Genomic DNA, 57671 nt, shown 5'->3' on the forward strand with positions numbered 1-57671 from the left:
AAACAAGCATTTACTGCATCGTTAGTAGAATCTCCTACAGCTTGACCTGCATTCGCATCTACATCACTAGGTACACCTGTAGTAGAATCTACAGTTCCAGTTAATTGCCCATTAGCATCAATGTTAGTATTATTTATTGTTCCTGCTCCTTCAATAGCATCTGGACAAGTATCTCCATCACTATCATTATCTAATGCATTAGGAATACCATCTCCATCTGTATCAATGTCTTGATAAAATACAGGAGAAACAACCCAATTATCTTGAGGAACACAAGGTTCTATTGATAACGAGTGATTTGAGGTATTAGATGATGTATCTCCAAATCTAAAACTAACAGAAGATACTAAAGAATATGCGGCAGCAACTTGATATTGAGAAGTTGTAACATCTACTCCTGTAATAAAAGTACCATCACTTACGTATCCACTGCTAAAGCCACCTAAATTAGCAGGGTTTCCAGCATAAGCAATTTCATTTGTAGGTGAATCAACATAAACTTGAGAAGTAAAACCATCAGCATATGTTACAAATTCAAATACATCATTATCTATAGTTGTTAAAATATAAGTTGAAACTGGTGCTGGAGTTGTAGTACCTGCAACAACAAAATCAATTTTAAACTCAGTAAAACTCGTAGCTGTTGCATGATCAATTTGTGGTTGAAAAAAAGAATCTAAACCAGTAGTTGTAACATCTAAAACAAGTATATCATTATCATTTGAAGAAACTATTGTAACAATAGCATCGACACCTGTATAAACACTATTATATAAAAATGAATCTCCCACTTCCGGGTTATTAATGTCAGAACCTAAATAATTATTTGGACCTTGAGCAGCTCCAAATGATGGAGACTCCTCGTTACTACATGTAATTATATTTTGTTCATTTGTGTCAAGAATACCATCATTATCATCATCTAAATCACAACCATCAGGAACATTATCATTATCATTATCTGCTGTATCATCCGACCCTGGACAAACATCTAAATTATCAATAACACCATCTCCATCACTGTCACATTGACCATTTGGATCTGAAGGTGTTCCATCAATAGCTCCTCCAATAGATTGACCACTAGTTGTATTTACATTATTAGCTACTCCTGTTGTAGTATTAATTGCACCGTTTAAAGTACCATCACTGTTTACATTAGCTAAGGCAATATTATCACCACCTTCTATAGCATCAAAACAACCATCATTATCTGAATCAGTATCCAAGTAATCCGGTGTACCATCATTATCTGTATCTAAACTTTGACATGCCGATAATATAAATTCGATACCATCCGTACCTGTTCCGAATAAACCACCTTGTACAAATTGTAAAGTAAAAGTTGAAACCTCTCCATTAATTTGCATTGTACCTGCAGCTGTTCCGTCAGCATCATTCTGAGTTGCATCCTGAACATGTGCTGGATCAGCAGCTGTATCGTTACCTGAATCAAAAACAGTAGTAGCTGTAGTACCAAAATCAGATGTTCCTGATAAAGTAGTCCATGTTAAACCATTTTGCAAAGTTACAATTGCACTGTTTTGTGTTGTAACGCCATCCGTACCACCAACTCTATCTAAATAAATAATTGGGTTAGTAACTGTTACTGGGTTACCTAAAGCATCTACATAATTAACAGTTAATGTTCTATCCCATACATATCTGTTTTGTAGTGATGCTGCCCCTGCTAAGTTTTCTGTCCAAAATGAACCGTTAGAAAAAGTCCCTGGAGCAAACACAAAATCACTAGGGCTAGTAGGATTATCAGTAGTTACTTGAGCAATAATTCCGTTTCCAAAATCATAAGAAGCTGTATTACCAGCAATAACCCATGTTCCAGATAAAACTTGAGAAGCACAAGCGCCTTCATTTGCATCTAAAATACCATCATTATCATTATCTAAATCACAACCATCAGGAACTGAATCACCATCAATATCAATGTTGTCATTAGAGCCTTGACAAATATCAGTAGCGTCTAAAACACCATCGTTATCTCTATCACATTGTCCATCCGTATCAAAAGCAGAAGCATTTTGAGAACTACCGATAGTTTGTCCACTATTTACATCAACATTATTTGGCACACCTGTAATTGGGTCTACTGTTCCTGTTAACATTCCATTAACAACATTCGTTGCTAAAATATTATCACCACCTTCAAGTGCATCCGGACATCCATCATTATCACTATCTGTATCTAAAACATCTGGAATACTATCTCCATCTGTATCGCAAAAAGAAAAAGTTGAAGCTCCAATAATAAAAATCTTACCATCTGGACTATCAGCTGAACTACCGTTACTAAAATCCACTCTTAAACCTGAAAGATAACTACCTAAAGGTATCAAATCATCTATAGCATAAATAGCTATTTTTGCATTCTGACTATTTAAAAGAGCAACTCCAGTATCATTATAATGCGTATCATCAACAACACTAATAGCCGTACCTATTGGGTTACCTGAAGAATCTAAAGCTGTAATTACAGCTGGATTATTACCATTACGTTCTACAAAAGAAACAAAAACACCACCTCTAGAAAGTACAGGCGTATTATATAACAAATCATAAGAATCATCTGTAAAGTTTTTTGAACTTAATTGTTGGTAAGAATTTAAATTATTTGTTTGAAATGAACTTAAAATTAAAGCATCATAAACTGCTTTTCCATCTGGAACTAAAGAAGGAGACACTGCAGCACCATTTACAAACCTAGTTACCTGGTTACTAGTTGTAACAGGAACAGTTACTCCAAAATTAGAATCAAAAGCATCAGGAACTTTAAAATCCTGATATTCTATACCTCCAATTGTTATAGAATTTAGCACATGAGAAGATTGATCATCACTAGCACTCCCTGAACTTGTAATATCAAAATCTGATTGCGGAACAGAAATAGGACCATCAAAACCAGAATCTGATATAGGACATTCATCTGTATCTAAAATACCATCATTATCATCATCTAAATCACAGCCATCTGGCACTCCATCATTATCATTATCTAAATTGTCATCAAAACCGTTACAAATATCATTTGCATTTAGGACTCCATCATTATCGTCATCACTATTATTTATAGTAACAGTAAAAGAACAACTTACAGAATTACCAGCTACATCTGTAACTGTATAAGTAATTATAGTAACACCTAAATTAAACACTTGTGTTCCTAATACATTTTCCCCTGTAGCAGAAGAATTTCCTGTAGTTGCGCCAGCCATTGTCCATGTAAGAGAATCTACAAGGCAGTTATCTTGATAAATAGGATCTGGAACGTCTATTGAATTCATACTATTCCCATCATCATCACCTTCAATAATATCATTAGGACATGTAATTGTTGGATCGGTAAAATCAGTTTCAGCAGAACAAATTAAACCTCCACATGACTCTAAATATTCCTCTTCAGTTACATAATTTCTATATACATCATCAACAACTGTTACACCAACGTCACAACCATTATTACACGCTGTAATTGTTGGGCCATAATAAAAATGATCTGTAATATCCCCTCCATTAGTTAATGTTACAAAACCACTTGCAATTAACAAAGAAGAAGATCCATTACCAACTAATTGTTGTGGTGTACCATCAACTATTACATTTGTTGCATCAAAAACACCATTATTGGTTACAATTCCATTATTAATTCTAAGTGTTCCTCCTGAAACAATTAAACCATCATTTGTAAAAACTCTATCTATTCTTAAATCATTCTCAACATAAAAAGAACAAGCATTATATATCTGAGAATTACCGTTAAACTGTGTGTCTCCATTAGTTACAGCTCTTATAATACCACAATTACTTATAACCCCATCTAGTGTAATCTGTCCAGAACCTCCATTCATTTCAAAATCCGCGCCATCATAATTATTAACTGTCACACCACTATTAAGTGTTAGACCGTTAGGTGCATTTATAACAACATCTCCAGCATTATTTATTACGGAAGTAGTAGAAACATTTATAGAACTTGTAGTTAATAACCCACCACTACAAACATTAACAACTCCGTTATTTACATCAACATTATTTGTTATATTTAATGTACCCTCGACAATAACAGAACTAACTTTCTGGAAAGTTGCGTTAACCGTTACATTTGGAGCTATATAAATAGTCCCCTTTGCTTCAAAAGTATAATTCCATGTAAGGTCGGACAAAATACAGATAGTTTCAGTCTCAGTTATACCAACTTGCGGTGCAAAAGGAGACCAAGAACCATTACTATATGTATAAGTACAAGATGATGGTTGACCTGGACAAACATACAAGTCTTCACATTGTGTTTGAGCATTAACTTTCGAAAAAGAAAAAACACACAAAAGGCTAAATAAGAAAATTAATTTAGAAATCGAGAATCGAGTAGAGATTTTCATACAATTAGGGTAAAATTATTTTATAATCAATTTTTTTTGGGATAATACTTTCACATGAGGTTTTAACCACACAAGTAAACAAATGTAAATACTAAAAGACTTTATTGATTTAATTACACGCTATAAAGTGTTAATTTTCGTTAAAGAGCTGTTTTATTGGTTCAAATTGATTTAAAAATGTTCAATAAAATTAACGATAAAACGACAAGAAACACGATTAAAAACAAATATCATCGATAAAAAGAAAATCATAAATAAGAATATCACACCAAATCCCGATTTAACAAGAAGAAACATAGATAAACTACACAAAAAAAATAAAGCATGAAAATCGCAATAAATGATTTTGACTATAGGACGTTAAAGCCGATACATCTATATTTGTAAAAATTTATTTGATGAAATTCTTAGACGAAATAAAAAGAAGAAGAACCTTTGGAATTATATCGCATCCAGATGCCGGTAAAACGACACTTACAGAAAAACTATTACTTTTTGGAGGTGCAATTAATGAAGCTGGAGCAGTAAAAAGCAACAAAATAAAGAAAGGGGCAACCAGTGATTTTATGGAGATAGAACGCCAACGTGGTATATCTGTAGCTACTTCTGTACTTGCATTTGAATATGATGGCATTAAAATAAATATTCTAGATACGCCTGGTCACAAGGATTTTGCAGAAGATACTTTTAGAACATTAACTGCTGTAGATAGTGTTATTGTTGTTATTGACGTCGCTAAAGGGGTTGAGGAACAAACCGAAAAGTTAGTAGAAGTATGTCGTATGCGTAACATACCTATGATTGTCTTTATTAATAAAATGGATAGAGAAGGTAAAGATGCTTTCGAATTATTAGACGAAATAGAACAAAAATTAAAATTAAAAGTAACGCCTTTAAGTTTCCCTATTGGTATGGGGTATGACTTTAAAGGTATTTACAATATTTGGGAGAAAAACATAAATCTATTTAGTGGCGATAGTAGAAAAAATATTGAAGACACCATTGAAATCAATGATTTAAACTCAAGTGAACTAACAAAGCTTATAGGTGATAAAGCTGCTGAGACTCTACGAGAAGAGATAGAACTAGTAGAAGGTATCTATCCTAAATTTAGTAATGAAGACTACCTTAAAGGGGAATTACAACCTGTGTTTTTTGGCTCTGCACTAAACAGTTTTGGAGTAAGAGAATTACTAGATTGTTTTGTAGAAATAGCGCCTAAACCTCGTGCTAAACAGAGTGAAGAACGTTTAGTTAAACCTGAAGAAGATAAATTTTCGGGATTTGTATTTAAGATACATGCAAACATGGATCCCAATCACAGAAACAGATTAGCGTTTGTTAAAATTGTATCTGGTGAGTTTAAACGAAACACACAATATCTGCACGTAAGACATAATAAAAAAGTAAAATTTTCAAGCCCGAACGCCTTTTTTGCTGAGAAAAAAGAGATTGTAGACATCTCTTATCCTGGTGATATCGTTGGTTTACAAGATACTGGTACATTCAAAATTGGAGATACACTAACGGAAGGTGAAATATTGAATTACAAGGGTGTTCCGAGTTTTTCTCCAGAACATTTTAGGTACATAAACAATGCTGACCCATTAAAATCTAAACAATTAAACAAAGGGATCGACCAACTAATGGACGAAGGTGTTGCGCAATTATTTACATTAGAATTGAATGGTAGAAAAGTAATTGGAACTGTAGGAGCTTTACAATATGAAGTTATACAGTATAGATTAGAACACGAATATGGTGCAAAATGTACTTATGAAAATCTAAATGTATACAAAGCATGTTGGGTAGACCCTGATGATAAGAAAAATAACGAGTACAAGGAATTTTTAAGAGTAAAACAACGCTATTTAGCAAAAGACAAAAGGGGCCAGTTAGTATTTTTAGCAGACTCGCCTTTTTCTTTACAAATGACACAACAAAAATATCCTAGCATCAAATTTCACTACGTATCTGAATTTGAATAATAAATATCAATTTTAAATAGTATTTAATAAACAAATTAACATTCGACAGCTACTATGTTTGATTTTACTCAAAAATCGCTTAAACAACAGTTTAAAGAACTAGATTACTCGAGATAAATAGTTTAAAATTATTTTATTTATAAAAATTATAATTTTTATTTATACTAAAGCATACCTACAAAAAAAGCCTTTTTACTTAATTGTAAAAAGGCTTTTTTTTTATGCTTGACCAGTTGGTCCAAAATTTAAAGGAATTGGTGGTTGTTCATAATCCTTAATTTCGCCATGTGCTTTTTCAAATCTCTGAACATTTTCTCCTAATGCTTTTAAAAGTCGTTTAGCGTGCTGTGGTGTCAATATAATTCTTGACTTCACTTTGCTTTTTGGAGTACCAGGCATTATACTAACAAAATCAACAACAAACTCAGATACTGAGTGATTAATTATTGCTAAGTTAGAATAAATCCCTTCCGCGATTTTCTCGTCTAACTCAATATTTATTTGTCCTTGTTTTGGTTTATTATCATTGCTATCAGCCATTCTCTTATTTTTTTAAACAAAGAATCCCGCATTACTGCAGGATTCTTTTAATTATTATAATTTAGAAATTAATCTATACATTTAAGTCTAACAATTAGTTATAATTAACTTCTTGTTTAGCTTTCATCATTTGATCAAATTCTTCTTTAGATCCAACAATTATGTTTTCGTAAGCTCTCATACCTGTACCTGCTGGTATACGATGTCCTACAATAACATTCTCCTTAAGACCTTCAAGATGATCAACTTTACCAGCTACTGCTGCTTCGTTTAATACTTTAGTAGTTTCTTGGAAAGAAGCTGCAGATATAAACGATTTAGTCTGTAATGATGCTCTTGTAATACCTTGTAAGATTGGCGTAGCTGTTGCCGGCTGTGCATCTCTTCCTACTACAAGTTGCTTGTCTTCGCGACGTAAGATTGAATTTTCATCTCTTAATTGGAAAGCAGATATAATCTGTCCTTCCTTTAGTGTAGACGAATCTCCAGCACTTTCAACCACTTTCATTCCAAAAATGTTATCATTTTCTTCAATAAAATCAGATTTATGAGCTAATTGATCCTCTAAGAAAATAGTATCTCCTGAATCAATAATTCTTACTTTACGCATCATTTGTCTTACAACAACTTCAAAATGCTTATCATTAATTTTTACACCTTGTAAACGATATACTTCCTGCACCTCGTTAACTAAGTATTGTTGTACTGCAGATGGTCCTTTTATATTAAGGATATCGTTTGGTGTTACAGAACCATCAGATAAAGGCATACCAGCTTTAATAAAGTCATTTTCTTGCACTAAAATCTGGCTAGATAACTTAACTAAATACTTTTTTATTTCACCTAATTTAGATTCTACAATAATCTCACGATTACCTCTCTTAATTTTACCAAAAGATACAACACCATCAATTGCACTAACAACTGCAGGGTTAGAAGGGTTACGTGCTTCAAACAATTCTGTTACACGTGGTAAACCTCCTGTAATATCCCCAGCTTTAGATGATTTACGAGGAATTTTAACTAAGATCTTACCAACCTTAATTTTTTCTCCATCATCAATCATAATGTGGGCACCTACTGGTAAATTGTAAGAACGAATTGCTTCACCTTTACCATCTTCAACAATAAGTGTTGGTATTATTTTTTTGTTTCTAGACTCTGAAATTACCTTTTCTTGGAAACCTGTCTGCTCATCAATCTCTACTTGATAAGTAATACCTTGTTCGATATTTTCATATCTCACTTTTCCAGCAAATTCAGAAACAATAACTCCGTTATATGGATCCCAAGAACAAACAACATCACCAGCTTTTAATGCATCTCCGTCTTTAACTAAAATATGAGATCCATAAGGGATATTGTTAGTACTTAAAGTAATTCCAGTTTTCTTATCTACTAATTTAATTTCTGATGTACGAGAAATAACAACATCAGCTGAGTTACCATCGTTATCAGTACCTTTTACAGTTTTTAAATCTTCAATTTCTGCAATACCGTCAAATTTAACTGCAAGTTTGTTTTCTTCAGAAATGTTACCTGCAATACCTCCAACGTGGAACGTACGAAGTGTTAACTGTGTACCAGGCTCTCCAATAGATTGCGCTGCTACTACACCAACTGCTTCACCACGTTGAACCATTTTATTAGTAGCTAAATTACGACCGTAACATTGAGCACAGATCCCTTTTTTAGCTTCACAAGATAATGGAGAACGTACTTCAACTGTTTCTATTGGTGAATTTTCAATTCTAGCTGCTACTACTTCGTCAATTAATTGACCAGCTTCAGCTAAAACTTCTTCACTTAATGGATCATATACATCATTTAATGAAATACGACCTACAATACGTGCTTCTAATTTCTCAACAACTTCATCATTTTTCTTAAGTGCAGAAACCTCTACACCTCTTAATGTACCACAGTCTTCACTGTTAACAATAACATCTTGAGAAACGTCTACTAAACGACGTGTTAAGTAACCTGCATCGGCAGTTTTAAGTGCTGTATCGGCAAGTCCTTTACGCGCACCGTGAGTTGATATAAAGTATTCTAAAATTGAAAGACCTTCCTTAAAGTTAGATAAAATCGGGTTTTCAATAATAGATCCACCTCCTGCAGTAGATTTTTTAGGCTTAGCCATTAATCCACGCATACCTGTAAGCTGACGAATCTGTTCTTTAGATCCACGGGCTCCAGAATCAAGCATCATATATACCGAGTTAAATCCTTGTTGGTCTTCTCTAATACGTTTCATTGACAATTCTGTCAATTCAGCATTCGTAGATGTCCAAATATCAATAACCTGGTTGTAACGTTCGTTATTTGTAATTAATCCCATGTTATAGTTACCAGTAACACCATCAACTTTTTCGTTGGCAGCATCAATCATAGATTGCTTTTCTGGCGGGATAATAATATCTCCTAAACTAAATGATAATCCTCCTTTAAATGCGAAGTAATATCCTAAAGTTTTAATATCATCTAAGAAATCTGCAGTTTCAGGTACACTAGTTACTTTTAAAATATTACCAATAATATCTCTTAAAGACTTCTTAGTTAATACTTCATTAATATAACCTGCTGCTGCTGGTACTTTTTCGTTAAATAAAACACGACCAACAGTAGTTTCAATTACTTGAAGTACTAATTCGCCAGCGTCATTAAAGTCCATTGTTCTAACTTTAATTCCCGCGTTTAATTCAACTCTCTTTTCATTGTAAGCAATAGTTACTTCCTCTGCAGAGTAAAATGTTAATCCTTCACCTCTTACTTTTACTTCTGGTGTAGATAATCTGTGCTTAGTCATATAATATAGACCAAGTACCATATCCTGAGAAGGTACAGTAACCGGAGCCCCGTTTGCAGGGTTTAAGATATTGTGAGATGCCAACATTAACATTTGACACTCTAATATAGCTTCAGGTCCTAATGGTAAATGCACAGCCATTTGATCTCCATCAAAATCGGCGTTAAATGCCGCACATGCTAATGGGTGTAATTGGATTGCTTTACCTTCAATTAATTTAGGTTGGAATGCTTGTATACCAAGTCTGTGTAATGTAGGAGCACGGTTTAAAAGTACTGGATGTCCTTTTAAAACATTTTCTAATATATCCCAAACAACTGGTTCTCTTTTATCTATAATTTTCTTCGCAGACTTAACTGTCTTTACAATACCTCTTTCAATTAATTTTCTAATTACGAAAGGCTTGTATAATTCTGCAGCCATGTTTTTAGGTAAACCACACTCAAATAATCTAAGTTCTGGTCCAACAACAATTACAGAACGTGCAGAATAATCAACACGCTTACCAAGTAAGTTTTGACGGAAACGTCCCTGCTTACCTTTAAGTGAATCTGATAATGATTTTAATGGTCTGTTAGAATCAGTTTTAACAGCAGATGATTTACGTGTGTTATCAAATAAAGAATCTACAGATTCTTGTAACATACGTTTTTCGTTACGTAAAATAACTTCCGGTGCTTTTATCTCTACCAATCTTTTAAGACGGTTATTACGGATAATTACACGACGGTATAAATCATTTAAATCTGAAGTTGCAAAACGTCCACCATCTAAAGGCACTAAAGGTCTTAATTCTGGCGGTATAATTGGCACTACTTTCATGATCATCCATTCAGGACGATTCTCTCTGTGCTCATTAGATTCACGTAAAGCTTCAACTACTTGAAGACGTTTTAAAGCTTCTGTTTTACGTTGTTTAGACGTTTCAGTATTTGCTTTGTGACGTAACTCGTATGATAATGTATCTAAATCAATTCTTGACAATAAGTCAATTAAACACTCAGCTCCCATTTTAGCAATAAATTTGCTAGGATCTGTGTCATCTAAATATTGATTATCTTGAGGAAGTGTTTCTAATATGTTTAGATATTCTTCTTCAGTTAAAAAGTCTAATTTTTGTAAAGGCTCTCCTTCTTCATTCTTAGCATTACCAGCTTGTATTACTACATAACGCTCGTAATAAATAATCATGTCTAATTTCTTAGACGGTAAACCTAATATGTAACCAATTTTGTTTGGTAAAGAACGGAAATACCAGATATGAGCAACAGGCACAACTAAGTTAATGTGTCCTACTCTATCACGACGTACTTTCTTTTCAGTAACTTCAACTCCACAACGGTCGCAAACAATACCTTTATATCTAATACGCTTATATTTACCACAAGCACATTCATAATCCTTTACAGGACCAAAAATACGCTCACAGAATAAACCATCACGTTCTGGTTTATGTGTACGATAATTGATAGTTTCTGGTTTTAAAACTTCACCTCTAGATTCTGCTAAAATAGATTCTGGTGATGCTAAACCAATAGAGATTTTATTAAATCTCTGTACTGTATTCTTATCTTGTTTTTTTGCCATAATTCTTATAGTGTTCAGTTTGTAAAGCAGTCCGTAAAATCAATTTACAGACTGCTCGACTCACTTAAAATTATTCTTCTAATCTAATGTCTAATCCTAATCCTTTCAATTCGTGCATTAAAACGTTGAAAGATTCTGGTAATCCAGGTTCTGGCATTGGCTCTCCTTTAACGATAGCTTCGTAAGTTTTAGCTCTACCAACTACGTCATCAGATTTTACAGTTAAGATTTCTCTTAACGTTGCAGATGCTCCGTAAGCCTCAAGTGCCCAAACTTCCATTTCTCCAAAACGCTGACCTCCAAATTGAGCTTTACCTCCTAAAGGTTGTTGCGTAATTAATGAGTAAGGTCCGATAGAACGTGCGTGCATCTTATCATCAACCATATGCCCTAATTTAAGCATGTAAATAACACCTACTGTTGCAGGTTGATCAAAACGGTCACCAGTTCCACCATCATAAAGATATGTATGACCATATCTAGGAATTCCAGCTTCATCAGTTAATTCGTTAATCTGATCAATTGTAGCACCATCAAAAATTGGTGTTGCATAAGTACGACCTAAATCTTGTCCAGCCCATCCTAATACTGTTTCATATATCTGTCCAATGTTCATACGAGATGGTACACCTAATGGATTTAATACGATATCTACAGGAGTTCCGTCTTCTAAAAAAGGCATATCCTCTTGACGTACAATACGTGCAACAATACCTTTGTTACCATGTCGACCCGCCATTTTATCACCAACTTTTAACTTACGTTTTTTAGCGATATAAACCTTAGCTAACTTAATAATACCTGCTGGCAACTCATCCCCTACAGAAATAGTAAACTTTTCACGTCTTAAAGACCCTTGTAAATCGTTTTCTTTAATCTTGTAGTTGTGAATTAAATCAGCTACTAATTTATTAGTATGATCATCTGTTGTCCATGTACCACCAGTTAAGTGAGTATAATCATCAACAGCATTTAGCATTTTTAGAGTAAATTTCTTACCTTTTGGTAAAACTTCTTCTCCTAAATCATTGAAAATACCTTGAGACGTTTTTCCGTTTACAATTGTAAAAAGTTTTTCAACTAATACACTTTGTAATTCGTCAAACTTAGTGTAGTATAAATTCTCTAATTTATTAATATCTTCTTTATCCTGAGCTCTCTTACGTTTATCCTTTACTGCTCTAGAAAATAATTTTTTATTAATAACAACACCATGTAAAGAAGGTGATGCCTTTAATGAAGCATCTTTTACGTCTCCAGCCTTGTCACCAAAGATAGCACGTAATAATTTTTCTTCTGGAGTTGGATCAGATTCACCCTTTGGTGTAATCTTACCAATTAATATATCACCAGGTTTAACTTCAGCACCAATACGAATCATACCGTTTTCATCAAGGTCTTTAGTAGCCTCTTCAGAAACGTTAGGAATATCGTTAGTTAATTCTTCGTTACCTAATTTAGTATCTCTAACATCAAGAGAATACTCGTCAATATGAATAGAAGTAAAGATATCTTCACGTACAACTTTCTCAGAGATTACAATTGCATCCTCAAAGTTATACCCTTTCCAAGGCATAAAGGCTACTTTCATGTTTCTACCTAAAGCTAATTCACCCTTTTGAGTTGCATAACCTTCAGATAACACTTGCCCCTTTGATACCTTATCACCTTTCTTAACGATAGGTGTTAAGTTAATTGAAGTACCTTGGTTAGTCTTTCTAAACTTAACTAAAGCGTAAGATTTGATATCACTATCAAAACTAACTTTAGCCTCGTCATCAGTTCTTTCATATTTAATTACAATCTCATTAGCATCGACATACTGTACAACACCTTCTCCTTCTGCATTAATTAATACACGAGAATCTGAAGCAACTTGTCTCTCTAATCCAGTACCAACAATTGGTGCTTGAGGACGTAATAATGGTACCGCTTGACGCATCATGTTTGATCCCATCAATGCACGGTTTGCATCATCATGTTCCAAGAATGGAATTAAAGATGCTGATATAGACGAAATTTGATTTGGTGCAACATCAGTATAATGGATATCTTTTGGATCCATTACTGGGAAGTCACCTTCCATACGTGCAATAACCTTATCATGTAAAATTTTACCATTCTCATCAACTTTAACAGTTGCTTGAGCGATTAATTTATCTTCTTCTTCTTCTGCACTTAAATAAATTGGATCTCCTTTAATATCCACAACACCATCAGTAACTTTTCTATAAGGTGTCTCAATGAATCCCATAGAATTCACTTTAGCATATACAGATAAAGATGAAATTAATCCAATGTTTGGTCCCTCAGGAGTTTCAATTGGACAAAGTCTTCCGTAGTGAGTATAGTGAACATCACGTACTTCGAAACCAGCTCTTTCTCTAGATAAACCACCTGGTCCTAGTGCAGATAAACGACGCTTGTGCGTAATTTCAGCAAGAGGATTGGTTTGATCCATAAACTGAGATAATTGGTTTGTACCAAAGAAAGAATTAATAACAGACGATAACGTCTTAGCATTAATTAAGTCAATAGGAGTAAACACTTCATTATCACGAACGTTCATACGCTCACGGATAGTACGTGCCATACGTGCTAAACCAACACCAAACTGAGAAGATAATTGCTCTCCAACTGTACGAACACGACGGTTAGATAAGTGATCAATATCATCAATCTCTGCTTTAGAATTAATCAGCTCGATTAAGTACTTGATTATAGTAATGATATCTTCTTTGGTAAGCACCTGCTTATCCATTCCGATATCTAATTGTAGTTTCTTGTTCATTCTATAACGACCTACTTCTCCAAGAGAGTAACGTTGATCACTAAAGAATAATTTGTCAATAATACCACGTGCTGTCTCCTCATCTGGCGGCTCAGCATTACGTAGTTGACGGTAAATATGTTCTACAGCTTCTTTTTCAGAATTTGTTGGATCCTTTTGAAGTGTATTATGTATGATTGCGTAATCTCCTTGTTGTGCACTTTCTTTGTGTAAAAGAATAGTTTTCACATCAATGTCAAGGATTTCTTCAATATTATCTTTATCTAATTCTGTATCACGATCTAATACTATCTCGTTACGCTCAATAGATACTACTTCTCCAGTATCTTCATCAACGAAATCTTCATGCCATGTATTTAAAACACGTGCAGCAAGTTTGCGACCGATTACTTTTTTAAGACCAGACTTTGAAACTTTAACCTCTTCGGCTAAATCAAAAATCTCTAAAATGTCTTTATCACGTTCAAAACCAATTGCTCTGAATAAAGTTGTTACAGGTAACTTCTTTTTTCTATCAATGTACGCATACATTACTTGGTTAATATCCGTAGCGAATTCTATCCACGATCCTTTAAAAGGAATAACTCTAGCTGAATATAATTTGGTTCCATTTGCATGGAAAGATTGACCAAAAAAGACACCTGGTGATCTATGCAATTGAGATACTACCACACGTTCTGCACCATTGATACAAAAAGTACCAGATGGAGTCATGTAAGGTATAGTTCCTAAATACACATCCTGGACAATGGTCTCGAAATCCTCATGTTCAGGGTCTGTACAATATAACTTTAACCTTGCTTTAAGCGGAACGCTATAGGTTAGTCCTCTTTCAATACACTCATCAATAGCATATCTCGGCGGATCAATAAAGTAATCTAAAAATTCTAAAACGAATTGATTACGTGTGTCTGTAATTGGAAAGTTTTCCATGAAGGTGTTATAAAGACCTTCATCACCTCTTTCTTCAGATTTTGTTTCTAACTGGAAAAAATCCTGAAAGGATTTAATCTGAATATCCATGAAATCTGGGTATTCCGTTCTATTTACAATAGACGAGAAATTTAATCTTTCAGCTTGTGTTACTAACATCAATGGACGAAATTTTGATTAAAAAAAATATTATTTTATATAGTTGATCACTATATACGACAAATGGTTTAGGTCTTAAAGCGAATGCTCCAGACCTAAACCTTTGTAAAATTATTTGGTAAGCTTACTTAAGCTCAACCTCTGCTCCTGCCTCTTCTAACTGAGTTTTAAGAGCTTCTGCCTCATCTTTAGAAACTGCTTCTTTGATTGCACTTGGTGCATCATCAACTAAACCTTTAGCTTCTTTTAAACCTAAACCAGTTAATTCCTTAACTAATTTTACTACTGCTAATTTAGAAGCACCTGCTGCTTTTAAAATAACATCAAATTCAGTTTGAGCTTCTTCAGCATCTCCTCCTCCAGCTGGACCAGCTGCAACAGCTACTGCAGCAGCAGCAGGCTCGATACCATATTCATCTTTTAAAATAGTAGCTAACTCATTTACTTCTTTAACAGTAAGGTTAACTAATTGTTCTGCGAAATCTTTTAAATCTGCCATTTTTCTATCGTTTTAATTTTTTAATAATATATAATTGTAAAAGTGCGTAATGTTTGAATTATCCCTCTTTTTGAGATAATGTTTTTAAGATACCTGAAAGTGTTCCACCGCTTGATTTAAGAGCCGAGATAACGTTTTTAGCAGGAGACTGTAATAATCCTACAATATCACCAATTAACTCTTCTCTAGACTTGATGTCTACTAACATATCTAATTGGTCATCTCCTAAATAAACCGCTTCTTCAATAAAAGCACCCTTTAATAAAGGCTTCTCAGATTTTTTTCTGAAAGCTTTGATTAATTTAGCTGGAGCATTCCCAGTTTCCGAATACATCACAGATGTATTTCCCTTTAATATTGATGGTAAGTTTCCAAAATCTCTATCGGAAGCTTCCATTGCTTTTTCAAGTAATGTATTTTTAACAACAGCTAACTGTATGTTTGCTTTAAAACAAGCACGACGTAAGTCAGAAGTAGTTCCTGCATTTAAACCAGAAATATCTGCTATGTAGATATTAGAGTTATCGGCTAATTGAACAGTTAATTCTTTAATTACTTGTGATTTTTCTTCTCTAGTCATAATATAAAGTTTTTAACTACTAACCTATTTTAGTTTCTACAGCAATACTTGGACTCATTGTAGAAGACATAAAAATGCTTTTTACATAAACTCCCTTAGCTGTAGTTGGCTTAAGTTTCATTATTGTTGTTAATAATTCATTTGCATTTTCCTCAATCTTATCAGCACTAAAAGATGCTTTTGCAATTGAAGCATGAACGATACCAGTTTTGTCAACTTTAAAGTCAATTTTACCAGCCTTAACTTCAGTTACAGCTTTTGCTACATCCATAGTTACAGTACCAGTCTTAGGGTTAGGCATTAAACCACGAGGTCCTAATACACGTCCTAAAGGTCCTAGTTTACCCATAACGCTAGGCATAGTAATAATTACATCAACGTCTGTCCAACCACTCTTGATTTTATCAAGGTACTCATCTAAACCAACGTAATCAGCACCTGCTTCTTTAGCTTCTGCTTCTTTATCTGGAGTTACTAATGCTAAAACTTTAACGTCCTTCCCTGTACCATGAGGAAGAGATACTACACCTCTAACCATTTGATTAGCTTTTCTTGGGTCAACCCCTAAACGAATTGCTAAATCTACAGAAGCGTCAAACTTTGTATTAGTTATTTCTTTTACTAATGCTGAAGCATCTTTTAAAGAATATACTCTATCCTTCTCAATTTTTGCTACAGATTCTTTTTGTTTCTTTGTTAATCTTGCCATTTTTTAAAATCTTTTTAGGTTAATTTGGTGCTTCACCACCTTTAACAGTTATACCCATAGATCTTGCAGTACCAGCAATCATCTTCATTGCAGACTCAATTGTAAATGCATTTAAATCTACCATTTTATCTTCTGCAATAGTTTTGACTTGATCCCAAGAAACTTTTGCTACTTTTTTAACGTGTGGTTCACCTGAACCTTTCTTCACTTTGGCCGCTTCTAATAATTGTACTGCAGCAGGAGGTGTTTTGATTACAAAGTCAAAAGACTTGTCTTTGTAAACCGAAATCACAACTGGTAAAACCTTACCAGCTTTATCTTGGGTTCTTGCATTAAATTGCTTACAGAATTCCATGATATTTACTCCAGCAGCACCTAAAGCGGGTCCAACCGGTGGCGACGGATTCGCTGCACCTCCCCTTACTTGTAGCTTAACTACTTTACCTAATTCTTTTGCCATTTTGAATGTTTTTGTTTTGTACTTATTTTAAGTGGAAGCCTAAAAGAAGTACGCTTTATTGTAACAATTATTAAATTTTTTCTACTTGCATATAGCTTAGTTCTAATGGTGTCTTTCTTCCGAAAATCTTAACCATTACTTCAAGCTTACGCTTTTCTTCATTAATGTTTTCTATAGTACCGTCAAAACCATTAAAAGGTCCATCAATAACTTTTACTGTTTCACCTTTGGTGTAAGGTATTGCAACATTAACGTCCGCATCAACAGATAACTCATCTACTTTACCTAACATTCTGTTAACTTCAGATTGTCTTAAAGGTAAAGGATCACCACCTTTTGTAGCACCTAAAAAACCAATAACGTTAGTTATTGATCTTATAATATGAGGCACTTCTCCAGTAAGGTTAGCTTTAATCATAATGTATCCACTAAAGTAAACTTTTTCTTTGTTTACTTTTTTACCATTACGGATTTGAACTACATTTTCTGTTGGTACCAAAACCTGCTCTACATAATCCTGTAGACCTAATCTTGAAATTTCGTTCTCGATATAAGTTTTGATTTTATTCTCTTGACCACTTACAGCTCTAACTACGTACCATTTTTTTTCTCCAACTTCAGCCATAATAATCTATCCTGTTATAAGGTTAAAGTATAAACTAATAACTTTACTAAAAACAGTATCAATTCCCCATATTGCTAAAGAGAAAATAATTGAAAAAACAGCCACTAGGATCGTTAAACTTTGCGCCTCAGACCAAGGTGTCCATGTTACGTTGTTTTTTAATTCTCCAAATGATTCTTTTATATAGTTTACTATTCCAGCCATATGTCTTTGTTTAAATGTCTTCCTATGGAGCGGACTACTTTATTCTATTTTGAGGTAAACGATAATTATTATCATTTACCTCAATTTGCACGGGCGGAGAGACTCGAACTCCCGACACCTGGTTTTGGAGACCAGTGCTCTACCAACTGAGCTACGCCCGTAAATAAAAACCAAGACACCACGCGAACGAAGTGTCTTAGCTTTATATTTTATAAACTATAAATTAGTCTAAAATTTCAGTTACCTGACCTGCACCAACTGTTCTACCACCTTCACGTATAGCGAAACGTAATCCAACATTCATTGCGATCTTTTGGATTAACTCAACATGAATTGTTAAGTTATCTCCAGGCATAACCATCTCTACTCCTTCAGGTAACGCAATGTTTCCTGTTACGTCAGTTGTACGAACATAAAACTGAGGACGGTAGTTATTATGGAATGGAGTGTGACGTCCACCTTCTTCTTTTTTAAGGATATAAACCTCAGCTTTAAATTTAGCGTGTGGTGTTACAGAACCTGGCTTAACAATAACCATACCTCTAGAGATTTGAGACTTCTCAATTCCTCTTAATAAGATACCAGCGTTATCTCCAGCTTCTCCTCTATCTAATATTTGACGGAACATTTCAATTCCTGTAATAGTAGATGTTAATTTTTCAGCACCCATACCAATGATCTCAACTGGATCTCCAGTATTAGCTACACCAGTTTCGATACGTCCAGTTGCTACTGTACCACGACCTGTAATAGAAAACACATCTTCAATTGGCATTAAGAAAGGCTTGTCCATATCACGAACTGGCTCTTCAATCCATGCATCAACTTGTGCCATTAATTCCATTACTGTATCAACCCATTTTTGCTCACCATTTAAAGCTCCTAATGCAGAACCAGAAACTACAGGTCCGTTATCACCATCATACTCATAGAATGATAATAATTCTCTAACCTCCATGTCTACTAACTCTAAAAGCTCTTCATCATCAACCATATCCACTTTATTTAAGAATACTACGATTCTTGGGATACCTACCTGACGACCTAATAAGATGTGCTCACGAGTTTGTGGCATTGGACCATCCGTTGCAGCTACTACTAAAATAGCTCCATCCATTTGTGCAGCACCAGTTACCATGTTCTTAACGTAATCGGCGTGACCTGGACAATCTACGTGTGCGTAGTGACGATTTGCTGTTGAATATTCTACGTGTGATGTATTAATTGTAATACCTCTTTCTTTTTCTTCTGGAGCGTTATCAATCTGATCGAAAGATTTTGCTTCTGATAAACCTGCATCAGCTAATACTTTAGTAATAGCAGCAGTTAAAGTTGTTTTACCGTGATCTACGTGTCCAATTGTACCAATATTTAAGTGTGGTTTTGAACGATCGAAAGTTGCCTTTGCCATGTTTTAATAATTTAATCTTAGTTATATAATAATATTAGTGTATTCTTAATTTTTTATTCTTTATTCAGAGCCAATGACGGGAATTGAACCCGTGACCTCTTCCTTACCAAGGAAACGCTCTACCCCTGAGCTACACCGGCTTAAATATTAGAGCGAGAGACCGGGTTCGAACCGGCGACATTCAGCTTGGAAGGCTGACGCTCTACCAACTGAGCTACTCTCGCAATTATTTAAAATCCTTTGTCGTCTAAAATTAATTTTTCTAATTAAAAAAAAGTGGGGAGAGCAGGATTCGAACCTGCGAAGACGTAGTCAGCAGATTTACAGTCTGCCCTCGTTGGCCGCTTGAGTATCTCCCCAATTTTAAACTTTTCACTCTATTAAAGAACTTACACAAAGTTAAAACAATTTATAATTTATTTTAACTTTATTTTGAGCCGATGGAGGGACTCGAACCCACGACCTGCTGATTACAAATCAGCTGCTCTAGCCAGCTGAGCTACATCGGCTTTTATATCTCTTTTTACTTCTAAAAAAAGCCCGCTATTTCTAACGGACTGCAAATGTATAGATTTATTTAATTATTCAAAACATTTTTATGAAATATTTTTAAAATTTTCTCGTAATTTTTGTTTTCGCTTTTTTAACTGCCTTTCTAAAGAGGCTACAGCACCGTCTACACCCTCTTCAAAAGACTTACATTGTTTTTTAACAACAAAGCTATCTCCGGGTACATTTATCTTGGCTTCAAAAACTTTATTTAGTTTATTACTAGTCTTTTCGACCTTTAGATAGACTTCTGACTGAATTACCTTATCGTAATACATTTCTAATTTATTCATTCTTTTTTGAATAAATTCTAATAATTGGGGATCGGCATTAAAATTAATTGCCTGTGTGTTTACCTTCATACTTTAAATTTTTGTGGTTAAACATTTATTTTTTACTTCTAGGATGTGCTTTGGCATACACTTTTTTTAACTCTGCAATACTATTATGAGTATATACCTGAGTGGCTGCTAAACTAGAATGCCCTAATAACTCCTTTACCGCGTTTATCTCTGCACCTTGATTTAATAAATGGGTCGCAAACGAGTGTCTAAGTATGTGGGGACTTTTCTTAACCTTACTTGAAGCCTTACTAAAGTAATCATTTATAATTCTGTAGACAAGAGTTTCATAAATTTTAACGCCCTTTTTTGTTAAAAACAAATGCGTTTGATCAGTAATAACTTCTAATTTATTTCTTTCCGTTTTATAATTTGCTATGCTTTCTACAATTGACGGTAATAATGGCACAATGCGCTCTTTATTTCTTTTACCTAAAATCTTAATTGTTTTGTTTTCTAAGTCGGCATCCTTTAATTTAATGTTAATCAATTCTATACGACGCATTCCTGTTGAATAAAACAATTCTATAATTAGCTTATTTCTTAACCCTTCAAAATCTGAATTATGACTTATTTGATCTAGAACGGTTGTTATTTCGTTTTCAGAAAAAGGGATTTGAACTTTTTTACTAGTTTTAAGTGCCTTATGTTTTGACAATGGATTTATTTTAACTTCTTCTATTTTAAGTAAGAATTTAAAAAAGCTATTTAGAGCAGAAATCTTTCTGTTTATACTTCTGTTTGCTATCCCTTTTTGAACAAGACTAACAATCCATGTTCTAATTTGAGCATAATTAACCTCATTAATCGTATTATTCTGTTCTTCTTCATTTAAAAAAAACAAAAAGGATTCTATATCTTTCTTATAAGCATTAACTGTTAGACTAGAATATTTTTTTTCTAATAACAGATAATCTAAAAAGGCTTGTAATAGCATTATGTATGTAAAGTATTTAAGTCCGATAAATATACCATTTTTTGTATCAGATTACTGGAAAAACAAAAATCCCACTAAAAATTTAGTGGGATTTTATTATTAATTGCAACTGCTTACACAGCTTCTTGATCTCTTAAACGTTGCACATATTGAGCCTTTTGAACTTTAACTCTATTACCTACAGAAGGTTTTGTAAACTGCTTACGACTTTGCAAAGCGCGTCGCGTTCCTGTTTTATCAAACTTACGTTTGTAGCGTTTTAATGCTCTCTCTATATTTTCTCCGTCCTTTAATGGAATTACTAACATAGTATCTTAACCTCCTCTCTTTTAAAATTTTGAGGTGCAAATATAGAAAGTTATTTAAATTGAGCACTCATAAATTTAATTTTATTGTTTAAAAAGAGACGATCGCTTTGTTAAATCTTTAATTAGTTTTTCGTCTTCTTCACTTTCTAAAAGGGTATTGTAGTTATCCCAAAACAATTTATTGTACGGTTTAACTGAAAAAATATCTGGATCCCAATCTTGTTGCAAAGCAGCTTCAATTGCTTCTGGATCTTGAATTATCTCTGTAAACAGTATTTCTTGTACTGTATAATAAAAACGTTCTTCCTTATTAAACAACGCTTCTTCTTCCTTGTTTATCTTACCCGTTGGCTTATAACCTACGTTAACTAGTTTAGGTGTTTCATAATAGATATAATTAGGATACATTTTATCCTGATACTCCATATAAGAGATTACAAGCTTATGATTGATTTGCGTATCAAATAGCGTTTTACTCCTATTTTTTTGTGCGTCAGAACCTGCTCTAAGTTGGTATTCGATTTTTTTAATTGAAAAATTATCCCAATAAATATAAATCCAACCTTCTGCAATATATCCTTCGTTATAAATCCCTTCCGTATTTAAACCCGCAAAGTTTTCACCTTTATCAATTTTAATTTTATAAATTTTGCGCTCGTTGTCTACTAAAATAGTATCCAATTTAAATTGATGTGTTTTTAAAACATCATCACCCAATAATGCTTTTGGACTTTTAGAGTTACGGACTAAATTAAGCTTTCCCTTAAATAAGTTTTCTAATCCATTTACCCTGGTGTCATTCCATTTAATGGACTTTATTAAAGATGACTTAGCAATTGTATCACGTCTTAAATTTTTAGGCTTTAAATTAACATTAGCGTTGTACTTTAAATACATTGAATACGAGAATAAGCTATCTACATCACGTAAGTCGTAACTTTTTCTAACCTGATCTACATTTATTTTTAAGTTGTCTGCACCTCCTGTAACATAACTGGAATCGTCGTACAAAGTAATAGCACTTTCTACTAACCATTTAAATTGTTTCTTGTTTCTTTCTTTATGTCTTAAAAACCCTTTCTGAAGATAAGGCTGCTCAGGCAGGTTGTTTTCTAACCTTTCTAAAGCTCTAATTACAATATCATTACCCGTTTTAGGTCTATTTTCGGCGACTATTAAAATTTCGTCTAAAGACGCAATATCTTCTTCTAAAAGTATATCTAGTGAGTTATCAAATTGATCGATTGTTGTTTTGTAGCTTTTAAACCCTATTGAAGAAATTATAATTGTATCCTTTTCAAATGCCTTAGGCACCAATAATACAAACTTCCCATCCGCATTGGTTATTGTTCCAATGGTTGTGTTTTGAACATACACACTGGCGTTTTCAATAGGTAACATACTCATAAAGTCTGTAACCTTACTCTTAATTTCGGTTTGTGCCACAGCAAAACTTCCTACTAGTAAAAAGATAATAATTACTGAGGATTTGATCTGAGTCAATTTCATTATAAAAAATTTAAATATTATTTGTTAGCAGGATTGCTATCAGTTATAACGATTACCATTTTAGCGAAAACGCATTACCGCTTTCGCTAAAAAGCTAATCAAATTATTTCGTAGCTGGCTTATAGTCTTTACCATCAATTACCATTTTAGCGATAATTTGGAAGAATTTTCGCCAAAAAGCTAAACAAACTATTTTGTAGCTGGCTTATAGTCTTTACCGTCAATTACCATTTTAGCGATAATTTCTCTTAAAATTTCTGAAGTACCACCACCTATTGGTCCTAATCTACTATCTCTCAATAGTCGTGCCAATGGATATTCTTCCATATAACCATAACCACCTAAAAACTGAAGACAATCATAAATAACATCGTCCGCTACTTTAGTAGATTTTAATTTAGACATTGTTGCTTCTTTTACAACATACTCACCTTTACCTAATCTATCTGCAATTGTATAATTAAACGTTTTACAGATTTCTACTTCTGTAATATGATCTGCTAAACGGTGTCTTAAAGCTTGAAAACGATCTATAGTTTTACCAAAAGCTGTACGCTCTGACATGTATTGCATTGTATAATCTAAAGCAAACTCTGCTCTAGCATGTGCATTTACTCCCATAATTAGACGTTCCGTCGCAAAATGCTGCATAATATATGCAAAGCCTTTGTTTTCTTCTCCCATTAGGTTGGAAGCTGGAATAGTTACATTATCAAATGCAATCTCTCCTGTATCCGATGCTCTCCAACCTAATTTATCTAATTTAGTTGCAGATACACCCGGCGTATCTCTATCAATCAAGAAAATACTAATCCCCTTGTTACCTAATTCAGGATTTGTTTTTGCTGCTACTACTAAATAGTCGCTGTACACTCCGTTTGTAATAAATGTTTTTGACCCATTAATTACATATGTATCTCCTTTTTTAACTGCTGTAGATCGCATTCCTGCAACATCACTACCGCCAAAAGGTTCTGTAATACAAAGACACCCAATCATGTCTCCTGTAATACTAGCAGTTAAATATTTTTCTTTTATGGCATCACTACCTTCCGCTTTTAAATGCGTCATTGCAAGATAAGCATGCGCCCACATTGCAGCTGCAAAACCAGCAGAATTGATTTTTTGCAATTCTTCTAGCAAAATAATCATATAGAAAATATCTAAATCCATTCCGCCATATTGCTCCGGGTAACTAATACCAAAAAAGCCCATATCGCCAAATTTTTTCCAAATAAAGCGTTCTATACTTCCAGTTTTTTCCCATTTATCAATATGAGGAACGACTTCTTTTTTTAAAAAATCGCGTAAACTTTCTCTAAATAAATTATGCTCTTCACTGAAGTACATATTTCCCATAATACGTTGTGTTATTGTTAAGTTCTAATCTAGACGTAAAGATAACTTAATTATCTGTATTTTATTAACAGGAAAACCGTTAACTTTTGTTAATTCGTCAATGGATTTAAACCCGTCACGCAAGGTCCTTTCTTCTATTATATTGTGCGCTACTTCGTAATCTATATATTTAATAGTAACCAACTGTTCTTTAGTTGCTTTATTTAAAGCCATTTTGGTAATTGCTCTTGGTGATTTAATAACAAAGTTATCTTTTACGTTTTGAATAACTTCTGGCGTTAATCCATACACCTCTTGCAACTCTACAAACGAATGAAACCCATTTATTTTTGTTCTAAACTTTACTATACGTTTTGAATAAGAAGGTCCGATACCATATACTTTTTGAAGTTGTGCAGCTGTAGCTGAATTTAAATCTAACTTCTGACTTATAGTCTTTGGCGTATTAGAAAAGGTCTTAGAAAACGTCTTTTGTTTTGGCTTTGGATTAGTTACCCAATCTGGAAATTTAAAATAAGGAGATATTTTAGCCAATAAAGAATCTGAAATCATTGTTACCGCCTTAAATTGAGAGACAGAATTGATCCATTTATCTTGGTTTCTAAAAGCCAATAACCTATCAATTTCTTGAGTAGTCATTCCTAAAGTATAGCCTTTATAATCTGTTATAAAATTAGGATTAAAAGGATAGATTTTTGGTTTGCGCTTTTCTATTTCAATTGCTTTAAGCGAATCTACTTGTTTAATAAAAGCATCAACTTCAGCATCTTTAGAATCAAAGTCAGGAGTTGTATTTAAGAGTGATGGTAATACAAAATGAAAAAACACAAGTAGCATTAAAATTATTGATACCAATAAAAAAATCCCACTCCTTTGTTTTTTAGAAAACATGAAGTGGGATTGATTAAACATTATATAGTTTATTTATGACGCATTAAACGTTTTAATAACGCTCATATATTTTTTAAGTTCTGACTTAACTTTTGGCGCTAATAATACTAATCCAATCATGTTTGGAACCATCATAGCAAATACCATTGCATCAGAGAATCCTATTACTGAATTTAAACTTGCTGCTGCACCAATTACTACAAATACACAAAAGATTACTTTATACGTATACTCTGCTCTTTTAGTTCTTCCAAATAGGAAAGACCATCCTTGGTAACCATAGTAAGACCAAGATATCATTGAGCTAAAAGCAAATAACACCACTGCAACTGTTAACACATATGGGAACCAGCTAATAACACTACCAAAAGCTCCTGAAGTCATTAAAATAGCTTCTGCATCACTTGATGGTCCTGCACCTGCTAAAGATCCTGTAATAATTAAAACTAAAGCTGTCATTGTACATACTACAACAGTATCGATAAATGGCTCTAATAAAGCAACCATACCTTCACTTGCAGCATATTTTGTTTTTACAGCTGAATGCGCGATAGAAGCCGAACCAATACCTGCTTCGTTTGAAAACGCTGCACGTCTAAATCCTTGTACTAATACTCCAACAACACCACCTGCCATTCCTTCTGGGCTAAAAGCTCCATTCCAGATTTGAGCAAATGCATCTCCAATCATATCATATTTAGCAAAAATCACAAATAAAGATGCTAACACATATATTAATACCATGAATGGCACAATCTTATCTGTTACTTTAGCAATTTTTTTAATTCCACCAATAATTACAATACCTACTAAAACAGCCATTACTAGACCAAAAGCCCATCCATAACCATGTAAGAAAGATTGGTCTCCTCCTGTAATGTTTTCTACTAGTTGAAACGCTTGATTGACTTGGAACATGTTTCCACCTCCAAAAGAACCTCCAATTACAAATATTGCAAAAAGAACAGCTAAAACTTTTCCTAAACCACCCATACCTTTAGACTTAAGTCCTTTGGTTAAGTAGTACATTGGACCACCATATACGGTTCCATCTTCGCCAATATCTCTGTATTTAACACCAAGTGTACACTCTACAAACTTAGATGCCATACCTAAAAACCCAGCTATAATCATCCAAAACGTTGCTCCTGCACCACCAATTGACACAGCAATAGCAACTCCTGCAATATTACCTAAACCTACTGTTGCAGATAAAGCAGCAGTTAATGCCTGAAAGTGTGATACTTCTCCTTCGTGGTTTTCAACAGCTATAGTTTCTATATTATCACCACCTGGAGTAGAATCTCCTGCAGCAATCATAGACTCATGATGATCTAACTCATCATACTTACCTCTTACAATGTTTATAGATGTAAAAAAACCTCTAAAATTGATAAAGTTAAAATAGAATGTAAAATAAAGCGCTCCCAGAATTAAAGGGAACAATACCCAAAATATTTTAATTCCTCCTCCAAAATCTATTTGATAAAAAATAAGATCAACAAACCAGCCTGTAGCGTCTCCGAATTTTTCGTCGATAATCTGATCTAAACCTTTTTCTTCCTTCGCAAAGGTCAAAAGCGGTAATATTAATGTAAAAATTGAAAGAAGGTATTTCTTCATAATTTAATTATTAGTTAGTAAAATTTTAATTAAGATTAGCAAGATGCAAAAAAATGGTGAATTTTTAAAAGAAAACTTGTTAAATACCGTATTAGTCTAAACTAAAAACAGTATTCAATTTTTTAATTTGTTCCGGTCTTCCTAATACGATAACTTTAGAACCAGGTATTAATTTTAGTTCGCCTTCTGGGTTGACAATATACTCACCTGCACCACTTTTAAACCCTATAACTGTACACCCTGTTTTGTGGCGTAAGTCTAAATCTATGATAGATTTGATACCTGTATTTGGATCGTATAATTTTTCGACTTGAACTTCCTCTATATTTATATTACTTTCTCCTACGATAGCAAGATTATCAATAAATTCTATTAAATCAGGAACAACGACTAAAGACGCCATGTGATCACCACCAATACGATCTGGTAAAATAACGTTGTTAGCACCTGCTAACTTAAGCTTCTCATAGGATGTTTCTTGAGATGCACGACTTATGATGCGTAAATCCTTTTTCATTTGTCTAGCAGAAAGCACAACAAATAAATTATCTGCGTCATTTGGTAAAGCCGAAATCAAACTACTGGCACGCTCTATACCTGCTTGCAATAAGACTTCATCTTCGTTAGCATTTCCAAACACGAAAGGCATATTTTCATCTTCAAATTTTTCAATAACCTCCTTGTTTTTTTCGACAATAACAAAAGGTTGTTTGTGTGCTAATAACTTGGTTGCAGCCTGTTTTCCGTTTCGACCATAACCACAAATAATAATATGGTTATTCAAGCCATCAATTTTTTTCTGCATTTTCTTTTGTTTTAATTCTTCTATATTATTTCTGCTTAAAATAAATTCAGTAATAATTGTTAAGGCATAACCAACAATGACAACACTATTTAATATTAAGAATATTGTAAATATTTTTGAGGTATCATCCAAAGGTTGCACCTCTCCAAAACCTACTGTAGTAATGGTGATTACTGTCATGTACAAGGCGTCTATCCAAGTATAGTTAGACATAAATCTAAACCCAAAAACACCAATAACTAACAATATTAGTAATAAGGTTATGGCTGTATATATTTTAGACCTGTAGAGTGTTATTAATGGGTTAGTCATAAGTTATAGATCAAACACAGAAGAGCGTTTAGTGTATACAATATCTTTAATACGCATCCAAAATGCTAAAAATAAATACAATGCAAATCCAAAGCCAAGTGTCGCAAATGTTAAATACATAAACGTTGTACGTACGACTTTAGCTCTAATCCCCAAACGGTCAGCAATACGCTGACAGACGTGATAACCACGTTTTTGAAAATAGTGTAATTGTTTATATAAGAATTGCATATTGCAAGATAATTAATTTTGAGTAAGTATAGTATTACCAATAGCACATTTTAAACATTGGTTTGCATCACAATAATTATTTTTAAGTTGAATAACCGCTTGACTCTCCAAAGCTGATGTCACTGAAACTTCTAAGCTTTTAAATTTATCTACAATTCCGTTTTGTTCTGGATTTAATTGTTGCATAAAACTAACAATCTCTTCCTCAATAGATTTACCTTGTTGTTTTGCATAACAAAATTTAAGCGGAATAATTGTATTGATTAATAATAGATCAATAAACGACTTTGTTATCTGCTTTTTTCTGGTTTTAGAAATTTTTTCAAACGTATAATGTGACTCCCAAAAAGGTGAGGTTGACACCGAAAACAATTTATAAATAGCCTCTAGGTTTTCCGAAGCAATTACCTTTGAGAACAAATTTTGGTGCAAATGATACAAATTAGCCAATTGTGATAATCTAATAGTCGGAAAATTTGGCGGTCGCAACCTAAAAAACTGTAACGGACTAACACTACTACTATCTAATTTAAATTTTTGTTTTAAAAACGTGTATTCTTTTTGAAGTCCTATATAATAAATATCCTCGACTTCTTTATCTAACAAACTAGCCTGACCATAAAACAAAGCTTCTAAACTTAGCAGACTACTCTGTTGTTTTCTTACTACAGTAAAATCAAAACTATTAACCAAGCTAAAAAAGGAATCTCCATTAACTTTAAGTCCAAAGTTTTTGGCTAATAATTTAAACATTACCGCTTCCCAATCATTGTTTGATGTTTCTAAAATAGACTCTATAGTTTTCGCTTTTCGTTCCAGACGTTCAAAATATAAACGCTCCAACCAGTTATTAACTATAAATGGGTTAACCTCTGTAATTGTATGCTCACAATTAATCCAAGTTTGCTGACTACTAAACAATTTATGATAATTAGTTAACGCAATTTCCGAAACGTAATTTTGAAGTTCTATAGTTGGTATTTGTGAATTGTCTTTTCTAAAAACTTCTGTGTCATGCTCCCAAACAACGTGTAAAATAACATTATCATAGTTAGGATCTACTTCATGATTATGGACAAACCAATCGCTAGATTTAATATGGATTTCAATATTACCAGCCCATAATTGATTATCAATATGTATTTGTCCATTAAAAAAATCAGGACCAGCATGATGGTTGTGTGTCCCTACATGTTTTACACTTACTAACTCACCTTTAGTGGTTTGAAGATTTGAGGTTTCAAACTTTTTAAGTTTCCATAAGTAGTGTAAAAAATCTTCTTGCATGGTTTAAATGTAAGATTCGCTTTTGAGATTTACAAATAAGCGGTCATTATTTGTAAGAAAAATAAGTAATTAATCAACTAGAAGCCATAAGTTAATATTAGCCATTTGTACTTTCAACTTAAAAAGTTAAGCTAAAAAACCACTAACTTCGCTATATTAAATCAAACAAAGAACACCACTAATATTGAAACATTTTAAGTTAATACTACCTGTAATTGTAATCTCTCAGTTTTGTTGCACATGCCTATGGTTTGCAGGAAATGGTGTGATTAATGACTTGGTATTAAACTTTAATTTAAAAGTTACCGCCTTAGGTCATTTAACCTCAGCAGTCCAATTTGGCTTTATTATAGGAACATTACTATTTGCTATTTTAACAATTGCAGATCGGTTTTCGCCTTCAAAAGTCTTTTTTATTAGTGCCTTATTTGGATCTGCATTTAACTTGGGAATTATTTGGAACGGTCACACCTTGATATCTCTACTAACACTTCGCTTTTTAACTGGTTTTTTTCTAGCTGGAATTTATCCAATAGGAATGAAAATAGCTGCAGATTATTACAATAAAGGCTTAGGAAAGTCACTCGGTTTTCTGGTAGGTGCATTAGTATTAGGAACTGCCTTCCCGCATTTATTAAAAGATTTTACAACAACCTATCCTTGGAAATCTGTTTTAATTACAACCTCAGTACTTGCAATAATTGGAGGATTATTAATGCTACTATTAGTACCTGATGGTCCCTACCGAAAACCTAGCCAAAACACAAATTTAAGTGCCTTTTTTAACGTCTTTCAGAAACGAGGTTTTAGAGCTGCTGCTTTTGGATATTTTGGTCACATGTGGGAACTTTATACTTTTTGGGTATTTGTCCCTATAATATTAAAACAATACACCATAATAAACACAGATGTCACCTTTAACATCCCTTTATTATCCTTTATAATTATAGGGCTAGGAGGATTAGCCTGTATCTTAAGTGGTTATATAGCGCAAATTATAGGCACAAAAAAAACAGCATTTATCGCGCTGCTTTTATCGTGTGTCTGTTGTTTAATATCTCCATTAGTATTTACCACAACTTCGGAAACGCTATTTATTGGTTTTCTTATATTTTGGGGAATGGTAGTCGTTGCTGATTCGCCATTACTTTCTACTTTAGTTGCTCAAAATGCTTCCTCTGAATTAAAAGGAACCGCACTTACCATAGTTAACTGTCTTGGATTTACTATTACCATAATTAGTATTCAGGTTATGACTTCTCTAGTTGAGTTATCAAGCTCAAACAGCATCTATTTTATATTGGCTTTAGGACCAATATTAGGTTTGATTGCTTTGGGACGTAAACACAAAACGACTGTATTATAATAATTCATAATAGTCTATTCTATTTAAACACACTACCCAATCAACCCCTTTACCTCATCAAAATCTAATCCGCCATAATTACCACTACTCATTAATAACAACGCTTTGTTATCAAATTTTTGAGAGAATAGATAGTTTTTAAAATCTTCTGGATTGGTGTAAATAATTAAATCTTCACGTTGAAAAGCATCCGCTATTTGTTGTTCAGAAACTGAATCTAGTTTTTTAATCTCTACTGCATGCGGACTATAAAAGACAACTGCAACATCTGCTGCATCTAAAGCACCTTTATATTCCTTTAAAAACTCAGCATTTAAGCTACTATACGTGTGCAACTCTAAACACGCCACTAACGTATGATTTTCATATTGTTCTTTAACCGCATTTGTTGTTGCTTTCACCTTACTTGGCGAATGTGCAAAATCCTTGTAAGCAACACTAGTTTTACTTTCTGCAATTTTCTCTAAACGCTTACTAGCCCCTTTAAAGGTAGAAATAGCTTCATAAAAATCGTCTTCGTCAATTCCCATATGTTGGCAAATCCACTTGGCTCCTGCTAAATTGTTTAAATTATGTTTTCCAAATACTTCAATAGGCATTGGACCTTCTGGAGTTTCTAATAGTGTTTCACCATTATCAACCGTATATTCTGGTGTATTATATGCAATCTTACGGATTGGGTTTTCTGAAGCTTCAACAACACGTTTTACTTCAGGATCTTCTTCATTATAATTAATACTTCCACCTTTAACAATGCTGTCTACAAATATGCTAAACTGCTCTACATAATTTTCATAAGTCGGAAACACATTAATATGATCCCAAGCAATCCCACTTAATAATGCAATATTTGGTTTGTATAAATGAAATTTTGGGCGTCTATCAATAGGACTACTTAGATACTCGTCCCCCTCTAAAACTATAAAATCGTTATCATCGGTTAGTTTAACCATAACGTCAAACCCTTCCAATTGTGCACCAACCATATAATCTACATCACGATCATGATAATGCATGACATGCAAAATCATTGATGTAATAGTTGTTTTACCATGACTTCCACCAATGACCACTCTAGTTTTATGCTTAGATTGTTCGTATAAAAACTCAGGATAACTATAAATTTTTAAGCCTAACTCTTGTGCTTTTAACAACTCAGGATTATCAGCTTTGGCATGCATCCCTAAAACAATAGCATCCAAATTACCGGTTACTTTTTCTGGAAACCATCCAAAAGTTTCAGGCAATAATCCTTTAACTTCTAATCTAGATTTTGAAGGTTCAAAAATAGTATCATCACTACCCGTTACTTGGTAGCCTTTATTGTGTAATGCTAATGCTAAATTGTGCATGGCACTTCCGCCAATAGCTATAAAATGTACGTTCATTATACTTGTTTTGTAGAGTAATCAAAGATACTAATTGCCAACAAAAATGAAGGATTGATTACACCCTTTTTCTAAATCTTTTTCAATTTAAAAAATCAAATAAATTTGAACTTTACATTATTAGGGGTATTATTGTCTAACAGAAATAATAAATCGCTTTTATGACTTCGGAAAACATTGATCACCAAATTAGTGATCACAAGTACTTGAATCTACTTTTAAACGGTAAAGAAATTACCGGCTTTTCTGATTTTTCTAATTTAGATTTTGCTGATCAAGACTTTAAAAACCATATTGAAACACAATATATAGATAGCTTTAATACTATTTATAAAAAGTACGAAATAGACTCTAAAAACAATGCTAAAACTAGTGCTTTTTTAAGATCTCTTGAGTTTTTAGCAACGCCTAAAGTTATTGATGTTGTTGCTGCACAGTATTACCCAAAACTTAATGACGCATTAAACGTATTAAAACAGACTAAAGCTATCGTAGATGAAAAGCCTGAAAACTTTAATGTCCCTTTAGTGAATAATACATTAAATGTTTTAATCCTAAATATCTGCAATAGATTAGACCAATCTGAAGTTATTGAAAATGGCAAAAAGCAACTTATTGCGCACTGTTTATATATTTGTGATGCAATATCACATGTAAATCCTAAACACCATAAAGAGATTTACGTAGCACGAAAAGATGTTTTAAAATACATCGGAAAAATTGACAGTTACAAAACTGAAGAAAGTCATTTGTATTTTGCTCCAAAAACAGAAACCGATGAGGACGCTTCCGCAGAAGGACCTATACTTGAAAAGAAAGTAAAAAAACGTGGTGCTGGTTTCTACATTTCTATAGCCATTGCTATCGCTTACGTTGCTTACCGCTTTTTCTCTCGTATAAATTAAAGCCTATAAATTCTTTTTAAAAGAAGTAAACACATCAATACTTGGTAATTCGGCAAGCGCCAAATTAATATATTTCAAAGCATTTGTAGTGTCTTTTTTATGCTTATAAATTTGTGCTAAACGGTAATTTGCCCAAGCTTTTGGCACACCATCTTTAGCTGAGTAATTTTGAATATACGCTACCAAACAACGTTCCCCTTTTTCCAATTGTACATTATAGTCCGCACACACCTTACCTATTTGGTAATGTAAGCTATTACGTTGGTGTTTTGTTTGCGCAGCTTCGATATTAGAGACTGCTTTTTCTGGTTGTTTTTCTTTTTCATATAAAGCGGTAAGCTTTTCGTAACAAGTCAAAGACCCACCTACTTTTATGGCTTTTAAGTAATACTCTTCTGCTAATTCTGGCTCGTCATCATATTCATAAATATAACCTTTAGCCAAATAACCATCTACCTTAGATAAGTTTTCTAACTGATTAGCATACTTTAAAGACGTCTTTTTGCTTCCACCAATTATACCTGGCAATTGCATATACAACTCTACTAAAGCCCAACGTGCTTCGATATGGTTAGCATCTAATTCTGCTGCCTTTAAAAAAGAAGATTTTACATCTCCGATAATCCCTAAAGCTGATATTTTACTAACGGATAAGGCTTTCATCCCTAAAGCACCTCCTAATTTATAGTGGTAATTAGCGGTATTTGGTTTAGAGGCAACTAATTTTTTATATTCTGTAGCAGCTTCATCCCATTTTTTCTGATGTCCAAAAGCGTCACCCAATAACTCAATAGCCTGTAAATTATCGGCATGGTATTTTACGTAAGCACTTAACTCCTGCTCTGCTTTAGCAAATTGTTTATTAGTGATATAATCCTGACCTTTTTCTATAGAGGTTTGCGCTAAAAGCGCTACAGGAAATAATAAAGCGATTAAAAATAATTTCATGTATTTATAGATATTGATTTAATATGTGCTTTTTATGATTGAATATTAAAGGTTTACAAAAATAGTATTCTATTGGTATTGTTTTTGTATTAATTGGTTAAATATTATTTAACTTTAAATCCGTGACACGTTACTCATTCAAACGTCCACTTTACGCATTTATGTTTTCAACAACTAAAAAACTAAAGTACTTTGCTTAAAAATTAATAAAATGAAGCACATATCCACTTTTTTAATGATTTTACTTTTTGCTACCTCGCACTCTCAAACCAACAACTATTCCAAACTTTGGAATCAAGTTGAGGCGCACGAGATTAATGGGCTACCTAAAACAGCGCTTGAAGCTCTTAAAGTCATAGAGACCAAAGCTATAGCAGAAAACAATACAGACCAACGTATTAAAGTTTTATTGTTTAAAAGTAAGTTTGCTTTATTATTAGAAGAGGATGCACAACTAAGTATTATTAATAGTTTTAAAGCAGAAATTGCTAAAAATCAAGCTCCAACAAAAAATGTATTAGAAAATATGTTGGCGACTTTATATTGGCAATATTTTAAACAAAACAGATATCAATTTTATAGACGTACCAAAACCGAAGTCAAGGCAGATGCTATAGATTTCCGTACTTGGGACTTAGAGACACTTTTTACTGAAATAAAAACACATTTTGATAACTCTTTACATAATGGTTTAATATTACAACAAACGGATATTAGTCAATTTGAAGCCATCATCACAAAAGAGAAAGATACCAAAATCTACAGACCAACATTATTCGATTTTTTAAGTCATAATGCTATTGAGTTTTACAAAACATCGGAAAACAGAATTACACAGCCAGCTTATAAATTTACGATAGACAATGCTTCTTACTTAAATGCTTCAGAAGCATTTTCTAAGATAAACATCACCTCTAAAGATTCCACTTCACTACAGTTACAAGCCTTAAAAGTATATCAGGATTTAATTAAATTTCACCTAAAAGACAAAACCCCATACGCTTTAACCGACGTTAATACGGAGCGTCTAGACTTTGTTTATTACCACAGTCCTTTTAACAATAAAGACGCGATTTATTTAAAGGCATTACAAGCTGAAGCTGAAAAACATAAAGGACATGAAGTTTCTGCCTTGTACAACTTTAAAATAGCGACGTATTACAACACGCAAGGTCATAGTTATAACAAAGACACTAATCCTGATGTAAGGTTTAAAATTAAAGATGCTTATGCTATTTGCAAGCAAGTTATTGCAGATTTCCCAGAAAGTAAAGGTGCTAGCTTGTGTAAAACGTTACAGTCGCAAATAGAGCAACCTAATCTTACTATTACTGCGGAGCAATTTGTACCTATCAAAACACATACGCGTTTTTTAATTAGATACACCAATGTGGCGCAATTAACCTTTAACGTCCACTTGATCTCAAAAAAACAACGTGATGCCTTTTCTAAATTATATAAAGAAGATGAAAAGAAAGCCTTTATAGACAAACTTAAAGTTGAAAAAACATGGACATCGACTTTAAAAAACGAAAACGATTATCAGCAACACACTACTGAAACCTTAGTGCCAAAACTAGATAATGGGCTGTACCTTATTGTAGGACAATCTACAGACTTAGATACCAACTTTTTTGCAACAGCGTTAACGCAAGTCACTAATATTGCAATAGTAAATTTTGAAGATCAAAACCAAGAATTTTATCAAGTTATTGATCGTAATAACGGACAACCTTTAGCTAATGTAACAGTAGCAATCGATTATATTTACCGTAATAAAATTTTAAGTACCACAACCAGCACTACAAGTTCTAAAGGGATAGTTACACTTAATAAAACCAACACCAATAAGCGTAATCAAATAGCCTTAACTATCAAATCGAAATCAGATACCGCCCATTTTGGCAATTACTACTTAAATAACTACTATAAAAATCGTGATAATAACGACACCAATTATCGTGCATTCATTTTTACAGATCGTAGTATTTACAGACCATCGCAAACCGTTTATTTTAAAGCCATCGCATTAAAAAACAAAGTCAATACCACTAATGTAATCGCTAATCAAAAACTAAACGTTATTCTGTATAATGTTAATGGCGAAAAAGTGAGTGATTTAGACCTTATAACTAATGACTTTGGATCCATTTCTGGGGAATTTATTTTACCCAACGATGGACTGACCGGTAATTATAGCATTCAGATTAACGACAATAAGATTTATGGAAACACTACTATTTCTGTTGAAGAATATAAGCGTCCTAAATTCGAAACCAACTTTAATCCAATTACAGAAACTATAAAAGTAAATGATAGTGTTACCGTAAAAGGTGAAGCTATAGCTTTTGCAGGAAGTAAAATCACGGATGCTAAAGTGGTATATCGTGTAGTCAGAAATGTACAATATCCTGCATGGTACAAATGGTATAGACCAAGTTACAATAGTGACGCGCAAGAAATAACACATGGCGAAACTATAACTGATGCAGAAGGTAATTACAATATTATTTTTAAAGCTATTCCAGATGAAAAAGTAGACAAATCAGGCTTACCTATTTTTAGTTATGAAGTTACAGCAGATGTCACAGATATTAACGGAGAAACTAGAAGCACCTCAACTATTGTAAAAGTAGGGTATCATGCTTTAACAGCAACTATTGGCATTACTCCTGTTATTGACAAATCTAAAAAGGATAATCAAATTACTATTACAACACAAAATCTAAATGGTCAATTTGTTGCTACAAAAGGGACTTTAAAAATCTATAAGCTACAAGCACCAAATACTGTATTGAGACCACGTCCATGGGTTGCTCCAGATTATGCTGGATTTACTGAAGACACTTTTAAGGACTACTTTCCGCATGATGCTTACACTAATGAAGACAATCCAGAACATTGGAAAAAAGGCGACTTAATATTAAGTGAAACCTTTGATACTGAAAAGTCTAAAACGCTAGATTTAAAAAATACTAAAAAATGGTTATCGGGAGCTTATATATTAGAGCTTGAAACCAAAGACAAGTTTGGACAAACGGTTAAAGACAAAGCTAAAACCATGTTGTTTTCAGATAAAGACAACACCTTAGCAGATCACCAATTAATTACAGTTACGACAGACAAAACAAGTTATGACATTGGCGATACCGTAACACTAACTTTAGCAACTGCTGCAAAAGATATTACTGTTACCGTAAGTGTAGAACGCGATTATCAAATCGAACAAAATTATGTCATCCAATTAAATCAAAACAAAAAGACGGTAACCATACCTGTAGACAAAAACGATTTAGGAGGTTTTGGGATCCATTATAGTTTAGCTGCTTTTAATAGTTATAAAGGAGGCAGTATGACTATTAATGTGCCCTATCCTAAAACAGAATTAGAGATTGAAACTTTAACATTTAGAGATAAGCTACAACCTGGAACTGATGAAACTTGGAGCTTTAAAATTAAAGGCACTAAAGGCGAAAAAATAGCCTCCGAGTTTTTAGCTAGTATGTACGATGCCTCTTTAGATCAATTTAAATCTCACAATTGGAACTACTCTAGCTTTACACCAAGAAGTTACTACGCATCATACCGACGTAATAATGGTAATAGCTTTGGAAGCACTTCGTTTAGAGTTAATAGACCGTATACTTATGACACCTTTGATAATTCAAAAAGCTTTGATCAATTTAATTGGTTTGGCTTTACTATTAATAATAACCGTTGGGTGTACAATCAGTATTTAAATAAACTTAGAATTGATCGCGTTGTAACGTCCTATGATAGTACAATTAAAAAAGGTTATGTCTCAGGAACAGTTATTGACGCAAACGGATTACCTCTCCCTAGTGCAACAATACAAGTAAAAGGAACGGATACAGGAACAAGTACTGACTTTGATGGAAAGTATATAATTAAAGTAAAAAAAGGAGATGTTTTAATTTTTAATTATGTCGGTTATTCAGTTATCGAAAAAACTGTTGGTTCTGATAATGTTATTAATATTAGTCTTAATCTAGATAATAACAGTTTAGATGAAGTAGTTGTCACTGCTTATGGCATAAAAAGAGAGAAAAGATCTCTAGGGTATGCTACTGCTCCTGCTGCTATGATGGAAGTCCAAGAATCTGAATTAATGGTGGACGTTGATTATGAAGAGTCAGATATTAGAATTAGAGGAAATGCTTCAGTGGACGCTTTATCAAATCCTTTATATGTGGTCGATGGTGTAATATTCAATGGAGAAGTCTCAGACTTAAATACAAATGACATATTAAGCATGTCTATTATAAAAGGAACAGAAGCAAGCGCTTTATACGGAAGTAAAGGCGCTAACGGAGTGGTAATAATAACCACAAAAAATGGAGAAAAAGAAGCGTTTTCTGACGTAAAAGCAAGAACCAACTTACAAGAAACTGCTTTTTTCTTTCCACAATTAGCCACAGATACAGAGGGGAATGTATCGTTTAATTTTACAACTCCTGAAGCTTTGACTAGATGGAATCTTAATTTGTTTGCACATGATAAGCAAGGTAATTATGCTAAAAAAACTTTGCAGACAGTCACACAAAAAGACTTGATGGTGCTACCAAATGCTCCACGTTTTTTACGTCAAGGGGATCAAATACAGATTAGCACAAAAATCTCTAATCTTAGTACAAAAGATTTAACGGGTACTGCAGTGCTTCAGTTGTTTGATGCATTGACCGGGAAATCTATAGATTCGGAATTAGCCAATACTATAAACCAGCAATCATTTTCCGCGAAAGCGAAAGGCAACACACAAGTCACATGGACGTTGTCTATTCCTGATAATGTAAGTGCTATACAATATAAAATATTAGCTAAATCAGGCAATTTTAGTGATGGTGAACAAAACGCTTTACCCGTTTTAACTAACCGCATGTTAGTAACAGAAACCTTACCAATGTGGATTAGAAGCAACGAGAGCAGAACCTTTACTTTAGATAAATTAAAGACTAACACCTCTACCACTTTAAAGCACCATAAACTAACCTTAGAAATGACTAGCAATCCTGCTTGGTATGCAGTACAAGCGTTACCATACTTAATGGAATATCCATATGAGTGTAACGAGCAAACGTTTAGCAGATTTTACGCTAATGCCTTAGCTAGTCATATTGTAAATAGCAATCCACGCATTAAAGAGGTGTTTAGCCAATGGAAAAACACTGATGCTTTATTGAGTAACCTTGAAAAAAACCAAGAATTAAAATCTATTTTAATTCAGGAAACACCTTGGTTACGTGATGCTCAGTCAGAAACGGAACAAAAAAAACGTATCGCATTATTATTCGATTTAAATAAAATGAATAGCGAATTAAAACGTGCCAAGAAAAAACTACGTAACAACCAAATGAGCAACGGTGGTTGGTCTTGGTTTGGAGATTACCGCGTTAACCGCTACATCACACAACACATTATTACAGGTTTTGGACATCTTAAAAAACTAAATGTGGTTAGTGATAAAGATGAAGACATTACTGACATGGTTGAAAATGCTTTAGATTATTTAGATGCTGCATTTGAAAAAGAATATAACGACTTAACAAAGTATACTAATGACGTGGATTATACCAAAGACCATTTAAGTTATACGCAGTTACATTATCTATACATGCGAAGCTTTTTTCCGGAATACAAGTTATCTAAAAAACAGCAAGACATACACCAATATTATTTATCTCAAATTAGAAATTACTGGCTAAAACGTCCTTTATATGCAAAAGGAATGATGGCACTAATTATGAATAGAAACGAGGATAAAACAACGTCTAATGCTATTTTAAAATCGGTAAAAGAAAACAGTATTACGTCTGACGAGTTAGGTATGTACTGGAAAGAAAACACCAATTCTTACTACTGGTATCAAGCGTCTATCGAAACACAAGCCTTAATGATTGAAGCTTTTGCCGAAATAGATTTAACAAGTACTGATGTCAAACTAAGTGCTATCGAAGCGCAAGCAGAGCAAACAAAAACTATTGACAATCTTAAGATCTGGTTACTTAAAAATAAACAAACCAACCGATGGAAAACAACTAAAGCAACCACAGATGCAGTGTATGCATTACTATTACAAGGTAATGATTGGTTAAGTGTTACCGATATGGTAGATGTGGTTTTAGGTGACGAAAAAATAACCCCTGCGACTTTAGAAGATGTTAAAGTAGAAGCTGGAACAGGTTACTACAAAACGTCTTGGACCAGAGCTGAAATCACACCAAAAATGGCAGATGTCAAGCTGACTAAAAAAGGAGATGGCATTGCTTGGGGAAGTTTATACTGGCAATATTTTGAGGATTTAGATAAAATAACCTCTGCTGAAACCCCTTTAAAACTGAAAAAGCAATTGTATTTAAAAACCAATACAGATACCGGTGAGGTTATTACTGCAATCACTAAAGACAGCAAACTAAAGGTTGGCGATTTAGTGAGGGTCCGTATAGAGCTAAGAAGTGATCGTGCTATGGAATTTGTACACATGAAAGATATGCGTGCTGCAGGTTTAGAGCCTATAAATGTATTAAGTAAATATAAGTATCAAGATGGTTTGGGATATTACGAAGCCACTAAGGATGCGTCAACAAATTTCTTTTTTGACTATTTACCAAAAGGTATTTATGTTTTTGAATATGATTTACGTGTTAACAACGCTGGTAATATGAGTAACGGTATTACAACTATACAAAGTATGTATGCACCAGAATTTAGCAGTCATAGTGAAGGTGCGCGCATTGAGGTGGAGTAATTAGTGCGCCATCAAAAACTTAACTGATCTTTAAATATATAGGACTGTCTTCTTGAGATTTCAATTTCTTCTCCAGAATTCAGTTCTATTTTTAATTTTCCATTAAACCAAGAGACTACTTTTTTAACGTGATTAATATTTATAATCTGTTGTCTATTGGCTCTAAAAAATATGTTTGAAGGCAGTTTCTCTTCTATCTGAGCAAGCGATTTATAAATTAATGGGGTGTTACCATCAAAAAAGACTCGGGTGTAATTACCAACAATTTCAAATAACGAGATATCCTGCACTTTTACCAACCAACATTTTTCGCCATCCTTGATAAAAATCTTTTTATCCAAACTCAAGCCTACTTCTTTGGTTTCTGTTTTTGGAGCGTCATGACTTTGTTCCAAGACTTTTGTTATTGTTGAAGAAAAGCGTTTTTGATTGATGGGTTTTAATAAATAATCAAACGCATTATACTCAAACGACTTAATAGCATATTCGTCAAAAGCGGTTGTAAAAATAGTAGTTGGTACTTCGTCTAGCATTTCTAAAAGCTCAAACCCGTCTTTTTCCGGCATATTAATATCTAAAAAAAGCAAGTCTGGATTAGTTTCATTTATAAGCTTAAACCCCTCGTCTACGTTTTCAGCTTCGCCAATAAGCTCAATTTCTTTATGTGCTTTTAAAAGTTCTTTTAACTCATTTCTAGCCAATCTAGAATCTTCAACAATAACTGCTTTTAATATTTTCATAGTAATGGCATTTTAATAGTGGCAACCACCTGGTTATCTATTTCGTTTAAAGAAAATGTTGCGCTTTTATCATACAGCAACTCCAAACGTCTTTTGATATTTTTCAAACCTAATTTGGTTGAGTCTTCATGGGTTTGTAATGTCCCAGAATTAGATACCTCAATTTGCAATTGGTTATCCTTTATAGTTGTAGATAAACATACTTGCCCTCCTTTTTTTAAATTTGAAATACCATGCTTAAGTGCATTTTCTACCAACATCTGAATAATCATTGGTGGGATTTGCTTATTTAAAGAAGCCTCGTCAATATTAGCTGTAAACTGCAAACGATCTTCAAACTGAATTTTAGAAATTTCGATATAATTTTCTACCATCTCTAGCTCGTCTTCTAACAAGATGGCATTTTCTTCACTTTTGGTTAATGAATACCTTAAGGTTTCAGACAAATTGGTTAGCATATTTCTTGCTCTATCAACATCTTCTAGCATCAATCCACGAATATTATTTAAGCTATTAAACATAAAATGTGGGTTAATTTGACCTTTTAAAGTATTAAGCTGAGACTCCTTTAAACTAGTCTCCAATTCCAAACGTTTCTCTCTTGTTCTATTAAGCTGCATTAACCCTTTGATAGCGACATAAAACACAGTCCAAACCATAAAGTAAATACCGTAATTTAAAAATAAAATAATATGATTTTTTAAACTTTGAGAAGCATGATTTAAAACATCTACCCGATCATACAAAAAAGTATAAGTCAACCTGATATAGATGGTGTACGAAAAGATTAAAAGTGCACTAGCTAAAAACAAAAGCCCCATAATTTTAAAACCATCGACTACTTTTAGCGCATCGAATTCTAAATATTTATTTATAAATTTTTTAAGCAAATGCGTTATTAAGATAGATAAAATTGCTAGTGCCAGAAAATCTAAGAGTAATTGCCAGATCTCTAATTTAAATTCGTTGCCTGAAATCCAATAAGAGAAAGCAGCAACTCCGCTTAATAAAGACCAGATTATGATTTGCAGTGACCAGTAGTAAATTGATTTAGTTTTCATTAATTTTCTATTAGATTACAGTTATCTACTATAAAACGCTGGTCTTGACCATTAGAATTTTTAACTATAAATTGAAAGTTATAATCTTCACATATACGCTCTTTAACTAAGAGACTAACAATATCAGATTTTAAATCAGATACAGAAGGATAATCACAGTTTGACAACATAAATACGAAAGCATTAGTATGTTTCTTCATTTTTTCTTGATCAACAAGCATTGATTCTTTGAATTGCAACTTTACACTTTCAATAGTTTCACACTTACATTGTTTATTAATCGTGTTTTCTATTCTAGCGGATGTGTAACCTTTTCCCATACCCAAAGTAAAGGTGCCCACAAAAAAGAGTCCCACTAAAAACAGAGCAAATACAGTGATTAAAAGAAATACGCGTTTAGAATTTATTTTCTTCATTAATAACAGGACTTATAAGATTAAGCAATCGTAATATATTACTATTCTAGTATTACTGAGGCTTATTTTTTAATGTAATTTCCAATAATTCAATATTACTATCTACTTTCTTAAAAGCTAAAAAACCTAAAAAAGAAACTAAAGCTAAACTAATTAAGCATACAGAAATCACAATAGTTATAGACTTATATCTTAACGCAAAAGGCACCAAGGTTATCATATAGAAAGCCATAACAGGCATTTCGTATTTTTCACGTTTTAATATGTATTGTTTAAACTTTAAGACACCACTATTTAAAGAGGTTTGTGTATATGATTTTTGTTTTATATTATTTGTTTGCAAATATTTAATGGTATAAATTATTTGTGCCAATGCTCCCAATAGCAATGGAATTGCCTGCTCTAAATTATTTCGAGATATAAAAGCAGCCCCTACTGAGAATACAGCTAAAATTATAGAAGATACTTCTGCCATTTTTGAGCCACTTAATAATGCTTTGAAATTTTTTAATTGGTCTTGAAAAAGGTCTGTTCTGTTTGTTTTTGATGTTGTCATGGTGTATTGGTATTAGGTTAATTATTAGTTTTAATTTAAAACGACGTCAATGATTAATTGAACGACTGCTTTTACTAGATTGATCATAACACTGTTGTTTTTGATTGATAATTACTACTCACTTTTTATTGATAGTATAAATATACAGCCACATTAGACATTTAAAAGTGATAATATGACGAGTGGTAAATAGATTATGCTAAGCGGAAACAAGAGGTTTTAAGTCATAAAAAAACCTTTTAAGATTACGCTTAAAAGGCTTTTTACTAACTAATTGATTGGTTGGTTTTGATTGGTTTTGATTGGTTTTGATTGGTTTTGGCTGGATTACTTTAAATGTTGTGCAAAAAAACCTAACATCGCTTTGTACAATGCCACTCTATTTTCTTCATGAGAAAAGCCATGTCCTTCATCATACTTTACCATATAAGGCACCTCTATATTTCTAGCTCTCATACTTTTTACAACTTGATCAGATTCGTCTATATTAACTCTTGGATCATTAGCACCTTGAATTACAAATAATGGTTTAGTAATTTTATCGACGTGTAAAGCAGGAGATACTTCTGTCATAATCTTTTGATCATTTTCATCCTCAGTATTATACCACTGCTCATTAAATTGTGGCATGTAAGGTTTCCAATATTCTGGAAAAGACTCAAAAAAGGTAAACAGATTACTAACACCTACATAATCTATCCCACAAGTATATAAATCTGGAGTTTTAACAAGGCTACCTAAAGTTGCCAGTCCGCCGTAACTTGCTCCATAAATAGCGGTTTTATTTCCATCAATAAAATCTAAGGTTTTAGCATAAGCTACTGCATCTTCTAAATCGTTAAGCATTTTTCTCCCAATTTGCTTATTTCCTTTTAAAAAGAATTCTTTTCCATAACCACCAGATCCTCTATAATTAACCTGTAAAGTAGCATACCCTCTACTTGCAAACAATTGCGTTTCTGGATTAAAACCCCAATAGTCTCTAACACCATAAGGTCCTCCGTGAGGATTTACAATTAATGGCACTCTTTGTCCCTCTTTAATATTATTTGGTATTGTGATGTAACCATAAACTTTTAAACCATCTCTAGATATAAAGTTAATAGGTCTCATTTCTGCCATATCTTCCTCATGCAGTTGTGGCATTAAATCCAATAGTTTTGTAAACGTATCACTTTTCACGTCATAAGTATAGTATGTTCCATAAAGCTTATCTGTCTGTATTATTACCAAATACTTATCCTCGTCTTCTGTTTTATCCACAATAGAGAACACTTTATCTCCAAACTCTTTTTTGAATTTTTTATCTAGCTTTTTGTAATAATCACTTACCGGTACAATGTGTGTTTTTTCTCCTGTATAAAAATAGTAATCCACTTCATACCCTCTTTTTTTAGAACGACTAACACCACCTACATCAAAAGTTGGATTACTATACACCTTTTCTATTATTTCTTTTTTTGCTAAATCGTATAAAACCAATTCGCTTGTGTTACTCTCTAAATTGGTTAATACAAAAGCATCATGCTTATAAGGTGTATTATAATTAAAAGCTACGATAGAAAAAGAATCTTTCCAATTAGTAGTTACCACTTCATTAAAAGGTTGATCAGCTTCTGTTCTGTAATTTAACACATACTCCACTCCATTTTGCTGTTTTGTATAGCCTCTTAAATTACCATCTTTATCAAATTCATAACCCGCAATAGGTGAAGTTGCGTCTTTATTTTCAAATAGTTTTTCCATATCTCCCGTTACAATATTGATTTTGTAAGGCTCAAATATTTGCTTATTATCTTTATTCATCATAATAATAACATGATCTGGCTGATCCTCTAAAAGGTTAGAGAAATTAACTTGCACATCATCAAACGGTGTTAATGCTTTTGGATTACTTCCATCAATATTAGCAGCAAACAGTTGATAGTTTTCGTTACCCCCATTATCTTTTACATAAACTAATCTATTATCATTAGCCCAACCATAACCTCTAATTAACTCCTCACCTTCTTCTATGGCAAGTGTTACCTTATCAGTTTTAGTATTTTTTACATACACATGGTTTTTCCCATTAGCGTCTTTCTCTCTGTATGAAAAGTAATTTCCTTTAGGCGAAAATTGAAAAGAGCTAGTTGCTGGATCTTCAAAATAATCTTCAGCAGAATATTTATATGTTCCATTATCAAAAGCAGACAACTTATCTAAAGCATCTTTAGAAGATGGCAAAGACACATCGCCTGGTTTGGTTTTTATGGTTTTTGTTAGATTTAAAGGAAACTCCATCCCGCCTTGATAAAATATTCCATTAATAGCTTCTTTATCTAAAACACCAACATATTTAATACCGCCTTGTGTAAAAGTGATGGTTAATTGGTTATCTTCAAAAATGGTTTTATCCATAGGAATCCCTGTTGCACCTTGCGAAGGACTATCCATTGTAGATGACAACACGCCACTATCGTTTTTTACATTAAATAATAAAGGGATATCTTGACCTTGCGCAGTCAATGTCCCTTTCCAAGATCCAGAAATATCTTGAGCAAATGTGCTAATGGATAGCAGTAAAGCTAAAATACTTAATACTAATTTTGTGTTTGGTTTTTTCATGATGGTTGCTTTTTATTATTAGTAGTTACCTTATTAGTAATCAATTACAGTAAATTGTTACATTTGTTTTTATAAAGATATATCCAGAATCTGCTTTTAAAATTGAAATTATGATGAGCGGTCAACTAATAATGATAAACGGAAATATCAAGTAAATCCATTAATATGAAGCCTTTAAAAAAAGTAATATCCTTATTAACGTTGTTTATTTACACGATATCTTTTGCACAAACCGAAAAGCCACAAACACCAAAAGGACCATTTGATTATATAATTGAAGACGTCACGTTTGTAAATAAAGACGCGGATAGTATAACGTTAGCTGGCACATTAACAAAACCAAAAAATATAAAACAACCGCCAGTTGTTATATTAATAAATGGTTCTGGCGCACATGATAGAGATTGTACCATGATGGCTCATAAATCGTTTTGGGTTATAGCGGACTACTTAACCAATCAAGGTATTGCTGTGCTACGCTTTGACGAACGTGGTACTGCTAAGTCCGAAGGTGATTTTAGTAAAGCAACCACTTTTGATTTAGCCAAGGATGTAGAAGCGGGTATAAACTACTTGAAATCTAGAACAGATATTGACGCTTCAAAAATTGGGTTAATAGGCCATAGTGAAGGTGGGCTAATAGCACCTATCGTTGCTTCTACAAATCCTAATGTTGCCTACATTATTATGCTTGCAGGACCTGGAGTTAATGGTCAAAAAATACTACAATCGCAAAGTAAAAAGATAGCAAAACTACAAGGAGCTACGGATGAAGGTATTGCTTTTAATAATCAATTAACCACTATTGCATACCAAGCTATGTTTTCTGAAACTGAGGTTGAAAAACAAAAAATAGCTATCGAAAATGCTTTAAAAGAATTTAAAGTCAAATTAGAAACTGAGGAGAGCCCTTTTAAAGTATATGTTAATGATTATACTATTAATCAATTAAAAACACAACTTTCTAATCCTTGGTTGCAAGCGTTTATAAAACTAGACCCTAAGCCTTATTTAGAGAAAACCAACTGTCCTATTCTTGTTTTAAACGGATCAAAAGATGTACAAGTGTTACCTGAAATTAACTTGCCTGAAATTGAAAAACATCTTAAAACTGCAAATAATAAGGATGTCACTATAAAACAATTAGAAGGATATAATCACTTATTTCAAACAGCTAAAACAGGGCTTTTAAATGAATATTTTACAAACGAAGAAACCTTCTCTCCTGTTGTTTTAAAAATAATGTCAGATTGGATTAATGCTAGATTTTAAAGTAATTATTAATATTGTATAATATAGATTCTGTATCGTAGCGCAGAATGACAAATTCTATAAACACAAAAAAAGCTTCCAATAGGAAGCTTTTTTATATAATAATTGAATACTTAGTTAAGCATTTTCCAAAGCGAATCTTTCAACTCAGTTAACCCTTGTTGTGCTACACTTGATATAAACTGATAAGGTATTGGTAATACTTTATCTAATTCTTCTTTCATTTCAGCTTTAAGCTCATCATCCAACATGTCTGACTTAGAGATAGCGATCATGCGATCCTTATCTAACATTTCCGGATTATAACGTCTTAATTCATCTAACAAAATCTCATACTGAGCATTAATATCTGGTGCATCTGCCGGTATTAAAAATAGTAAGATAGAGTTACGTTCTATATGACGTAAAAAGTAGTATCCTAATCCTTTTCCTTCTGCTGCTCCTTCAATAATCCCAGGGATATCTGCCATTACAAAGGTTTGAAAATCTCTGTATTTTACAATTCCTAAGTTAGGTTTTAGTGTCGTAAACTCATAATCAGCAATTTTTGGTTTTGCTGAAGTCACTACAGAAAGTAATGTAGATTTTCCTGCATTTGGAAAACCAACTAAACCAACATCTGCTAAAACTTTAAGTTCTAAGGTTATAAAACGTTCTTCTAACGGAATACCAGGTTGTGCGTAACGTGGTGTTTGATTAGTAGGTGTTTTAAAATTCCAGTTTCCTAGACCTCCTTTACCTCCTTGAGCCACAATACGCTCTTCTCCTTCTTCAGTAATTTCAAAAAGGATTTCGTCAGTTTCAGTATCTCTTACAACAGTACCTAATGGCACATCTGCGTACATATCTTGACCGTCTTCTCCAGAACTTCTACTTTTACTTCCATGCCCACCATGTCCTGCTCTAATATGCCTTTTAAATTTTAGATGCAATAGTGTCCAAAGGTTAGAGTTTCCTCTTAATATAACGTGTCCTCCACGTCCACCATCTCCTCCATCTGGTCCACCTTTTGTAATAAATTTTTCGCGATGTAAATGCACAGATCCTTTTCCTCCGTTACCAGAAGAGACGTGCATTTTTACGTAGTCTACAAAATTTCCCTCAGTCATAATTTAGTTAAAAAGTTAAAACGTTAACAGCTAAAAGTTTTCACTTATACTTATTAACTCAAACAAACATGTTTGTATTACAATTTGTCAATTACAGTGTTTAAGCGTTTAGTAATATCTTCAATACTACCAATACCATCTACTCCAAAATATTTATTTTGTGCTGCGTAGTAGTCTTTTAAAATTGCAGTTTCGTTATAATAAACTTTAATTCTATTTCTAATAATAGACTCGTCAGAGTCATCTTTTCTTCCACTAGTTTTCCCACGTTCTAATAAACGTTGTACTAATACCTCATCTTCAACTTCTAAAGCAACCATTGCGCTAACTTCAGAATCTTTAGCAGTCATGATTTTATCTAATGCTTTAGCCTGTGTTTCGTTTCTTGGAAAACCATCAAAAATAAACCCTTTAGCCCCAGCATTACGTTCTACCTCTGCTTCTAACATATCGATAGTAACTTGGTCTGGCACTAAATGTCCTTTATCCATGTAAGATTTAGCTAATGTTCCTAAAGCCGTCTGATTTTTGATATTATATCTAAAGACATCTCCTGTAGATATGTGTACTAAATCATACTTCTCTTTTAAAAAATTTGCTTGAGTTCCTTTTCCTGCACCTGGAGGTCCAAATAGCACTAAATTAGTCATGTGTTGTGTGGTTTTTAATTGATATACTGCTGGTAAGTCCCTTCCTAATCCATCATAGTCTAATCCGTAGCCTACAATAAATTTATTAGGTATTTCTATACCAACATAATGCAACTTAAAATCTTTTTTGTAAGCTTCTGGCTTATAAAATAAGGTTGCTATTAATAATTGTTTTACGTTTTCGTTTTCAAAAATGCGGTGTACTTCAACCAACGTGTTACCAGTATCTATAATATCCTCTAAAATAACTACGGTACGTCCGGTCAAATCTTGTGTTAAACCTATTAAGCGCTGAATATCTTCTGTAGATTTCACACCTTCATAAGACGCTAATTTAATAAATGTAACCTCACAAGGTTTTGGATATTTTTTCACAAAATCACTAACCAACATAAACGATCCGTTTAAAATCCCAATAAACACTGGTACTTCGTCTCCTAAATCGTTAGCCACTTGATTAGCCATTCTTGTTACCGCATCATCTAATTCTGTTTCAGAAATAAATGGCTTAAACTGTTTGTCGTGAAGCGTAATAGTTTGCATTTTATAAATTTAAAGCGCAAATATACGCATTTGTGACTGCTTTACAGATATTTGAATTCGATTTTTAGGCACTGTTTTGGTTTTAAAATGTATTTTTGTAGCTAACACGTTTTATCACTAATGAATTATTTTTCTTCAGACTTTAAATTAGGTATTTTAGGTGGTGGCCAATTAGGCAAAATGCTACTTTATAATACAAGAAAATTTGATATACAAACTTATGTTTTAGACCCAAGTAGTGAAGCGCCAAGTCGTATGGCTTGCAACGTTTTTGAACAAGGTGATTTAATGGATTTTGATACCGTTTATAAATTTGGTAAACAGGTGGATGTCTTAACTATCGAAATTGAGAATGTTAATGTTGCTGCTCTAGAAAAACTAGAAAACGAAGGAACAAAAGTATATCCATCATCAAAAACATTACGTCGTATCCAAAATAAAGCGACTCAAAAATTATTTTACCAAGATCATAATTTACCAACAGCACCATTTAGCAGATTTGCTTATGCGTCAGAAATTGAAGACGCTATTGATAATGGAGGCGTAACCTTACCATTTGTTTGGAAAGCAGCACAATTTGGTTATGATGGTAATGGTGTTAAGATAGTACGCTCTCTTGCGGATTTAAAAGATTTGCCTAAAGGCGAATGTATAGCAGAGCAATTAATACCTTTTAAAAACGAATTAGCAGTTATTGTATCAAGAAGCGCTACCGGAGAAACAAAAACCTACCCTGTGGTAGAGATGGAATTTCATCCAGAAGCTAATCAAGTAGAATATGTTATTTGTCCTGCAAGAATTAGTGAAGACGTCGCTAAAAAAGCACAAGAAGTTGCACTAAAAGCATCTCAAGCTTTTGACCATGTTGGTTTATTGGCAGTAGAGTTATTTCAAACAGAAGACGATAAAATATTAATTAACGAAGTTGCTCCAAGACCACATAATTCTGGGCACCAAACTATAGAGGCTAGTTACACCTCACAATTTGAACAGCACATACGTGCTATTTTAGGCTTACCACTTGGTAAGACTGATAATAAAGTTGCTAGTGTCATGGTTAATTTAGTTGGAGCAGAAGGTTATACAGGGCAAGTACATTATAAAAACATAGAGTCTATAATGGCTATGGATGGAGTTACACCGCATATTTATGGTAAAAAAGAAACACGTCCTTTTAGAAAAATGGGACATGTTACTATTGTGGATCAAGATTTAAGTACAGCACGTCAAATTGCTGAAGAAGTAAAAAAGAGTATTAAAGTAATAAGTTTATAACACAATGAACAAAGTAGCAGTAATAATGGGAAGCAATAGCGATATGCCAGTCATGCAAGACGCTATAGATATTTTAAAAGAATTTAAAATTGAAATTGAAGTTGATATTGTTTCGGCACATCGTACTCCAGAAAAATTATTTGACTTTAGTAAAAATGCTCATAAAAGAGGTATTAAGGTAATTATTGCAGGAGCCGGAGGTGCAGCACACTTACCAGGTATGGTTGCTTCATTAAGTCCTTTACCAATTATTGGTGTCCCTGTAAAAAGCAGCAACTCTATTGACGGGTGGGACTCAGTATTATCCATACTTCAAATGCCAGGAGGTGTTCCTGTAGCCACAGTGGCTCTAAATGGAGCAAAAAACGCAGGTATACTAGCTACTCAAATTATTGGAGCTTCTGATCCAGCGGTATTGGATCAAGTTATTGCTTATAAAGAGGGTTTAAAATTAAAAGTAGAACAAGCTGCAAAAGATATTAAATAGCTAAAAACAGAAAACCCCAACTAGGTTGGGGTTTTCAATCGCTATTAATCTTTTTATATATGAGGTAAATAAACCCACACCAAAAAAACTTATATCAAAGGTCTTCTTAATCCTTCTGTTTTGACAATTAACAAGTCAATTTTTCAACGTTTTCGGTAAAATGCAAAAATAAACGTTTAAAGGCGAAAATTAAATAAAATAAAAAAGCCCCAAAATAAATTTGAGGCTTCCATCGCTATTATTTTTCTAGTCAATGTGTATATAACACATATCAAAAAAACAGATACAAAAATGTCACTTTTATTAAAATAACAACATATTTGTTGAGAAACATTTTTTCTTTTAGATTAAAGGAGATAATATTAAGACGAGTAGCAGAAAAACATGAAAATAAGCAAAAAAAAGCCTCAGAAGAATCTGAGGCTTTTTATCGCTATTAATCAATAATTTTTAAGTGAGTAACCAGCTCACGGGAAAAAATCAAGGCAAAAATAGACATTTATATAATTAAAACGCAATTAAAACAGTAATTTTAACATCAAATATTTTATTTCACCATTATAATGAATATACTACTAAATACTTTCGATACTAAATACAACACGGCTCCTTTTGAATCTATAAAAAATAAAGACTATAAACCCGCCATTTTAAAACTTATTGAAGAGGCTAAAAAAGATATTGACGCCATAGTAAATAACACAGCTGTCCCAACGTTTGAAAACACCATTGAAGCGTTAGAGTTTTCTGGACAACAACTAGAACGTGTTACTAGTATATTCTTTAATTTAAACTCGGCTGAAACAAATGACGAGATTCAGAAAATCGCGCAGGACATCTCTCCTATTCTAACAGAGTTTGGAAATGACATTACATTAAATCAAGCGTTGTTTACAAAAGTTAAAACTGTATTTGACTCTAAAGACAGTTTAGATTTAACAACAGAACAAAATACATTATTAGATAAAAAATACAAAAGCTTTTCTAGAAACGGTGCAAACTTATCTGAAGACAAAAAACTAAAATTAAGAGCTATTGACAAACAGTTAGCTAGTCTTAAATTAAAGTTTGGAGAGAACTTATTAGCAGAAACTAATGCTTTTGAAATGCTACTAACTAAAGAGGAGGAAGTCTCTGGCTTACCTGAAGGCGCAAAAGAAGCTGCCAAGCAACTAGCAGAAAGCAAAGACAAAGACGGTTGGCTAATAACATTAGACTACCCAAGCTACATACCTTTTATGACGTATGCTGACCGTAGAGATCTACGCGAAAAATTAGCAAAAGCTTCTGGAGCTAAAGGTTTTAAAAATGATGCTTTAGACAATCAAAACAATGTATTAGATATTGCAAGATTACGTTTCGAACGTGCTAATCTTCTTGGGTATAAAACGCATTCGCACTTTGTACTAGAAGAGCGCATGGCAGAAACGCCAGAAAAAGTAAACTCATTTTTACAGGACTTATTAGTAAAAGCTAAGCCTGCTGCGGAACGTGAGTTTGCCGAATTAGAAAATTTCGCAAAAGAACTTGATAATATTGATCAATTAGAAAAATGGGATTCAGCTTACTACTCTGAAAAATTAAAACAAAAACTATTTAATTTAGATGACGAGCAACTTAAGCCTTACTTTAAATTAGAGAATGTTATTGATGGTGCTTTCCAAGTGGCTAACAAATTATTTGGACTTCAATTTAAAAAAATTGACACCATAGATAAGTATCATGAAGATGTTATGACCTATGAAGTTCTAGATGAGAACAATGATTTAGTCTCAATATTCTACGCTGATTTTTTCCCTAGAGCAGGAAAACGAAATGGTGCATGGATGACTTCTTACAAGCCTCAATTTATTAAAGATGGTATTAATGAAAGACCACACATTTCTAATGTCTGTAACTTTACGAAACCAACCAAAAGCAAACCATCCTTATTAACGTTTAATGAAGTAACTACTTTGTTTCATGAGTTTGGTCATGGATTACATGGTATGCTTGCAAATACTACTTACCCAAGCTTATCTGGAACAAGTGTATTTTGGGATTTTGTAGAGCTACCAAGTCAAGTGTTAGAAAACTGGTGCTATGAAAAAGAAGCTTTGGAGTTATTTGCAAAACACTACGAAACTGAAGAAGTGATCCCTATGGTTTTAGTTGCAAAAATTAAAGAGAGTGCGACGTTCCAAGAAGGGATGCAAACCTTAAGACAGTTAAGCTTTGGTCTTTTAGACATGAGCTGGCATGGTATAAATCCATCTGATATTACAGATGTAAAAACACACGAATACAAAACGTTTGAAGACACTAACTTATATCCTGACGTAAAAGAAAATTGTATGAGCACTGCTTTTGCACACATCTTTCAAGGCGGATACTCTTCTGGGTATTATAGCTATAAATGGGCGGAAGTTTTAGATGCTGACGCATTTGACTATTTTAAAGAAGAAGGTATTTTTAATAAAGACGTAGCAAAAAAATTCAAGGACAACGTGTTGTCTCAAGGCGGTACAGAAAACCCAATGATATTATACAAACGTTTTAGAGGTCAAGAACCAAAACCTGAAGCGTTATTAAAACGTGCTGGACTGATTAAATAATCCATATTTAAACTAAACAAATCAAGCCATTCTTAATTAAGTTAAGAGTGGCTTTTTTAATTATACTAATTAAACTTTCAATAATTACTGAAAGTTTAAAAATAAGTTATATATTTGTAACATGGAATATCAAGAAGCAAAAGATAAATTTATTAGTACTTGGGGAAGTTTAGGTTCTTTATGGGGAATAAACAAGGCTATGGCACAAATACAAGCGCTTCTTTTTATATCCACTAAACCATTATCTATGGAAGAGATCATGGAAGATTTAAAAATCTCTAGAGGTAATACAAGTATGAATCTAAGACAATTAATGGATTGGGGTATTGTTACCAAAACATTAGTTGCTGGAGAGCGTAAAGAGTTTTTTACTACTGAAAAAGACGTACAAGAATTAGCAAGAATTATTGCAGTAGAACGCAGCAGAAGAGAAATAAAACCTGTAGTAAAAGTATTAAACGATGTGTCTAGTATTACAGATGATGGAACAGCAAAAACTAAAGAATTAATTAAACAAACCAAAGCACTTCACGAGTTAACCGAAACTATGGACGTGATGATAAATAAATTGGTAAATCAAAAACAAAACTGGATTACTAAATCTTTACTTAAACTATTCAAATAAAAAAATTTACAATAAACTTTCAGTAATTTCTGAAAGTTTTATAAAAACTATAACTATGAGAATCATCTATTTAATTAACAAGATTGCGTTAATAACAACACTAATACTTTACCTAACTATTTTCTTGGGACTCTATGCACAAATAGTATTAGGCACACTACAAGTAATAAGCGCTTTAGGTCTTTTATTTATTTGGAATAAATTATCTATTAAAAACAAAAAAGAATTGCTGGCCTATTGGTTATTAACAATAACCTATGGTTTAGGATGGTTAGCTGCAGATAACTTTAACAATGGATTTATCGCTGTCTTTCTAATCATAATAATACCAATAAGTATTGCTATATATTTTGTTACAATACTTCACTCAATAACAAAAAAACTTCATGAAAAACACATTCACGTTTAACCTAGTTACCTACCTATTTGTCATTTTACTATTCTTAGTAGAAATAGTATATGGTGCACTTGCACAATTAGCACTAGGAATAATACAACTAATTATAGCACTATATCTACAAACTAAATCATACCAATACTCCAAAGCAAACAAAAAACTACTAAGTTACTATTGGATACAAATTGCAATTTGGCTTATCTCTTTTGTCGTATTTGCAAACCTGTTAACTCTAAAAGATTACAACGCTATTTTTCTATTAATAATCCCTATGTGTATTGGACTGTACTTGGTGTTTGTTAATTACCAAATCTCAAAAGAGTCCTAAGGTTAATTTTAAGATTATGAAAAACGTATATCAAGTCAATTATTGGTCAGTCTTAATAACCATATTACTTAGCTTAACCTTTTGGGGCGGAATAATAGCATTACCTATTTTAGGGACTATACAAATAGTAATAAGCCTAATTATAATTAACAGATTTAAAACGCTAACTAAAACAAACCGAATACTTTTTACTAGCTACGCAGTGCTAACAGTGTTTCTGATTATATTTTTTAAACAATTAAAAGGTGAAGAATTAGGTATTTTATTTATGTGGGCAATAGTGTCCTTATTCTTAGCTTGTTTCCATTTATATATAACTTATAATATCTCAAAATCATGACAATTCAAATTCCAAATTGGTTAATAATTTTAGGAGGCTGTGGCCAAATATTCACTGCTCTTATCTATCCTTATATCCGTCATAAAGTTTTTGATTGGTATAATGATGTTAAACAACTAAAACCGTTAAATCAAGAAATTGCTAAAACTTATGGGCGTTATATCCAAGGTTTAAACTTCTCTTTTGGATTAATAGCAATTCTAATACCTACAGATTTAAAAAACGGAACACACATAGCAATCGCATTAACAGGACTAATCGCTGCCTATTGGGTTGGTAAAGTAGCTACGCAAATAGCTTATTATCCAATGTATGACATTCCGAAAAAAACAATCTTTAAAATTGGAAGTTACTTTATGAATACCCTATTTGTGACATTCGCAATTATATATACTTGGCTATTCATTTTAAATATTTGTAATTAATTAAAAAGCAGGACTTATGAAAACAATACTCACAGCACAAGTTGAACAGTCAGAAAAAAACAAAATAGAAATGGTTGACTTTTATAACGAAGCAACAGAAGACTATGAGTTTTGGAGTAAAGATTTTAATATGCATTTTGGATACTACATTCCTTTTAAAACAAACCCTTTTAAAAGAGACGCAATGTTAAACCAAATGACAAATCAAGTGATTAGTCGCTTTAATTACACAAACAAAAAAGCAACTTTAATTGATTTAGGTTGCGGTATGGGTGGCTCCATGCGATATGCTATTAAAAAACATAAAAACCTGACTGCATTTGGTGTTACATTATCCAATTTTCAAGTAAAAAAAGGAAACCAATTACTAAAAGGCTTAAAAGGAACAATCCTAAATGAAAACTACAATCACACCTCATTTAAATCTAACAGTTTTAATTCGGCTTTAGCCATAGAAAGTTTTTGTCATTCTGGTCATAGCAAAACAGCACTAAAAGAAGCTTACCGGATCTTAAAGCTAGATGGTAAATTAGTTATTGCTGATGCTTTCTTGAAAAAAGAAGAAACAGAATTATGTTACGGTGGTAAATACGCGTGTCACAAACTGTGTAGTCATTGGAGTTTGGAAAAGTTAGAAACCAAAAATAACATGGTTAAAAAGCTTCAATCTGTTGGCTTTAAAAATATCAAAATAGAAGACGCTTCGCTTAGATTAGCTCCTTCTGTATTGCATGTTCCGTTTACAATTATGGGGTTCTTCATAAAAAATATAATAACCCTTAAAGGTTTAAAAAAAGAAAGTCTGCATAACTTGCAAGGGTCTTTTTATGCACTATTATCTGGACTACACATGAAAAGTTTTGGGTATTACATTATAACTTGTACTAAATAAATTAAAAATGAAAAAAATAATCATAGCAGGCGGTACGGGATTTTTAGGGCAAGTCTTAAAAACTCATTTTACAAAACAAAATTATACTGTTTTGATTCTAAGCAGACAACCAAAATCTGAAAACGAAATTTATTGGAATG

At 33.0% G+C, this 57671-nt stretch carries 45 protein-coding genes and 5 tRNA genes (1 of these 50 running past the window's edge); 15 read left to right on the forward strand and 35 right to left on the reverse strand.

All coding sequences use genetic code 11. The features are described 5' to 3' along the window. Positions 1 to 4394 (reverse strand): beta strand repeat-containing protein (locus tag CXF54_RS13050; protein ID WP_157823468.1); only part of this gene is annotated, 4394 nt, incomplete at its 3' end. Positions 4395 to 4792: 398 nt separating this feature from the next. On the opposite strand from CXF54_RS13050, the gene CXF54_RS13055 reads away from it, so the two are divergent. Continuing rightward, positions 4793 to 6382 (forward strand): peptide chain release factor 3, encoded by a 1590-nt coding sequence (locus tag CXF54_RS13055; protein ID WP_090837400.1) that lies wholly within the window; start codon positions 4793 to 4795, stop codon positions 6380 to 6382. A 219-nt stretch (positions 6383 to 6601) separates the two neighbouring features. On the opposite strand, the gene CXF54_RS13060 is transcribed toward CXF54_RS13055, so the two are convergent. The 25 genes from CXF54_RS13060 to CXF54_RS13180 all read right to left on the reverse strand — a co-directional run bounded on the left by CXF54_RS13060 (position 6602) and on the right by CXF54_RS13180 (position 29841). Further along, entirely contained in the window at positions 6602 to 6922 is a 321-nt protein-coding gene (locus CXF54_RS13060) for a DUF3467 domain-containing protein (RefSeq protein WP_090837402.1), read from the reverse strand. A 94-nt stretch (positions 6923 to 7016) separates the two neighbouring features. After that, complete coding sequence (gene rpoC, locus CXF54_RS13065; RefSeq protein ID WP_101203866.1) at positions 7017 to 11318, reverse strand: DNA-directed RNA polymerase subunit beta'; 4302 nt, start codon at positions 11316 to 11318, stop codon at positions 7017 to 7019. 70 nt (positions 11319 to 11388) lie between these two features. Further along, the gene (gene rpoB / locus CXF54_RS13070) at positions 11389 to 15201 is read right to left on the reverse strand and encodes a DNA-directed RNA polymerase subunit beta (protein WP_090837408.1); all 3813 of its coding nucleotides are present in this window, start codon (positions 15199 to 15201) and stop codon (positions 11389 to 11391) included. A gap of 124 nt (positions 15202 to 15325) precedes the next feature. Next, positions 15326 to 15700 (reverse strand): 50S ribosomal protein L7/L12, encoded by a 375-nt coding sequence (rplL, locus tag CXF54_RS13075; RefSeq protein WP_090837410.1) that lies wholly within the window; start codon positions 15698 to 15700, stop codon positions 15326 to 15328. A gap of 58 nt (positions 15701 to 15758) precedes the next feature. Then, complete coding sequence (rplJ, locus tag CXF54_RS13080; protein ID WP_090837413.1) at positions 15759 to 16280, reverse strand: 50S ribosomal protein L10; 522 nt, start codon at positions 16278 to 16280, stop codon at positions 15759 to 15761. 19 nt (positions 16281 to 16299) lie between these two features. Beyond that, positions 16300 to 16989: a 50S ribosomal protein L1 gene (gene rplA, locus CXF54_RS13085; RefSeq protein WP_090837415.1), complete on the reverse strand. Its 690-nt coding sequence runs from the start codon at positions 16987 to 16989 to the stop codon at positions 16300 to 16302. A gap of 19 nt (positions 16990 to 17008) precedes the next feature. Continuing rightward, positions 17009 to 17449 (reverse strand): 50S ribosomal protein L11, encoded by a 441-nt coding sequence (gene rplK / locus CXF54_RS13090; protein ID WP_090837416.1) that lies wholly within the window; start codon positions 17447 to 17449, stop codon positions 17009 to 17011. A 70-nt stretch (positions 17450 to 17519) separates the two neighbouring features. Then, on the reverse strand, positions 17520 to 18074 hold the full coding sequence (nusG, locus tag CXF54_RS13095; RefSeq protein ID WP_090837417.1) for a transcription termination/antitermination protein NusG: 555 nt from the start codon (positions 18072 to 18074) through the stop codon (positions 17520 to 17522). Positions 18075 to 18080: 6 nt separating this feature from the next. Next, positions 18081 to 18278, reverse strand: a complete 198-nt coding sequence (secE, locus tag CXF54_RS13100; protein ID WP_028290299.1) for a preprotein translocase subunit SecE — start codon at positions 18276 to 18278, stop codon at positions 18081 to 18083. A gap of 88 nt (positions 18279 to 18366) precedes the next feature. After that, positions 18367 to 18439: transfer RNA gene (locus CXF54_RS13105), tRNA-Trp, on the reverse strand. A gap of 62 nt (positions 18440 to 18501) precedes the next feature. Beyond that, a complete protein-coding gene (gene tuf / locus CXF54_RS13110; RefSeq protein WP_090837418.1) occupies positions 18502 to 19689 on the reverse strand; it encodes an elongation factor Tu in 1188 nt (395 codons plus the stop codon). A 68-nt stretch (positions 19690 to 19757) separates the two neighbouring features. After that, positions 19758 to 19829: transfer RNA gene (locus CXF54_RS13115), tRNA-Thr, on the reverse strand. An 11-nt stretch (positions 19830 to 19840) separates the two neighbouring features. Continuing rightward, positions 19841 to 19913: transfer RNA gene (locus CXF54_RS13120), tRNA-Gly, on the reverse strand. A gap of 53 nt (positions 19914 to 19966) precedes the next feature. Next, a tRNA-Tyr gene (locus CXF54_RS13125) sits at positions 19967 to 20048 on the reverse strand. A gap of 76 nt (positions 20049 to 20124) precedes the next feature. Beyond that, positions 20125 to 20198: transfer RNA gene (locus tag CXF54_RS13130), tRNA-Thr, on the reverse strand. An 87-nt stretch (positions 20199 to 20285) separates the two neighbouring features. Continuing rightward, on the reverse strand, positions 20286 to 20600 hold the full coding sequence (hpf, locus tag CXF54_RS13135; RefSeq protein ID WP_101203867.1) for a ribosome hibernation-promoting factor, HPF/YfiA family: 315 nt from the start codon (positions 20598 to 20600) through the stop codon (positions 20286 to 20288). Between the two features lie 25 nt (positions 20601 to 20625). Continuing rightward, entirely contained in the window at positions 20626 to 21516 is an 891-nt protein-coding gene (locus CXF54_RS13140; protein ID WP_101203868.1) for a tyrosine-type recombinase/integrase, read from the reverse strand. A 113-nt stretch (positions 21517 to 21629) separates the two neighbouring features. Beyond that, positions 21630 to 21824, reverse strand: coding sequence for a 30S ribosomal protein S21 (gene rpsU, locus CXF54_RS13145; protein WP_090837423.1), 195 nt, complete (start codon positions 21822 to 21824; stop codon positions 21630 to 21632). An 81-nt stretch (positions 21825 to 21905) separates the two neighbouring features. Continuing rightward, complete coding sequence (locus CXF54_RS13150; protein WP_101203869.1) at positions 21906 to 23333, reverse strand: carboxypeptidase-like regulatory domain-containing protein; 1428 nt, start codon at positions 23331 to 23333, stop codon at positions 21906 to 21908. A gap of 189 nt (positions 23334 to 23522) precedes the next feature. After that, entirely contained in the window at positions 23523 to 24692 is a 1170-nt protein-coding gene (locus CXF54_RS13155) for an acyl-CoA dehydrogenase family protein (protein WP_090837427.1), read from the reverse strand. A gap of 24 nt (positions 24693 to 24716) precedes the next feature. Continuing rightward, positions 24717 to 25604 (reverse strand): ComEA family DNA-binding protein, encoded by an 888-nt coding sequence (locus CXF54_RS13160; RefSeq protein ID WP_101203870.1) that lies wholly within the window; start codon positions 25602 to 25604, stop codon positions 24717 to 24719. 12 nt (positions 25605 to 25616) lie between these two features. Beyond that, a complete protein-coding gene (locus CXF54_RS13165) occupies positions 25617 to 27206 on the reverse strand; it encodes an alanine/glycine:cation symporter family protein (protein ID WP_101203871.1) in 1590 nt (529 codons plus the stop codon). 91 nt (positions 27207 to 27297) lie between these two features. Next, entirely contained in the window at positions 27298 to 28323 is a 1026-nt protein-coding gene (locus CXF54_RS13170; protein ID WP_090837433.1) for a potassium channel family protein, read from the reverse strand. 3 nt (positions 28324 to 28326) lie between these two features. Further along, complete coding sequence (locus tag CXF54_RS13175) at positions 28327 to 28554, reverse strand: PspC domain-containing protein (protein ID WP_028283630.1); 228 nt, start codon at positions 28552 to 28554, stop codon at positions 28327 to 28329. A 12-nt stretch (positions 28555 to 28566) separates the two neighbouring features. Further along, complete coding sequence (locus tag CXF54_RS13180) at positions 28567 to 29841, reverse strand: DUF2851 family protein (RefSeq protein WP_101203872.1); 1275 nt, start codon at positions 29839 to 29841, stop codon at positions 28567 to 28569. A gap of 184 nt (positions 29842 to 30025) precedes the next feature. Here CXF54_RS13180 and CXF54_RS13185 point away from each other — a divergent pair, with 184 nt between their 5' ends. Continuing rightward, complete coding sequence (locus CXF54_RS13185; RefSeq protein WP_101203873.1) at positions 30026 to 31207, forward strand: MFS transporter; 1182 nt, start codon at positions 30026 to 30028, stop codon at positions 31205 to 31207. Positions 31208 to 31239: 32 nt separating this feature from the next. Here CXF54_RS13185 and CXF54_RS13190 read toward each other — a convergent pair whose 3' ends face one another. Further along, positions 31240 to 32595 (reverse strand): UDP-N-acetylmuramate--L-alanine ligase, encoded by a 1356-nt coding sequence (locus tag CXF54_RS13190; protein WP_101203874.1) that lies wholly within the window; start codon positions 32593 to 32595, stop codon positions 31240 to 31242. 161 nt (positions 32596 to 32756) lie between these two features. Here CXF54_RS13190 and CXF54_RS13195 point away from each other — a divergent pair, with 161 nt between their 5' ends. After that, positions 32757 to 33500, forward strand: coding sequence for a hypothetical protein (locus CXF54_RS13195; RefSeq protein ID WP_101203875.1), 744 nt, complete (start codon positions 32757 to 32759; stop codon positions 33498 to 33500). A 3-nt stretch (positions 33501 to 33503) separates the two neighbouring features. Here the strand turns inward: CXF54_RS13195 and CXF54_RS13200 are convergent, their stop codons facing one another. After that, the gene (locus CXF54_RS13200; RefSeq protein WP_101203876.1) at positions 33504 to 34448 is read right to left on the reverse strand and encodes a tetratricopeptide repeat protein; all 945 of its coding nucleotides are present in this window, start codon (positions 34446 to 34448) and stop codon (positions 33504 to 33506) included. Between the two features lie 211 nt (positions 34449 to 34659). Between CXF54_RS13200 and CXF54_RS13205 the strand changes: the two genes are divergently transcribed. Further along, entirely contained in the window at positions 34660 to 41214 is a 6555-nt protein-coding gene (locus CXF54_RS13205; RefSeq protein ID WP_101203877.1) for an alpha-2-macroglobulin family protein, read from the forward strand. Between the two features lie 11 nt (positions 41215 to 41225). Here CXF54_RS13205 and CXF54_RS13210 read toward each other — a convergent pair whose 3' ends face one another. The 5 genes from CXF54_RS13210 to CXF54_RS13230 form a co-directional block, all read right to left on the reverse strand. After that, complete coding sequence (locus tag CXF54_RS13210) at positions 41226 to 41954, reverse strand: LytR/AlgR family response regulator transcription factor (protein ID WP_101203878.1); 729 nt, start codon at positions 41952 to 41954, stop codon at positions 41226 to 41228. Then, positions 41951 to 43015 (reverse strand): sensor histidine kinase, encoded by a 1065-nt coding sequence (locus tag CXF54_RS13215; RefSeq protein WP_101203879.1) that lies wholly within the window; start codon positions 43013 to 43015, stop codon positions 41951 to 41953. The genes CXF54_RS13210 and CXF54_RS13215 overlap by 4 nt, the downstream gene beginning before the upstream one ends. After that, positions 43015 to 43431 carry a hypothetical protein gene (locus CXF54_RS13220; protein WP_101203880.1) on the reverse strand — a complete coding sequence of 139 codons (417 nt, stop codon included), beginning with the start codon at positions 43429 to 43431 and terminating at the stop codon, positions 43015 to 43017. The genes CXF54_RS13215 and CXF54_RS13220 overlap by 1 nt, the downstream gene beginning before the upstream one ends. 52 nt (positions 43432 to 43483) lie before the next feature. Beyond that, positions 43484 to 43987, reverse strand: coding sequence for a hypothetical protein (locus CXF54_RS13225; protein ID WP_101203881.1), 504 nt, complete (start codon positions 43985 to 43987; stop codon positions 43484 to 43486). Between the two features lie 327 nt (positions 43988 to 44314). Then, complete coding sequence (locus CXF54_RS13230; RefSeq protein WP_101203882.1) at positions 44315 to 46594, reverse strand: alpha/beta hydrolase family protein; 2280 nt, start codon at positions 46592 to 46594, stop codon at positions 44315 to 44317. Between the two features lie 165 nt (positions 46595 to 46759). Between CXF54_RS13230 and CXF54_RS13235 the strand changes: the two genes are divergently transcribed. Beyond that, positions 46760 to 47866, forward strand: a complete 1107-nt coding sequence (locus CXF54_RS13235; protein ID WP_101203883.1) for an alpha/beta hydrolase family protein — start codon at positions 46760 to 46762, stop codon at positions 47864 to 47866. Positions 47867 to 47979: 113 nt separating this feature from the next. Here the strand turns inward: CXF54_RS13235 and obgE are convergent, their stop codons facing one another. Together obgE and CXF54_RS13245 are read right to left on the reverse strand one after the other, a co-directional pair. After that, positions 47980 to 48975, reverse strand: a complete 996-nt coding sequence (obgE, locus tag CXF54_RS13240; protein WP_090837456.1) for a GTPase ObgE — start codon at positions 48973 to 48975, stop codon at positions 47980 to 47982. Positions 48976 to 49052: 77 nt separating this feature from the next. Beyond that, a complete protein-coding gene (locus tag CXF54_RS13245; protein WP_090837458.1) occupies positions 49053 to 50168 on the reverse strand; it encodes an adenylate kinase in 1116 nt (371 codons plus the stop codon). Between the two features lie 120 nt (positions 50169 to 50288). Between CXF54_RS13245 and CXF54_RS13250 the strand changes: the two genes are divergently transcribed. The 10 genes from CXF54_RS13250 to CXF54_RS13295 form a co-directional block, all read left to right on the forward strand. Next, a complete protein-coding gene (locus tag CXF54_RS13250) occupies positions 50289 to 51443 on the forward strand; it encodes a 5-(carboxyamino)imidazole ribonucleotide synthase (protein ID WP_101203884.1) in 1155 nt (384 codons plus the stop codon). Positions 51444 to 51447: 4 nt separating this feature from the next. After that, on the forward strand, positions 51448 to 51930 hold the full coding sequence (gene purE / locus CXF54_RS13255; RefSeq protein WP_090837461.1) for a 5-(carboxyamino)imidazole ribonucleotide mutase: 483 nt from the start codon (positions 51448 to 51450) through the stop codon (positions 51928 to 51930). Between the two features lie 563 nt (positions 51931 to 52493). After that, positions 52494 to 54524 carry a M3 family metallopeptidase gene (locus CXF54_RS13260; protein WP_101203885.1) on the forward strand — a complete coding sequence of 677 codons (2031 nt, stop codon included), beginning with the start codon at positions 52494 to 52496 and terminating at the stop codon, positions 54522 to 54524. Positions 54525 to 54645: 121 nt separating this feature from the next. Beyond that, positions 54646 to 55149, forward strand: coding sequence for a GbsR/MarR family transcriptional regulator (locus CXF54_RS13265; protein WP_090837464.1), 504 nt, complete (start codon positions 54646 to 54648; stop codon positions 55147 to 55149). Positions 55150 to 55204: 55 nt separating this feature from the next. Further along, entirely contained in the window at positions 55205 to 55558 is a 354-nt protein-coding gene (locus tag CXF54_RS13270) for a hypothetical protein (RefSeq protein WP_101203886.1), read from the forward strand. Beyond that, positions 55536 to 55874: a hypothetical protein gene (locus CXF54_RS13275; RefSeq protein WP_101203887.1), complete on the forward strand. Its 339-nt coding sequence runs from the start codon at positions 55536 to 55538 to the stop codon at positions 55872 to 55874. Before CXF54_RS13270 ends, CXF54_RS13275 begins: the two co-directional genes overlap by 23 nt. A 16-nt stretch (positions 55875 to 55890) precedes the next feature. Further along, complete coding sequence (locus tag CXF54_RS13280; protein ID WP_101203888.1) at positions 55891 to 56214, forward strand: hypothetical protein; 324 nt, start codon at positions 55891 to 55893, stop codon at positions 56212 to 56214. Next, on the forward strand, positions 56211 to 56639 hold the full coding sequence (locus CXF54_RS13285) for a hypothetical protein (RefSeq protein WP_101203889.1): 429 nt from the start codon (positions 56211 to 56213) through the stop codon (positions 56637 to 56639). The genes CXF54_RS13280 and CXF54_RS13285 overlap by 4 nt, the downstream gene beginning before the upstream one ends. Positions 56640 to 56655: 16 nt before the next feature. Next, positions 56656 to 57531, forward strand: coding sequence for a methyltransferase domain-containing protein (locus CXF54_RS13290; RefSeq protein ID WP_101203890.1), 876 nt, complete (start codon positions 56656 to 56658; stop codon positions 57529 to 57531). A gap of 7 nt (positions 57532 to 57538) precedes the next feature. Next, positions 57539 to 57671: the 5' portion of a TIGR01777 family oxidoreductase gene (locus CXF54_RS13295; RefSeq protein ID WP_101203891.1), read on the forward strand. The gene runs 767 nt beyond the window's last position; only the first 133 of its 900 coding nucleotides appear in the window; its start codon is at positions 57539 to 57541; its stop codon lies off the right edge, out of view.

The organism is Olleya sp. 1-3 (genome assembly GCF_002836085.1).
Lineage (GTDB): Bacteria > Bacteroidota > Bacteroidia > Flavobacteriales > Flavobacteriaceae > Olleya > Olleya namhaensis.

Coding starts and splice junctions, on each gene's coding strand:
- CXF54_RS13215 (WP_101203879.1), bottom strand. CDS start 43,015: ATGAAAACTAAATCAATTTACTACTGGTCACTGCAAATCATAATCTGG.
- CXF54_RS13160 (WP_101203870.1), bottom strand. CDS start 25,604: ATGTTTAATCAATCCCACTTCATGTTTTCTAAAAAACAAAGGAGTGGG.
- CXF54_RS13220 (WP_101203880.1), bottom strand. CDS start 43,431: ATGAAGAAAATAAATTCTAAACGCGTATTTCTTTTAATCACTGTATTT.
- CXF54_RS13060 (WP_090837402.1), bottom strand. CDS start 6,922: ATGGCTGATAGCAATGATAATAAACCAAAACAAGGACAAATAAATATT.
- purE (WP_090837461.1), top strand. CDS start 51,448: ATGAACAAAGTAGCAGTAATAATGGGAAGCAATAGCGATATGCCAGTC.
- CXF54_RS13250 (WP_101203884.1), top strand. CDS start 50,289: ATGAATTATTTTTCTTCAGACTTTAAATTAGGTATTTTAGGTGGTGGC.
- tuf (WP_090837418.1), bottom strand. CDS start 19,689: ATGGCAAAGGCAACTTTCGATCGTTCAAAACCACACTTAAATATTGGT.
- secE (WP_028290299.1), bottom strand. CDS start 18,278: ATGGCTGGAATAGTAAACTATATAAAAGAATCATTTGGAGAATTAAAA.
- CXF54_RS13165 (WP_101203871.1), bottom strand. CDS start 27,206: ATGAAGAAATACCTTCTTTCAATTTTTACATTAATATTACCGCTTTTG.
- CXF54_RS13265 (WP_090837464.1), top strand. CDS start 54,646: ATGGAATATCAAGAAGCAAAAGATAAATTTATTAGTACTTGGGGAAGT.
- CXF54_RS13225 (WP_101203881.1), bottom strand. CDS start 43,987: ATGACAACATCAAAAACAAACAGAACAGACCTTTTTCAAGACCAATTA.
- CXF54_RS13150 (WP_101203869.1), bottom strand. CDS start 23,333: ATGAAATTGACTCAGATCAAATCCTCAGTAATTATTATCTTTTTACTA.
- hpf (WP_101203867.1), bottom strand. CDS start 20,600: ATGAAGGTAAACACACAGGCAATTAATTTTAATGCCGATCCCCAATTA.
- CXF54_RS13270 (WP_101203886.1), top strand. CDS start 55,205: ATGAGAATCATCTATTTAATTAACAAGATTGCGTTAATAACAACACTA.
- CXF54_RS13285 (WP_101203889.1), top strand. CDS start 56,211: ATGACAATTCAAATTCCAAATTGGTTAATAATTTTAGGAGGCTGTGGC.
- CXF54_RS13280 (WP_101203888.1), top strand. CDS start 55,891: ATGAAAAACGTATATCAAGTCAATTATTGGTCAGTCTTAATAACCATA.
- rplA (WP_090837415.1), bottom strand. CDS start 16,989: ATGGCAAGATTAACAAAGAAACAAAAAGAATCTGTAGCAAAAATTGAG.
- CXF54_RS13195 (WP_101203875.1), top strand. CDS start 32,757: ATGACTTCGGAAAACATTGATCACCAAATTAGTGATCACAAGTACTTG.
- CXF54_RS13230 (WP_101203882.1), bottom strand. CDS start 46,594: ATGAAAAAACCAAACACAAAATTAGTATTAAGTATTTTAGCTTTACTG.
- CXF54_RS13245 (WP_090837458.1), bottom strand. CDS start 50,168: ATGCAAACTATTACGCTTCACGACAAACAGTTTAAGCCATTTATTTCT.
- CXF54_RS13140 (WP_101203868.1), bottom strand. CDS start 21,516: ATGCTATTACAAGCCTTTTTAGATTATCTGTTATTAGAAAAAAAATAT.
- CXF54_RS13055 (WP_090837400.1), top strand. CDS start 4,793: ATGAAATTCTTAGACGAAATAAAAAGAAGAAGAACCTTTGGAATTATA.
- CXF54_RS13290 (WP_101203890.1), top strand. CDS start 56,656: ATGAAAACAATACTCACAGCACAAGTTGAACAGTCAGAAAAAAACAAA.
- rplK (WP_090837416.1), bottom strand. CDS start 17,449: ATGGCAAAAGAATTAGGTAAAGTAGTTAAGCTACAAGTAAGGGGAGGT.
- CXF54_RS13275 (WP_101203887.1), top strand. CDS start 55,536: ATGAAAAACACATTCACGTTTAACCTAGTTACCTACCTATTTGTCATT.
- rpoC (WP_101203866.1), bottom strand. CDS start 11,318: ATGGCAAAAAAACAAGATAAGAATACAGTACAGAGATTTAATAAAATC.
- rplJ (WP_090837413.1), bottom strand. CDS start 16,280: ATGACTAGAGAAGAAAAATCACAAGTAATTAAAGAATTAACTGTTCAA.
- rplL (WP_090837410.1), bottom strand. CDS start 15,700: ATGGCAGATTTAAAAGATTTCGCAGAACAATTAGTTAACCTTACTGTT.
- obgE (WP_090837456.1), bottom strand. CDS start 48,975: ATGACTGAGGGAAATTTTGTAGACTACGTAAAAATGCACGTCTCTTCT.
- rpsU (WP_090837423.1), bottom strand. CDS start 21,824: ATGTTAGTAATTCCATTAAAGGACGGAGAAAATATAGAGAGAGCATTA.
- CXF54_RS13155 (WP_090837427.1), bottom strand. CDS start 24,692: ATGGGAAATATGTACTTCAGTGAAGAGCATAATTTATTTAGAGAAAGT.
- rpoB (WP_090837408.1), bottom strand. CDS start 15,201: ATGTTAGTAACACAAGCTGAAAGATTAAATTTCTCGTCTATTGTAAAT.
- CXF54_RS13235 (WP_101203883.1), top strand. CDS start 46,760: ATGAAGCCTTTAAAAAAAGTAATATCCTTATTAACGTTGTTTATTTAC.
- CXF54_RS13260 (WP_101203885.1), top strand. CDS start 52,494: ATGAATATACTACTAAATACTTTCGATACTAAATACAACACGGCTCCT.
- CXF54_RS13205 (WP_101203877.1), top strand. CDS start 34,660: ATGAAGCACATATCCACTTTTTTAATGATTTTACTTTTTGCTACCTCG.
- nusG (WP_090837417.1), bottom strand. CDS start 18,074: ATGGCTGAAGTTGGAGAAAAAAAATGGTACGTAGTTAGAGCTGTAAGT.
- CXF54_RS13175 (WP_028283630.1), bottom strand. CDS start 28,554: ATGCAATTCTTATATAAACAATTACACTATTTTCAAAAACGTGGTTAT.
- CXF54_RS13200 (WP_101203876.1), bottom strand. CDS start 34,448: ATGAAATTATTTTTAATCGCTTTATTATTTCCTGTAGCGCTTTTAGCG.
- CXF54_RS13180 (WP_101203872.1), bottom strand. CDS start 29,841: ATGCAAGAAGATTTTTTACACTACTTATGGAAACTTAAAAAGTTTGAA.
- CXF54_RS13210 (WP_101203878.1), bottom strand. CDS start 41,954: ATGAAAATATTAAAAGCAGTTATTGTTGAAGATTCTAGATTGGCTAGA.
- CXF54_RS13170 (WP_090837433.1), bottom strand. CDS start 28,323: ATGACTAACCCATTAATAACACTCTACAGGTCTAAAATATATACAGCC.
- CXF54_RS13190 (WP_101203874.1), bottom strand. CDS start 32,595: ATGAACGTACATTTTATAGCTATTGGCGGAAGTGCCATGCACAATTTA.